At 42.7% G+C, this 57671-nt stretch carries 38 protein-coding genes and 1 tRNA gene (2 of these 39 cut by a window edge); 31 read left to right on the top strand and 8 right to left on the bottom strand.

The genetic code is table 11. The features are described 5' to 3' along the window. The 11 genes from DW103_RS03405 to DW103_RS03355 all read left to right on the top strand — a co-directional run. On the top strand, window positions 1-635 hold the final stretch of the coding sequence (locus DW103_RS03405; RefSeq protein ID WP_122274242.1) for a Gfo/Idh/MocA family protein. 709 nt of this gene lie to the left of the window's left edge; only the last 635 of its 1344 coding nucleotides appear in the window; its start codon lies off the left edge, out of view; the stop codon is at window positions 633-635. A gap of 82 nt (window positions 636-717) precedes the next feature. Next, a complete protein-coding gene (locus DW103_RS03400) occupies window positions 718-1263 on the top strand; it encodes a DUF1735 domain-containing protein (protein WP_122274241.1) in 546 nt (181 codons plus the stop codon). Window positions 1264-1366: 103 nt separating this feature from the next. After that, entirely contained in the window at window positions 1367-4456 is a 3090-nt protein-coding gene (locus DW103_RS03395) for a TonB-dependent receptor (RefSeq protein WP_158576662.1), read from the top strand. A 14-nt stretch (window positions 4457-4470) separates the two neighbouring features. Beyond that, entirely contained in the window at window positions 4471-6279 is a 1809-nt protein-coding gene (locus tag DW103_RS03390) for a RagB/SusD family nutrient uptake outer membrane protein (protein WP_158576661.1), read from the top strand. A gap of 28 nt (window positions 6280-6307) precedes the next feature. After that, window positions 6308-9406 (top strand): TonB-dependent receptor, encoded by a 3099-nt coding sequence (locus DW103_RS03385; RefSeq protein ID WP_122274238.1) that lies wholly within the window; start codon window positions 6308-6310, stop codon window positions 9404-9406. Window positions 9407-9426: 20 nt separating this feature from the next. After that, window positions 9427-11307: a RagB/SusD family nutrient uptake outer membrane protein gene (locus tag DW103_RS03380; RefSeq protein WP_158576660.1), complete on the top strand. Its 1881-nt coding sequence runs from the start codon at window positions 9427-9429 to the stop codon at window positions 11305-11307. 28 nt (window positions 11308-11335) lie between these two features. Next, on the top strand, window positions 11336-11773 hold the full coding sequence (locus DW103_RS03375) for a hypothetical protein (protein WP_122274236.1): 438 nt from the start codon (window positions 11336-11338) through the stop codon (window positions 11771-11773). Window positions 11774-12075: 302 nt separating this feature from the next. Continuing rightward, window positions 12076-13506, top strand: a complete 1431-nt coding sequence (gene nhaD, locus DW103_RS03370; protein ID WP_122274235.1) for a sodium:proton antiporter NhaD — start codon at window positions 12076-12078, stop codon at window positions 13504-13506. Window positions 13507-13588: 82 nt separating this feature from the next. Further along, window positions 13589-14254, top strand: a complete 666-nt coding sequence (locus DW103_RS03365) for an MgtC/SapB family protein (protein WP_370453449.1) — start codon at window positions 13589-13591, stop codon at window positions 14252-14254. Between the two features lie 64 nt (window positions 14255-14318). Then, window positions 14319-14954 carry a hypothetical protein gene (locus DW103_RS03360; RefSeq protein WP_122274233.1) on the top strand — a complete coding sequence of 212 codons (636 nt, stop codon included), beginning with the start codon at window positions 14319-14321 and terminating at the stop codon, window positions 14952-14954. 61 nt (window positions 14955-15015) lie between these two features. Beyond that, window positions 15016-15597 (top strand): uracil-DNA glycosylase family protein, encoded by a 582-nt coding sequence (locus tag DW103_RS03355; RefSeq protein ID WP_122274232.1) that lies wholly within the window; start codon window positions 15016-15018, stop codon window positions 15595-15597. 145 nt (window positions 15598-15742) lie between these two features. Here the strand turns inward: DW103_RS03355 and DW103_RS03350 are convergent, their stop codons facing one another. Beyond that, window positions 15743-17245, bottom strand: coding sequence for a glutamine synthetase family protein (locus DW103_RS03350; protein WP_122274231.1), 1503 nt, complete (start codon window positions 17243-17245; stop codon window positions 15743-15745). Window positions 17246-17408: 163 nt separating this feature from the next. On the opposite strand from DW103_RS03350, the gene DW103_RS03345 reads away from it, so the two are divergent. The 19 genes from DW103_RS03345 (at window position 17409) to DW103_RS03255 (ending at window position 46608) form a co-directional block, all read left to right on the top strand. Further along, window positions 17409-17481 (top strand) — tRNA-Trp (locus tag DW103_RS03345). A 278-nt stretch (window positions 17482-17759) separates the two neighbouring features. Next, complete coding sequence (locus DW103_RS03340; RefSeq protein WP_122274230.1) at window positions 17760-23450, top strand: alpha-2-macroglobulin family protein; 5691 nt, start codon at window positions 17760-17762, stop codon at window positions 23448-23450. A 233-nt stretch (window positions 23451-23683) separates the two neighbouring features. After that, window positions 23684-24850: a Gfo/Idh/MocA family protein gene (locus tag DW103_RS03335; RefSeq protein WP_122274229.1), complete on the top strand. Its 1167-nt coding sequence runs from the start codon at window positions 23684-23686 to the stop codon at window positions 24848-24850. Between the two features lie 32 nt (window positions 24851-24882). Next, entirely contained in the window at window positions 24883-27981 is a 3099-nt protein-coding gene (locus tag DW103_RS03330; protein ID WP_122274228.1) for a glycoside hydrolase family 2 TIM barrel-domain containing protein, read from the top strand. A gap of 207 nt (window positions 27982-28188) precedes the next feature. Beyond that, window positions 28189-29772 carry an SUMF1/EgtB/PvdO family nonheme iron enzyme gene (locus DW103_RS03325; protein WP_122274227.1) on the top strand — a complete coding sequence of 528 codons (1584 nt, stop codon included), beginning with the start codon at window positions 28189-28191 and terminating at the stop codon, window positions 29770-29772. Window positions 29773-29796: 24 nt separating this feature from the next. Next, a complete protein-coding gene (locus DW103_RS03320) occupies window positions 29797-31182 on the top strand; it encodes a Gfo/Idh/MocA family oxidoreductase (RefSeq protein WP_122274226.1) in 1386 nt (461 codons plus the stop codon). An 11-nt stretch (window positions 31183-31193) separates the two neighbouring features. Next, window positions 31194-32138, top strand: a complete 945-nt coding sequence (locus DW103_RS03315) for a sugar phosphate isomerase/epimerase (protein ID WP_122274225.1) — start codon at window positions 31194-31196, stop codon at window positions 32136-32138. A gap of 24 nt (window positions 32139-32162) precedes the next feature. Next, on the top strand, window positions 32163-32849 hold the full coding sequence (locus tag DW103_RS03310) for a helix-turn-helix transcriptional regulator (RefSeq protein ID WP_199652958.1): 687 nt from the start codon (window positions 32163-32165) through the stop codon (window positions 32847-32849). Window positions 32850-32861: 12 nt separating this feature from the next. Further along, window positions 32862-33443 (top strand): LuxR C-terminal-related transcriptional regulator, encoded by a 582-nt coding sequence (locus DW103_RS03305; protein WP_122274223.1) that lies wholly within the window; start codon window positions 32862-32864, stop codon window positions 33441-33443. 90 nt (window positions 33444-33533) lie between these two features. Then, window positions 33534-35843 carry a TonB-dependent receptor gene (locus DW103_RS03300; protein WP_122274222.1) on the top strand — a complete coding sequence of 770 codons (2310 nt, stop codon included), beginning with the start codon at window positions 33534-33536 and terminating at the stop codon, window positions 35841-35843. Window positions 35844-35874: 31 nt separating this feature from the next. Further along, window positions 35875-37974 (top strand): TonB-dependent receptor, encoded by a 2100-nt coding sequence (locus tag DW103_RS03295; RefSeq protein WP_122274221.1) that lies wholly within the window; start codon window positions 35875-35877, stop codon window positions 37972-37974. A gap of 225 nt (window positions 37975-38199) precedes the next feature. Further along, window positions 38200-39405, top strand: coding sequence for an MFS transporter (locus tag DW103_RS03290; RefSeq protein ID WP_122274220.1), 1206 nt, complete (start codon window positions 38200-38202; stop codon window positions 39403-39405). After that, entirely contained in the window at window positions 39402-40769 is a 1368-nt protein-coding gene (gene hemN / locus DW103_RS03285; RefSeq protein ID WP_122274219.1) for an oxygen-independent coproporphyrinogen III oxidase, read from the top strand. The genes DW103_RS03290 and hemN overlap by 4 nt, the downstream gene beginning before the upstream one ends. A 2-nt stretch (window positions 40770-40771) precedes the next feature. Further along, complete coding sequence (gene hemG, locus DW103_RS03280; protein WP_122274218.1) at window positions 40772-42127, top strand: protoporphyrinogen oxidase; 1356 nt, start codon at window positions 40772-40774, stop codon at window positions 42125-42127. An 18-nt stretch (window positions 42128-42145) separates the two neighbouring features. Continuing rightward, on the top strand, window positions 42146-42532 hold the full coding sequence (locus DW103_RS03275) for a putative signal transducing protein (RefSeq protein ID WP_122274217.1): 387 nt from the start codon (window positions 42146-42148) through the stop codon (window positions 42530-42532). 17 nt (window positions 42533-42549) lie between these two features. Continuing rightward, the gene (locus DW103_RS03270) at window positions 42550-42732 is read left to right on the top strand and encodes a hypothetical protein (RefSeq protein WP_122274216.1); all 183 of its coding nucleotides are present in this window, start codon (window positions 42550-42552) and stop codon (window positions 42730-42732) included. Window positions 42733-42906: 174 nt separating this feature from the next. Next, a complete protein-coding gene (locus DW103_RS03265; RefSeq protein WP_122274215.1) occupies window positions 42907-44241 on the top strand; it encodes an NADP-specific glutamate dehydrogenase in 1335 nt (444 codons plus the stop codon). A gap of 193 nt (window positions 44242-44434) precedes the next feature. Then, on the top strand, window positions 44435-45865 hold the full coding sequence (locus DW103_RS03260) for an RNase adapter RapZ (protein ID WP_122274214.1): 1431 nt from the start codon (window positions 44435-44437) through the stop codon (window positions 45863-45865). Beyond that, complete coding sequence (locus DW103_RS03255; protein ID WP_122274213.1) at window positions 45862-46608, top strand: nucleotidyltransferase family protein; 747 nt, start codon at window positions 45862-45864, stop codon at window positions 46606-46608. Before DW103_RS03260 ends, DW103_RS03255 begins: the two co-directional genes overlap by 4 nt. A 294-nt stretch (window positions 46609-46902) precedes the next feature. On the opposite strand, the gene DW103_RS03250 is transcribed toward DW103_RS03255, so the two are convergent. Beyond that, window positions 46903-49857, bottom strand: a complete 2955-nt coding sequence (locus DW103_RS03250) for a PEP/pyruvate-binding domain-containing protein (protein WP_122274212.1) — start codon at window positions 49855-49857, stop codon at window positions 46903-46905. Between the two features lie 341 nt (window positions 49858-50198). Between DW103_RS03250 and gdhA the strand changes: the two genes are divergently transcribed. Then, window positions 50199-51533, top strand: a complete 1335-nt coding sequence (gene gdhA / locus DW103_RS03245; RefSeq protein ID WP_122274211.1) for an NADP-specific glutamate dehydrogenase — start codon at window positions 50199-50201, stop codon at window positions 51531-51533. 106 nt (window positions 51534-51639) lie between these two features. On the opposite strand, the gene leuB is transcribed toward gdhA, so the two are convergent. The 6 genes from leuB to DW103_RS03215 all read right to left on the bottom strand — a co-directional run. Then, a complete protein-coding gene (gene leuB / locus DW103_RS03240; RefSeq protein ID WP_122274210.1) occupies window positions 51640-52710 on the bottom strand; it encodes a 3-isopropylmalate dehydrogenase in 1071 nt (356 codons plus the stop codon). Between the two features lie 94 nt (window positions 52711-52804). Then, window positions 52805-53248: a methylglyoxal synthase gene (locus DW103_RS03235; protein ID WP_122274209.1), complete on the bottom strand. Its 444-nt coding sequence runs from the start codon at window positions 53246-53248 to the stop codon at window positions 52805-52807. An 85-nt stretch (window positions 53249-53333) separates the two neighbouring features. Continuing rightward, entirely contained in the window at window positions 53334-54842 is a 1509-nt protein-coding gene (locus DW103_RS03230) for an alpha-isopropylmalate synthase regulatory domain-containing protein (RefSeq protein WP_199652956.1), read from the bottom strand. A gap of 23 nt (window positions 54843-54865) precedes the next feature. Then, the gene (leuD, locus tag DW103_RS03225; RefSeq protein WP_122274207.1) at window positions 54866-55456 is read right to left on the bottom strand and encodes a 3-isopropylmalate dehydratase small subunit; all 591 of its coding nucleotides are present in this window, start codon (window positions 55454-55456) and stop codon (window positions 54866-54868) included. A gap of 66 nt (window positions 55457-55522) precedes the next feature. Further along, the gene (gene leuC, locus DW103_RS03220; protein ID WP_122274206.1) at window positions 55523-56917 is read right to left on the bottom strand and encodes a 3-isopropylmalate dehydratase large subunit; all 1395 of its coding nucleotides are present in this window, start codon (window positions 56915-56917) and stop codon (window positions 55523-55525) included. A gap of 59 nt (window positions 56918-56976) precedes the next feature. Beyond that, window positions 56977-57671 carry the end of a 2-isopropylmalate synthase gene (locus tag DW103_RS03215; RefSeq protein WP_122274287.1) on the bottom strand. It continues 802 nt past the right edge of the window, so the window shows 695 of its 1497 coding nt (coding positions 803-1497); its start codon lies beyond the right edge, outside the window — the gene reads right to left on this strand; the stop codon is at window positions 56977-56979.

Raw genomic sequence — 57671 nt, 5'->3', positions numbered from 1 at the left:
ACTGGCATTGGTTCTGGCATTGGGGAACAGGAGAAGCACTTAACAATGGAACACATGAAATTGATGTCATAAGGTGGGGACTTGGTGTTGATTATCCTACTTATGTCAGTTCAGAAGGAGGACGTTATCGTTTTATGGATGATTGGGAAACCCCCGATACCCAATTAATCAACATTAAATTCGGTAATAATTGCTTGGTTACATGGGAAGGCCGCAGCTGTAATTCCGCTAATTCGGAAGGTCGCGACCGAGGCGTCATTTTTTATGGCGAAAATGGTATGATGGATACCGGAGGTAACAGCTATCGTATTTTTGACCAAAAAAACAAATTAGTTGAAGAAAAAACGTCTAAAGATATCATAGACGGACGAGACCCATCCAGCCCAAGCGCCAACTTGGATGCTGTTCATATTGCAGATTTTTTGGATGCTATTCGAAATGGCTCCAAACCTCATGGAGATATTGAAGAATTACATAAAAGTACTCTGTTAGTACAATTAGGAAATATTGCATGGAGAACGGGGCATCGTTTGAATATAGATCCTTCCAACGGACATATAATAAATGATCCAGAAGCTGAACACTTGTGGAGCAGAACATATGAGCCAGGATGGGAATTATCTAAATATTTATAATAAGATGAGAGGCTAACAAACTATTTTAGACTGTTAGCTTTTCATTTTATACCTTTTTCTAATTTAAAAAAATCGATAAAAAATGAAAAAAGTAATATTATTTATTTCTATAATTTGCTGTATATTCTCATGTAATGATTCTAAAGACATTGATCGTATTGAAGAGTACATGAATGTTTATATTCCACTTTGTGTTGAAAAGAATAGCATCTTACAAACAGTACCTTTAGTGAAAAACAGTGTGAATTTTGTTGAAATATCCAATTTCAATTTCAACAGTGATACACTATTTTTATTAGGGGCCTATTGTGGTGGCACACTTGCTCCCTCGGAAGATTTGAAAGTCGAATTCTCATTAGCAACAGATTCACTCGTTTCCTTACAGAAGAAGAATGTATCACAATCTGTTTACCAACAACTACCGGAAAAATACTATTCCATTGAAAACTGGAATGTTACTATTCCTAAAGGACATGAGAATGGTTATTTGAATGTTAATCTTAAACTTTCACAGATACCGGCAGGGAGTAAATTCATTTTACCTATACGAATAAATAGCGTTTCCAAATATGATTTGGATCCTGAGAAGAGTTTTATTTTACTGGCTATCAATAAACCGGATAAATAAACATTAAAAACTATTATTATAATTAATAATCAATAAGTACATGAAAAATTCTTTACATGGAAGATGCATACATACGTTCATCTTCTTACATAAGATTACTATCATGGCCTTCCTTATAGGAATGCTTTGTTATACCCCTAAAATATTTTCTGCTACCTACGAGAAAAACATAGCGACCCAAAATCGTAATGTCGAAGGTATTGTAACAAACGAAGAAGGACTACCCATTAAAGGAGTTCTCGTAACAGTTAAAAATAAATCCATTTCAACCACTACGGATGAAAACGGTTCATTTTTCATAGCTGCACCTGTAAAATCTACTATTGTTTTTTTCCATAAAGATTATATTCAAGCCGAAATGCTTTTAGAAAATCAGATTACACTCGATATTCAATTAAAGCACATCGATTCACGTGATAAAATAAGTGATGAAGTTTTTTTACTTTATGGTTCTCAGAATAAAGATTTAATGACTGGTTCATATGCACAAATTAATGGAAAAGACATTGAAACCAGAGCTGTGGTAAACAATAAAAACCGCATATCCGGTTTATTACCTGGACTATTAATAATGCAAACAAATGGAGAACCCGGAGACGAAGGTGCAAACATCTTTATGCGAGGAAAACGTACCATGCGTGGGAAAAATCCTATTATTTTGGTTGACGGATATGAACGCTCCATGGATTTACTTGATCCGAATGAAATCAAAGCAGTCACAGTTCTGAAAGATGCCGCTACATGTGCCAGATATGGACTACGAGGTAGTAATGGGATTATACAGGTAACAACCAATAGAGGTAGCGAAGGAAAGATTCGTGTGAACGGACACATACGAGGTGGATTAAAAATGCCTACCACAGAACCCAGATTATTGGATTCCTACGATTATGCTACTTTATATAATGAAGCACGCAGGAATGACGGTAACTCTCCATTATATCTGGAGAATCATTTGAATAAATACATGAATGCCAGAAATGGTATTTATGAGAATGAATATGACAAATACCTATTTCCCAACAACAACTACTACGAAATGTTTACTAAAAATGTAACCTGGCAACAACGTTATAGTGTGAGTGTTGACGGGGGAAACAAATTTGCCAAATTCTTCGTTTCTGCAGGTTATACAAACAATTCCGGTATGTATAACATCGATAAAAATGCAAATACATACAATACGAATGCAGAACAAAATGCTATTACAATCCGCTCCAACGTCGATATAAATGTAACCAAGCGTTTTGTAATGTCTCTGGACCTTTCCGGTCGACAGGAAGAACGTATATGGCCGGGAGCCAGAGGTAGTTCCGTCTCTGATTTATTCAGAAACATGTATTGTACCCCTCCTAATGCCTATCCGATATTCCAACCGGATATAGATAAAACAACAAATAAGCAAATGTTAGGAGGTTCAAAAGACTATACTAAAAATGTCTACGGATTATTAAATCGTTCCGGTTATTCCAAATCTTTGGTTCGTAATATGACCGCAACATTAAAATTGAATCATCAGCTTGATTTCATAACTAAAGGATTGAATGTCCGTGCTGAATTTGCATTTGACAGCTGGTATGAGATGAATACCAACCGTAGTAAAAATTTCAAAGTTTATAGCATAGATGCAGATAAAAACGGAGAAGCAAAATTGCAACAGGACGGTTCTCTAAAATACATTGAAACCGGAAGCGATACCCAAATGAGCAGTGGAGGAGATTACCCCGGTTCCGAACGTATTCTGAATTATCGTGTCGGTCTTGACTGGAATAGAACATTCGGAAATCATAATCTTTATGCAGAAGCATTATTCAATCAACGGGAAAAAAGCCAGGAAAACGACAGAAACTTACCACGTGTTTATCGTGGCTACGACACACGTGTTTCCTATCAATATAAAGCTAAATATTTAGCTGATTTCAATATGGGCATCATGGGGTCCGAGCAATTCTTGAAATCCAACCGCTATGGCTTTTTCCCCGCTTTGTCTTTAGGATGGGTTGCTTCAAATGAAGATTTCTTGAAAGAGAACCCAATTATCAGTTTTTTAAAATTACGGGCATCCGGAGGAGAAACCGGCTGGGATGACACGGGTGGATATTTCCTCTGGTATCAACAATTCGCATCCTCTTCCGGTCCGGCTTTCGGTCCGACTGCTACCGGACAAAGCGGTTGGAATGAAGGAGCATTCGCCCTAAATAATGTAACATGGGAAAAAGCCCGCAAATATGATGTAGGTCTGGATGTTCGTTTATTTAATGATCGCCTAAGTTTTACCGGTGATTATTTCTACGAAAAGAACCGGGATATCATGTGCGCTCCGGCATTACCATATATCATGGGGATTCGTTTCCCTGATTTTCCCATTGGAAAAGTTAAAAATAAAGGCTTCGACCTCTCTTTATCTTGGAATGACCATATCGGTGATTTTAATTATGGTCTTTCTTTTATCTATACGAGAGCTGATAATGAAATTCAGGAAATGGGAGAAGAAAAAAAGGCTTATTCTTATCAACAAAGGACTGGCAAACCACTTGATTCTCAATGGGGACTTATTGCTTTAGGTTTATTCCAAAGTCAGGAGGAAATAGACAATAGTCCTAAGCAAACATATTCAAAAATAGTATCTCCTGGTGATATTAAATACAAGGATGTTAATGGAGATGGTGTCATCGACAATTATGACGAAGTTTATTTGGGTCCAAACGCCGATTTGAATATGCAATGGGGTAGCAAACTGGATTTAAGTTGGAAAAATTTTGATTTTTCAGTCTTATTTACCGGTCAAAACGGAGGTTGGAATAATATCACGGGAGAATCTATCTGGGAATTCCAAAATAATGGTACTGTTCGTGAACATCATCTCGGGCGTTTCAATCCGGACGATCCTTCCAGTTGGGCAAATGCAACTTACCCACGTTTAAGCTTATCAAACGTAGAAGGAAATCATCACAGTTCATCTTATTGGAGAAAATCAATGGCTCAGGTGCGTTTGAAACATATCGAACTTGGATATTCTATCCCGGTTGCATGGTCGAAAGGAATAGTCAACAATTTACGTTTGTATGTAAATGCCTACAACATATTGACTTGGCAATCCACTGACCTGACGGATACAGAAGCTAAAAATGGTAGCTACATACAGTATCCGATTATGAAAATGGTAAATTTTGGTGTTAACGTTTCATTCTGATATCATAAATGAAAATGAAAAAGTATAGTTCACTTTATATTACAGCAATTATCGTATTGAGTATTTTAGGTTCTTGTGCCGAAGACCCATTCTATGCTGTACCTATCGAATTTAATTCGGCCCAAACTGTATTCAGCGATTCTGCCAGAGCTGAATATTTTATAAATAATGCTTATACAGAACAACCGTCCGATGTCTCCAGCAGTTTTAACTGGTTGGCGGGGAACGCAATGCTAGCCTCCGCTTGTGACGAAGCTATGCATGTCCAAAGTAACAAAACATCCCCATCTACAGCTTCCAAAATGAGTGCCGGAAACTGGGGACCTAGTAATATGCAATTTTACAGGTCTAGTGACGGTGCCGGAGAAATCGGCAGTTGGATGAAATGGGGCGGTTACCATGGAGTCAGAAAATCTAACACAGCTATAAAATATCTTGATTTATTACCGGCTACATGCTCGCAACGATTTAAAAATCGCCTCAAAGGTGAAGCTCATTTCCTACGAGGATTACAACATTTTCATCTGTTTCAGAAATGGGGAGGCATACCAATTGTCGATAAAGCTTTTGAAGCAAGCGATGATGTACAAATTTCAAGAAACACATTGGAAGAAACGGTTAACTTCATCTGCAATGAATTTGATCAAGCTATCGAATTATTGCCGGAAGATCCGTATCTCGATTCATGGGAAATAGGCCGTGCTGACCGAGGTGCTTGTTATGCTTACAAAGCCAGAGTTTTATTATATGCAGCCAGTAAATTATACAATGGTCCTGGAATGGATGGTTCCGGAAACCCTTTAATCTGTTATGGGACTTATGATGCCAACAGATGGAAACTGGCAGCCGAGGCTGCTCAAAAAGTAATCGACCTGAACTGGTATACTCTTTATACCAATGGGACCAATGGCCAGGAAAACTATAAAAGATTATTTAATGAATGGGGCTCCGGACATAATAATCATGAATTTATATTCGGACGTATCAGAGGAACCAACAGAGATACAGAGAACGATAATTTCCCGGCTGGTTTCACCAATTCGAAAGGAGGAACATGTCCTTCCCAAGACTTAGTTGATGCCTATGAAATGAGTGACGGAACATTGTTCGACTGGAATGATCCGGAAAAAGCGGCTACTCCATATGAAAACAGAGATCCTCGTTTTTATGCCAGCATCATCTATAATGGCGCTCATTACAACAAGTTTGCCAATGCCAGCAATTATACCTTCCAAACATACACAGGTGGTAAAAATGCAACCGGAAATACAGCAACTGAAACATCTTATTATCTGTATAAATTCATGGATTATGAAAAATGTAAACCTGATGCCAAATCAGGAGGAGCTTACCATGTATGGATGGATATGAGATACGCTGAAGTTTTGTTGAATTATGCTGAAGCAGCCAACGAATATGGAGGACCTAATTTTGTGGTTAATGGAGCTTCACGTCCCATTACCCCTATTGAGGCATTAAATCAAATCCGAGAACGTTCTGGTATGCCGGACGTCGCAACAACATTTAAAAACAGAGGTAAATCTATTTCAAAAGAATCTTTACGTGAATTTATCTATCATGAAAGACAAATTGAAATGGCTTTCGAAAATCAACGATATTATGATATCAGACGCTGGATGCTTATTGAAAGTTTGCCACAATATATTCGGGGATGTAAAATCACTATAGAAGATGGTAAACCTGTTTATGATCCGACTATAATTGTGGAAAACAAGATATTCGAACGTAAACATTATTTCTTCCCTATCCCGCAGGTTGAAATAAATCGAAATATCAATATGGTTCAAAATCCTGAGTGGTAGACTTTGTTAACAACTAAAAAATAAGAGTATGAAAAATAAAATATTATTCATTATCATTTTATTATCTACAATGGCTATTTCCGGCTGGGCACAAGAAAAAACAATTACCGGAGTAGTTGTTGATGAATTGAATGAGCCTGTATTCGGGGCAAATGTAGTAGAAGATAAAACGACAAATGGAGTTTCAACAGATGCAGAGGGCAGATTCCAATTGAATCTAACAGGAAAAAGTAATTATTTTACTGTTACCTTTATCGGATATAAGCCTTTACACATAAAAATAAGTTCAACTACTTCTTACAAATTACAATTAGAAGTTGATGCTACAGAATTGGATGATGTTGTAATTGTCGGATACGGCACACAGAAAAAAGCTAGTGTAGTCGGTGCTATCACCCAAGTTAAATCGGAAGATTTGCAGCAAGCCTCTGTTCCCAATCTGACAAATGCCATAGCAGGACGTGTTGCCGGTGTAATTACTGTTATGGGAAGTGGCAAACCCGGTTCCGATGATTCTAAAATTTATATTCGCGGTCAAGCAACAACGAATTCTACGGATCCTTTGGTATTGGTCGATGGTATCGAACGCGATTGGAAACAAATAGACCCGGAAGATATCGAAAGTTTTTCCGTTTTAAAAGACGCCTCAGCGACAGCCGTATATGGAGTACGTGGAGCAAACGGTGTAATTTTGATTACAACAAAGCGAGGAAAAGTGGGAACACCAACTTTCAATATTTCAGTACAAAGTGCAATCCGGCAACCAATCCGTACACCTAAATATCTAAATTCATACGGATATGCAACTTTAATGAACGAAGCATTGACTAATGACGGTAAACCCAAGGAATATACAGATGAAGATTTGCAACATTATCTGTTACATGATTCGCCTTATACTCACCCGGATAACGATTATTACAAAGATTTTATTCGTAATACCGCTTTACAACATAAAATCAACGCTAGTACTTCAGGAGGAAATGACTTCATGAAATATTTCATTTCAGCTAACATTTCTTTACAGGAAGGGCTATATAAACATTTTGAAAACCAGGATTATAATACAGACACCCAATATGATCGCTATGCTTTCAGGTCTAATTTGGATTTCAATGTCACAAAAAACTTATCCATTGGTGTGGACTTGACCGGACGTCTGGAATTAAGAAAACAACCGAACTTTGATTCAGATATTTTTGACAAAATTCGTCGCCTTCCACCCAACTGGCAACCCTATGTTAACCCGGATGGCTCCATTGGAGGTCGTTCCGATGAAACCCGATTAGCACCATTCGCTTTGGTGACTTTATACGGAAATCGAAGAAGGAACAAAAATGTCTTGGAAGGAGCTTTCAAACTAAACGAAAAGATGGATTATGTCACAAAAGGATTGTCATTTAGAGCTTTAGTCGGTTATAATAGTTCATTTGAATCTAGAAGGGATATATCCACCAAACCGGAATTGTATCAATATGACCGTTTTGGAGTCTATACAAAAAACCGGGATAGACAGGACATATCCATTTCAACCGGAAAAGGTCCGGCTAGCCGACGTGTATCTTTCGAAGCTGCACTTAATTATAACCGTACATTCAACGAGCATGCTGTAACAGCAATGGTTCTCTATCAACAAATCCAAAATTATGACCAATGGAATATTCCAACAGGTTATTTAGGATGGGTAGGACGTGCCACCTACAGTTTTAAACAACGTTACTTGTTTGAAGTAAATGCAGGTTATAACGGTTCCATGCAATTTTCGAAAGATCATCGTTACGGTTTCTTCCCTGCCCTGTCATTAGGATGGGTAGTTTCAGAAGAATCTTTCCTGAAAGGCAACAAAATCCTCTCTTATTTGAAGTTACGTGGTTCATACGGAGAAATCGGTAATGACAAAATCGGTAATTTTAAATACTTATACGAACAAGTTTACAAACAGGTAAAAGACAGCCAGAAATATCATTGGAATTGGGGGCAAACCTATACAGGCCTTAATGCCGCCGACAAACGCGGACTAATTGAAGGACAATTAGGTAACGATAAGGTAGGTTGGGAACGTGCCCGGAAAACAAATATCGGATTCGATGCCAAATTCTTTGATAACAAGTTATCGTTAACTGCTGATTATTTCCATGAGAATCGTACGGATATTTTAGCTATTCCATACTCTATTCCTTTAGTATTGGGTATGAATAAGCCACAATCCAGCGAACGAGATGATTATCAGGGATTACCTCCACAAAACATTGGCAGGGTAACAAATAAAGGTATTGATTTTGAAGTATCTTACAATGGAACCGCCGGAAAAGTAAAGTATTTCATCAAGGGAAATATGACATTTGCCCGTAATAAAATAATCCGTATTGATGAAGAAGGGAAAAAATATGATTGGCAAAAAAAAGAAGGAAAACGCTTAGGACAACATTTCGGATATACAGATATCGGATTATACCAAAAAGAAGATTTTGTTCTGGATGCCAATGGAGAATTATCGTTAGTAGGTGGTTTTCCTGTCTTGAAAGATGGAATTCCTGTTCCAACCATGGGAGTTGTATACCCTGGCGACTGTAAATATAAAGACTTGAATAACGACGGTGTTATCAATAGCTACGATATAGGTGCTATAGGCAAGGGATTAGTTCCGGAAATAAATTATGGTATCACCTTAGGAGCCGACTGGAACAATTTCGATGTTAACATCTTATTTCAAGGGGCAGGCAACGCTGATATCTATTTTAATGAAGATGCCATCTGGGAATTCAGAGCAAACGGCAAAGTCATGGAACATCATTTAGGCCGGTACAATCCGGAAGATCCGGCTAGTTGGGAAACAGCAACTTATCCCAGATTACATGCTTCTGATAATCCTAACAACCATGTAAAATCAACACGTTGGTTATACTCTCGAAATTATTTCCGTCTGAAAAATCTGGAAATCGGATATAGCCTTCCCAAATCCCTTTTAAGCAAAGTACATATCAAGAAGCTACGCATCTTTGCCAACGGGACAAATTTGATGACAGTCGACCATGTAATGAACTGGGACCCGGAATCTCCTTCAAGCGATGGAAACCAATATCCTCAGACAAGAAACTGGAATATCGGTATTAATGTTAATTTCTAATTTAATAAATGGATAAGATAATGAAAAAGATATTTATTCATATAAATCAACTTATAGCTTGCTGCATTCTCATTTTCAATCTAACATCTTGTGCAGATGATGGTTCCGGATTATTGGATAAAGCGGAATCGGGAGAATTGAATGAGGAGCGTGTTTTTAGTAATGCCGGTTATACCGGGCAGTTCCTCACTGATATTTATAGAAGAATGCCTAACGGATGGCTTGAAAACGTATATCTGGACGCAGCAACAGACATCGGAGAATCCCGCCCTTGGTGGGGATGGGTGAATACTGTCCACACAGGAGCTTATAATGCATCGGATATTCCGGACCGGCTTAATCGATGGGCTGATTATTATGCTGCTATTCGTGCATGCAATAAGTTTTTGGAACATATTGAGGATGTTCCGGCAGACCCGGAAGCAACTATCCTAGGTTCAATCTTAAATGATTCTATTCGGGAGCAACGAAAATATGAAGCAGTTTGTTTAAGAGCTTACTTTTATTCCGAATTAGTAAGGTGTTACGGGGGAGTTCCTTTAATAACTAAAACGTTAGATATTAATTCGCCGGAACTTTACACACCCAGAGCCACTCTGCAGGAAATGAAAGAGTTTATTGTTGAAGAATGTGATAAAGCCGCCGCTCATTTGGTATCCAGGCAAACAGGTATGGATTATCCGAGAGCTACCAGTACAATCGCAAAAGGGATAAAAGCCCGTTTTCTGCTCCATATAGCAAGTCCTTTGTTCAACAATAATGTAGATGCTTTAGGTAACGCTACGACTTCCGATATGCCTTACAGTTGGGGAAGTTACGATAAACAGCATTGGAAAGATGCTGCTGATGCAGCAATGGATGTTTTGACAAATGATTCTTATTATAAGTTAGTCGTAAAAACTGAAAACAGTAATTTCTTTCCCCAAGCGTCTTATCCGGGTTCTTGGAAAGCGATGGGATGGTTTAATGTCTTTGTGACAGATTATAATACTGAAGTTTTCATAGCCAACCCATACAAAGGTAATACCAATGAATTGGAAAAATGGCAACTTCCCGGTTCTTTCAATACCGGAGGAGATGCCTCATACACGCTTCCGACCTATAATTATGCAGCTATCTTTGAAACGAAAGAGGGTATTCCCGTCTACAAAACAGACGATTATGGAGTTCCTTTACTTGACTCTAACGGTGAATTTGAAATCAATCCGGCTTCCGGCTTTGATCCGCAGAAACCTTATGATAACCGCGATTCCCGTTTTTATCACTCTCTTTATTATCAAGGAGCCAAATTCTCCAACCTGACAATTAATGTTTGGAGAGCTGAAGACGGACGAAAAGGTTCCGAATATCAGGTAGGGTATGCCAACACCGGATTATTCCTTCGCAAGTTTTTAAACCCGAAGGCTATTACACGTAATAATTCCGGTATACAAGGTACTACCAGTCATCGCTATCCATTGATGCGTTATGTTGAATTCATATTAGCTTACGCAGAGGCTGAAAATGAATATCTGGAAGATGGAGCAGATCGTTCCAAGGTAATCGAACAATTGGATAAAATCAGGGAAAGGGCTGATATGCCTGACGTTAGAACAACTTTCCAAAGAAATGGCTGGAGTATAACCAGTAAAAAACAAATGCGTAAATTCATTCGAAACGAAAGAACAATAGAATTGGCATTCGAAGATAATCGCTTCTATGATATTCGTAGATGGAAAATTGGTGAAGAGACACAAAAAACAATTTATGCTCATGATGTTATATTGAATGATGACGGAACAATCACATACAAAATAATACCATGGGAAAGACGTCTTTTCCAAGCCAAAGATCATTTATTGCCAATTCCTCAAGGAGAAATAAATAACAATGAAAATCTGGAACAAAATCCAGGCTGGTAATAACTCTATTAATTTAATAATATAGATTATGAAAACAAACAAGATAATTAATTTTCTTTTTGTACTCTTTATCTTTACCATATTAACCGGATGTGATAAAGAAGAAAATATGTTTGCAAAATTTCCTCCAGAAATTCTTTATAAACGGTTGGAAATGGGAACAAGCGGCGAAAAATGGCAAGTGAGTCCGGATGCACAAGAAATAACACTTCAAGCCGGGATAACCGAATGGACTATACGAGCCCGCGTTAGTTCTCCAAACGGATTAAGTAGTATTCAACTACTAAAAGTCAACGCAAATAACGAAGATTTGTTAGAAACTTACTCCGAATTCACAAGCAACCCAAACGTTTATGAATTAAGTTTTGTTATTTCCGGCATTACTTCAGAAACAACAATCAGAATCAAAGCTTCTGATAAAGCCGGCAATCAAACGATTAAAGATTTCAAGATTAAAACACAATAACAAAACAACGTATCAGAATCAGATTCTTGAAGAACAGATTTTATAGAATGGAGATGCTATTAAAATAATTAAGGCGAACTATTCATATATACTGAAACTTCACACAATAATCCCCTTATTTCCCTTTTCTCTTCACAGAGTAAGGCTTAATAAGGGGATTTTTACCCTACACAAATAAAAAACAGATAAAACGATTGACAAACAACTTCATTCGAAAATGAAGCGGAAAAAGCTACTACACAAATGTGTTTGTTTCATATTATTTGATAATTTTGCAGACTCAATAGAAAAATACAAATATCATGTCAACTACAATGGTTCTCATTTTTCTGGTAGGATATTTACTTATCGCACTGGAACACCCTCTGAAAATCAATAAAGCTGGGACAGCTCTACTTACAGGGACCATCCTTTGGATATTGTACACATTTGGTTCTCCTCAATTCATACCAAATGCTTCAGCAGAGGAATTCAAGCTTTTTTTAGAAGCGTTTCCCAATATAAGGGATTTACCGTATGCCGAACAGTGCATACAATTCGTTACAAATTATCAAATACTCGACAGCATCGGAGAAATAGCCGAAACACTGATATTCCTGATTGGGGCTATGATTACTGTGGAGCTTATCGACTCGCACGGAGGATTCATGTTCATTACGAACAGGATTACTACTAATGACAAGCGTAAATTACTATTTGTCATTACGGCTATTACATTTTTCATGTCAGCGGTATTAGATAACCTGACAACATCTATTGTAATGATTATGCTGATACGTAAGCTTATCGGCAATTATAAAGAGCGCTGGATTTTCGGCAGTATCATCGTTATTGCAGCCAACAGCGGTGGAGCTTGGTCACCTATTGGCGATGTGACTACCATTATGCTCTGGGTACGGGGAAATATTTCCACTGCGGCAACTATTCCTCACTTGTTCCTGCCCAGTTTAGTTTCGGCATTCGTTCCGGTACTGATTATTTCACGTCATCTCCATGGAAGCGTTACACCGCCAAATGTATTTGAGGAAAACAAAGATAATCTTTTAATCAAAGTATTAAAATCCAAGGAAAAGCTGGCTATCCTAGGCATCGGGTTGTTCTGCCTGCTTTTTGTTCCGGTATTCAAAACAATAACCCATCTTCCTCCATTCATGGGGATTTTAACGGGAGTCGGTATTCTATGGATATTCACAGAACTGATGTACAGACGCACACATATCAATGAGGATGTGAAATTACGTTTAGCCAAAGTAGTTAGCCGCATAGATGGGGCAACTCTGATGTTTTTCCTCGGTATACTACTGGCTGTAGATGCTTTACGTTGTGGAGGCATTTTAAGTAATTTTTCCGTTTGGCTGGACGATACAATCGGAAACGTATATGCGGTCAATTTGATTATCGGAACCCTGTCGGCTGTAGTGGATAATGTTCCGCTGGTAGCCGGTGCCATCGGCATGTATCCGGTTGCTTCGGATGCAATGCTTGCTGCAGCTGCCGATCCCGCTTATTTATCACATTTCGTACAAGACGGTGTATTTTGGCAATTCCTTGCTTATTGTGCCGGAACAGGTGGTAGTATGTTGATTATCGGTTCTGCTGCCGGAGTGGTTGTCATGGGATTGGAACGTATCAATTTCCTGTGGTATCTGAAACATATTTCGTTATTGGCACTGGCGGGGTATTTATCGGGGGCAACTGTTTATATCTTGCAGAACGTAATTCTGGGTATCTGACATAAAGAAAACAGATAAAAAATCCCATATCCTCATAAATTGTTGCTATATTTCAGCTTCTAAACTAAATAAAGCAATTACTATGATGATATGGGATTTTATTTTACGGTTATTCGTGGCAGGAATTCTTGGAGCTATCATTGGGTTAGACCGGGAATACAGGGCTAAAGAGGCCGGCTACAGGACTCATTTCCTGGTATCGTTGGGCAGTGCCTTGATTATGATTGTTTCCCAATATGGTTTCCAGCAAATCATTCAGGAAAACAGTGTGACACTAGACCCTAGCCGTGTGGCGGCACAGGTAGTAAGCGGTATTGGTTTTATCGGAGCCGGTACTATCATTATACAAAAACAATTTGTACGCGGACTGACCACGGCTGCCGGTATTTGGGCAACTGCCGGTATCGGTCTGGCATGCGGAGCCGGGATGTATGGTATTAGTACTGCCGCAACCATACTCACACTTATCGGGCTGGAAGTTCTGAGTTTCATCTTTAAAAGTGTTGGGATGAAAAGTTCATTGATTGTTTTTTCCACTACAGACAAAGATATTATTAAAAAAATCATCTCTGTCTTCAATCATCACGGTTATCTGCTGACATCATACGAGTTGAAAAAACTAAGTCATACAGAGTCAAACACTTATTCTATATCCATCGTTGTCAAAGCTAAAAAATATTCCGATGCAAGTCCGGTAATTCTCTTTGCCGAAGCATTTCCGGAAATCACAATCGAACGAATTGAATAGCAAGAAGCCCTGTAAGCGGGACAGTTTTACTATATTTGTCCCGTAATTTACATAATGAATACAAATGAATATGTTTTCCAAACTTTTTAAAAAGAAAGACGAAGAGGCAGAAATACAAACAAAAGGTTCTGTTGAAGAGTTCGTTACGTTAATCCGTGTGTATTATCAGGCTGTTATGGCTGTACAATTAGGAATCACCAATCTCAACATCCTGTCTGATATGGCACTGTTTAAACGGATGTTGAAAATCCCGACTCAGAACAACAAGCTGGGAATTGCCGAAAAATCAAAAGCGCGCAAAGTCCTGATGCAGGATTACGGATTAAATGAGGACTTCTTCAAGGAAATAGATGCTTCCGTCAAGAAAAACTGCAAATCGCAAAACGATATAAAATCGTATTTCATCATGTTTCAGGGCTTCAACAACGACCTGTTTTCTTTACTAGACAGCTTGATGAAATGGAAATTCCGTTTTTCCATGCTGGTGAAAAAACTATTGTATGCCCAAACTCAGAAAACCATACATGAAATTTTGACCCGTTCCGAATGGAAAGAAGTCAGCGTCCAGAAAGTGGCTTGGAAAATCCGCAAATATCAGGAGACATTAGGTTATTCGGAACAATGGATGACAGACTTCGTCTACCATGTCGTGCTGATGGCTAAAGAGGACGCAAAAAAACAACGTAAGGCAGATAAATAGTCTTTTTTGTCGCTGAAACACATGAAAAAGGAAAGCAAACGACCAAACAGTCACAGATAAGATGGATAACCGAGAAACAGAATTACATCCGTTGGGGTTCTTCCTGCCGGAGAATACGAAGCTGCTGATGCTGGGTAGTTTTCCGCCTCCTCGCGCTCGATGGTCGATGAACTTCTATTACCCGAATATCCAGAATGATATGTGGCGAATACTGGGCCTCATCTTCTATAATAATAAGAATTACTTTCTGGAAACAAAAAAAGCTTTCAGCGAAGAAAAAGCAAAGGCTTTTTGCCGGGAAAAAGGAATTGGTATCGGAGATACGGCTGTAGAGGTTGTCCGATTGAAGAAAAATGCTTCCGACAATTTCCTACAAGTTGTAACTCCGCTTAATCCGGAAGAAGTATTGGCACAAATACCCCAATGTGAAGCAATTGTCGTAACGGGACAAAAAGCGATGGACACATTAATTGCCATGCTGCCACCTCTTGAAGAGCCCAAAGTAGGCGCCTATTCCCGCTTCACCCTTTTAGGACGTATCTTCCGTCTGTACCGCATGCCTTCCTCCTCCCGGGCCTACCCGAAACCGTTGGAAGAAAAGGCAGATATTTATAGGAAAATGTTTGAAGAATTAAATCTTTAAAGATTTGTATTATTCGTTTAAAATATCCGACACCGACTCTTTATCCTGTCGGTGTCGATTATCCTTAAAGAAAATGGAGCTTTCTTATAGCCGGCCTCTATAGCCTTAAACTTCCGGTTACTTTTCTTTCAAGAGAAAAGTAATATCAACCGCAATGAAAATACTGTTCCACCAATTTCAACATTCCTTCTGAATCATCTTTCAAATCCTCACGTAATGTAGTATCCTGATAACTTTCCAGTTTTTTAATAATGCCGTCAATCATACTCGGGCTAAACACTTTATATTGCTCGAATATCGCACGCTGGCTTTGCAGACATTTAGCCGAAGCGGCACAACTATCCGGAAGTTGGTCGAGCGATTTCAACCTGTCTTTATTTTCTTCCTGATGGATGTTGACATTTACATACGTCTTTTCCGCTATATCCAAAGCATCCGGCAATTCAAAACCATACCGGCAGGCAACAGCCAATCCGGCCAGCAACTGATATAAATCTGCCGAACCATCCGGCGAACGCATTTCTACCGTTTGTTTTTGTGCCGTATCATAATGGCTGTCAGCCTCCAACGGATTAGCTAACGCGCACATATCCTTTTTAGCAGCCCAACCAAGCGGTACACGTACTAATACCGAACGGTTCCGGTCGCCCCAGCAAACATTGGTAGGCGCTTCCTGATGAGGAACCAAACGGAAATAAGAAGTAGGATTCGTATTCCCGAAAGCCGTTATAGAAGGAGCCAGTTTCATCATACCGGCAATTGCCTTTCGAGCTATTTCCGACAATACGCCACCGGACAACATCTGGTTCTGTCCCTCTTTCATAATCCTCATATGGATATGAAGACCGGAACCGGCCTTTCCGACTGTGATTTTCGGGGCAAACGTAATATTCAAACCATACTCGTAAGCCAAATTACGAATGACCCATTTGGCAATCATTAATTGATCGGCGGCATCTTCTACCCGTGTCGGCAGAAACTCTATTTCATTTTGTTCATAGATTTTTCCGTTTAAAGTAAAATTGCCAACTTCCGAATGACCGTACTTAATCTGTCCGCCGGCTTGGGCAATATACTGCATACATTGCGTACGGAAAAGATTAAATTTGGCATAAGGACCGGATTCATGATACCCTTTTTGGTCGGTAGCCGGAAATAATTCTTCTTCATCCGAAATCACATAATATTCCAGTTCACCCATTGCCTGAAACTCCATTCCTGTAACCTCCGTAAAGGCCCGGCTTGCTTTCTTTAAGGTATATTCAGGAGAACTTTCCAACGGTTCGCCGTCTTTATTAAAGAAAGAACAAAGCATGCTCAATGTCGGTAATTCGGCAAACGGATCGACAAACGCCGTACGAAAGCGGGGTATTACATACAAATCGCTACTGCCCGCTTCGATAAAGGAAAAAAGACTGGAGCCATCCACCCGTTCACCGCAAGTCAGGATTGCATCGAGATAAGCAGCATTATTGATAACAAAATTCAATGTTTTCAAACGCCCGTCTCCGGCAGGATACATAAAATTAACCATCCGGATGCCTTTCTCTTTAATAAAGGAAACAATATCCGCTTTTGTAAATTCAGAAGAAGGTTTCTGAAGGAATGCCACTAACAGGTTCGCATTCAATTCTAATTCATCTTTCATGTCTTTGTTGATTGTTTTTATAGAGTTTGATTAACAATGTTTCAAAGGTAAAAAAGAAAATCGGCACATTGTCCTATTAACGACAAAATAAATGGTTTTTCGAACTCTTTTTATCTATTATAGTTGGAGATTTAAATTATTCCACTACTTTTGCACCCGCATTACGGAAGTAGCTCAGTTGGTAGAGCACTGGTCTCCAAAACCAGGTGTCGGGAGTTCGAGCCTCTCCTTCCGTGCTTTCTTTATATCCCTTCCTTCACTCTATCCCAATCTTATTTGTATTTCATCAGTATGTCTCTTTCGTTCTACGTTCGTGAAACGCAAAAGCATCGAACGTATTTTTTGCGTTCCACGTTCGTATTTTTTTCGTTCATCGAACGTGAAACGCATAAGAGGTAGTCAGCTTTCCTGATTTCCTGTTTTTTTATTCATAAAAGCGCAGCCCTTTGAATTTTAATTCCTATCTTTGCTTATACAAACAGCAGGCTTCTTTCAACCTTAAATTTAATATATTATGAAATTAAAACTAATTCATGTGGTAATGTTGCTATGGTTGGGAACAACTCCGGCTGTACAGGCACAAACTTTCGACAAATTGTGGGAACAAGTAGAGCAGGCAGAAAGGAAAAGCTTACCTGAAACAGTTATAAAAATAACGGACGAAATTTATCAGAAAGGAGAGAAGGAAAAGAATTCTCCCCAAATGCTAAAAGCATACCTTTGGCAAATGAGATACCGGAATAAGTTAACGCCGGACAGCCATTACACCACCCTGAAAGAAATGGAACAATGGGCGAAACAAAGTGGCAAACCGATAGACCGCGCCATATTGCATTCGTTGATAGCAGGGATTTATGCCGATTACGCCTCAAAGAATCAATGGCAAATCCGGCAACGGGCGGAGATTGCCGGTCAAGAACCAGCAGAAGATATACGCGAATGGACAGCAAATATGTTTCGGGAAAAAGTACGGACAAATGCAAAAGAAGCACTGGCAGATTCGGCATTATTGCTCAAGACCTCTTCCGAAACTTATATGCCTTTTATAGAATTGGGTGAGGCTAGTGAATATTATCATCACGACATGTATCACCTATTGGCTTCCCGCAGTATTGAGGCTTTACAACAAATCAGAAGACTACGCAGTAAAGATAACGACCTCCCTTCATCCCCGGTAGAACAAGATATTACGACAATCTATGAGAACATGATTTCTGCTTATAAAACATCCGGCCCGAAAGAAGGATATATATTGACTACACTAAACTTTCTAGACTGGAAATACAAACCAGAGAACTTGTATCAGCCTTTCCTGCCTAAAACCGGACTTCAGGAATCCGAATCAGACACAGACCCTTATATTATTGCATTGAATGAGCTGAAAAAACAATCTAATTCAATTCCCATATGCGCCGAAGTTTACTTGACACAGGCTCGTTATGCGGTTCAAAAAGAACAGCAAGTGAACGCTTTACAGCTTTGCGACGAGGCCATCCGTCTCTATCCGGATTATAAAAGAATCAATGCGTTAAAGAATCTTCGGGAAGACATTCTGGAACCTTTCCTGAATGTGGACGCGCAGGTTATGGCTTTTCCCGGTGAAAAGATAAAACTCAGGGTCTCACACAAAAACCTGGATGGTTTCACTTTGCACCTCTTTCAGGCTAAGAAAGTGGTTAAGAAACAGCATTATCCCCTCCTTCGTTCGAAAGATTACCAACTACAAGATACTGTATTTACAATCAATGTTCCGAAAGCCGGCACATACCTCATGCGCATCGTACCGGATAACCAGACAAAAAACAATAGCGAGAACCTGTTGAATGTCACACATTTTAAAGTACTGACTCGCCGTCTGCCCGAAGGAGAATATGAAGCTGTGACATTGGACGCACAGACAGGACATCCTATTCCGAATGCCAAAGTCGTTTTTTATAATGATATTCATAAGACGTTGCAGGAGTTTACCACAGATGAAGACGGGAAAGCCATATTCCCCTGGAATTCAGAATTCCGGTACTTGAAAGCCACGAAAGGTACGGATACTGTGATGCCGCTCATGACTATTTTCGGAGGGAATTATAGATACCACGAAAGTGGCGGTGAAGCGTCCGAGGAAATAAGATTGTTGACCGACCGTTCTTTGTACCGTCCCGGACAAACGGTTTATGTGAAAGGTATCGCTTATCAGCAAAATCCGGATACAGCCCATGTGATTGCAGATAAGGAATATACAGTAACTTTACTGGATGCAAACAACCAAGAAGTGGGACAAAAAGAAGTACGAACCAACGACTTCGGTTCGTTTACCACAGATTTCATCTTGCCTTCCGCCTGTATGAACGGAATGTTTGTGTTGAAGGCAGGAAAAGGAAGAAGGGATATCCGGGTGGAAGAGTATAAACGTCCGACATTCGATATCACTTTTAAGAAACAAGATGAAAGTTATAAGTTGGGAGATGAAATACAGGTAAAAGGCAAGATACAATCGTATAATGGCATCATACAGCAAGGCCTTCCCGTAAAATACAAAGTGACACGTACTGTTTATATCAAGTGGCAGTCGGCAGAAACCTTATTAGCTTCCGGAGAAGTGGTCGCCAACGAAAAAGGAGAATTTACCATACCGGTACGTTTGGAAGAAAACGAAATGTATAAGAACAACAAGATAGCATACTATGATTATTCGATTGAAACGACCGTTACCAATGCGGCAGGTGAGACCCAGTCGTCCACAAATGTCATTCCGGCCACAAGCAGTTCTATGGTTTTACAGGCAAAGTTAAACGAGAAAAACAGCAAGGATAAACCAATTCTTGTTGAAATCATGTTACAGAATCTGAACAAGCACCTCATAGAAGCAAAAGGGACCTACCGCCTGTTCCATGCCAAAAACAAAGAATTAAAAGAGGTGAAAGGCGAACCCGTCGAGACAGGGACATTCACAACCAACAGGGAGTTGACATTTGATTGGAAACATCTTCCTTCAGGACCTTATATTCTGAAACTGGAAGCAAAAGACAACCGGGGTAACGAAGTAACCGCCGAAACCGGCACGATTATATTTTCGACGACAGATATACGTCCACCGGTAGAAAGCCCGGTTTGGTTCTACGAGGAAAACACAGAGTTCGATGCCATTCATCCGGCGAAGTTCTATTTCGGGACTTCCGAGAAAGATGTCTATGTGATGATGAATATATTCTGTGGCGACCGGCTGTTGGATAGGAAAAAGATGTATATATCCGATACGATTGTACCTTTCGATTATCCGTATGAGAAAAGTTACGGTAATGGGTTATCTATCAATTTCTGTATGGTAAGAAATGGAGAGACTTATCAGGAACAGACCCGATTAAAAAAACGATTGCCGGAGAAAACGCTGACAATGAAGTGGGAAGTTTTTCGCGACAAGTTGCGTCCCGGACAGGAAGAAGAATGGAAGCTGACCATTAAAACGCCACAAGGACAGGCTGCCGATGCAGAAATGTTGGCAACCATGTACGATGCTTCATTAGATAAAATATGGAACCGTCCGCAAATATTCCGATACTTCTATATACAGCCTATTTCCTATTCTAACTGGATGAGTGGATACCCCAGAAACCACTCATTCAATTATTCGCAAAAAGATAAATATCCGAAAGTTCCGATAATGGAATACGACCATTTTGTAAAACCATCGATTTCTAAGCTGGGTGAACATTCAGCCTTAGACGAAGTGGTAGTCGTCGGATTCGGAGCACAGAAAAAGAATACGTTAGTAGGTGCCGTAACAACTATCGGTACAGACAATGTCGAATCTATGATGAGGAATAAGCTGAATGCACAAGAGGATGAATTGTTCAAAGAAGAAAAAGAAGAACATATCCTCGCCGAGGTACCTGCCGATTTACGCACAAATCTTAATGAAACCGCCTTCTTCTATCCGCAACTTCGTACAAACGAGCAAGGAGAAATTGTATTCTCTTTTACAATGCCCGAAAGTCTTACGCGTTGGAACTTCTGTGGATATTCCCATACGAAAGGAATGTCCATGGGGACATTAGACAGCACAGCGACCACCAGTAAAGAATTTATGTTGACTCCTAATCTACCCCGCTTTGTACGTGTTGGTGACCAGACATCTATTGCGGCTTCTATCTCAAATATGACAGGTAAGTCACAGTCTGGAACAGTAAGCATGATACTCTTTGACCCGATAACAGAAAAAGTAATCAGCACACAGATACAGAAATTCACGGTGACGTCCGGAGAAACGATTGGAGTAAACTTTATGTTTACAGCAAGTGATAAGTACGAAGCACTGGGATGCCGGCTGATAGCCGACAATGAAACTTTCAGCGACGGAGAACAGCAGTTACTTCCTGTGCTGAGCAATAAAGAGCATTTGGTAGAAACCCTGCCAATGCCTGTCCGCGGAGAAGAAACCCGTACATTCTCACTTGATAAATTGTTCAATCGCCATAGTTCGACGGCTACCGACCGTAAATTGACAATTGAATATACCGGAAATCCGGCTTGGTATGCCATTCAGGCACTGCCTTCACTAAGTATTCCGGTGAATAATAATGCAATCTCCTGGGCTACCGCATATTACGCAAATACCCTGGCAGCATTTATTATGAACAGCCAACCACGTATCAAGGCTGTATTCGACAGTTGGAAACTTCAGGGCGGAACAAAAGAAACATTCCTCAGCAACCTGCAAAAGAATCAGGAAGTGAAGAATATTCTGTTATCCGAATCTCCGTGGGTGCTCGAAGCACAGACGGAAGAACAACAGAAAGAACGTATCGCTACGCTATTCGACTTGAATACGATTAGTAGCAATAGTATTGCAGCCCTGACAAGATTGCAGGAATTACAAAAAGCCGACGGAGCTTGGTCGTGGTGTAAGGGAATGAGTAGTAGCCACTACGTTACACTCTATATTGCCGGGTTGAATGCACGTCTTGCCATGTTGACAGGCAAGGAATTAAATGGTGTAGCATCAATCTTACAGCAAAATGCTTTCGCTTATCTCCATCAATCAGCTTTGAAAGAATACAAAGAAACTCTTAAAGCACAGAAAGAAGGGAAAAAATTCACAGGCGTTTCGGAAAGTATTCTCCAATATTTGTATCTCATTGCGATTTCAGGTGAGGAAATTCCGGCTGACAACCAAGACGCTTACACCTATTATCTTTCCAAAATAAGCGAAATGCTCCAGTCTCCTTCTATGGATACTAAAGCGATTGTAGCCATCGTACTCGATAAAGCCGGTCGTAAGAAAGAAGCGCAGGAATTTACAGCTTCCCTGAAAGAGCATCTGACAAAGACTGACGAACAGGGTATGTTCTTTGCTTTCAATGAAAACCCATATACATGGGGCGGCATGAGAATGCAAGCGCATGTAGCTGTGATGGAAGCAGTGGAACTGATAGATGGAAACAGTGAAACAATAGAAGAAATGAAACTCTGGTTGTTGAAACAGAAGCAGACACAACAATGGAATTCTCCGGTAGCTACCGCTGATGCAATCTACGCATTATTGATGAAGGGAACGAACTTACTCGATAACCAAGAGAGTGTACGTATCCGGATAGCGAAGGAAATACTCGAAACGACGGCTCCGGATAAAACCGGCGTACCGGGACTAAGCTATATCAAACGTTCGTTTACACAGAAAGAAGTAGTAAACGCCCGCAAGATAAAAGTAGAAAAGAAAGGTCCGGGTATCGCTTGGGGAGCTGTGTATGCAGAATACGAATCGCCCGTTAGCGACATGAAACAACAAGGTGGTGAGTTGAATGTGCAGAAACAGTTGTATGTGGAACGGATGGTAGACCATGTATTCCAATTGCAACCAATCACTGGGGAAACCGTTCTTCAGGTAGGGGACAAAGTCGTATCTCGCTTGAGTATCCGCACGGACCGTTCGATGGACTTTGTACAGTTGAAAGACCAACGGGGTGCTTGCTTCGAACCCATCGGAAGTATTTCCGGTTATCGCTGGAACAACGGTTTCGGTTATTATGTAGACATCAAAGAAGCTTCCACCAACTTTTTCTTCGACCATCTGGGAAAAGGAGTCTATATACTGGAATATAGCTACCGCGTCAGTCGTGCAGGTACTTACGAAACAGGCTTGGCGACTATACAGTGCGCTTATGCTCCGGAATATGCTTCACATACCGATTCAAAGACGGTCGTAGTCAAGTAAAATCATTAAGCCAGCAAGTCAACCGTTTCCTGTACAGGGAACGGTTGTTTCTTAGGCGGGGAACGCGAATCCGCCAGATAGGAATAAGAAAAAAGCACGCTTCCATATTGACATGTATTGCAAAACGTTGTATCTTTGGAACCGAAGAGGGGATTATGCCGGCCGTTTTAAAATAAAGAAAAACAGTAACTGCTAGACACTCTATTCACAAAATTGCTAAATATAATATCATCATGAAGAACAGAAAATTAAGAATGGGTATGGTAGGCGGAGGCAGCGATGCTTTCATTGGTGCTATTCACCGTCGCGCCGCCTTTATGGACAATCAAATCGAATTAGTATGTGGATGTTTCAGTGTTGACCCTGAAATATCAAAAAGCTCCGGCCTGTCTTATTTCCTTCCGGAAGACAGGATTTACAGTACCTATCAAGAAATGTTCGAACACGAAATGACATTGCCGGAAGGCGAAAGAATGGATTTTGTCACCATTGTAACCCCTAACCGCTGGCATTTCGAACCGGCTATGATGGCTCTCGAAAGAGGTTTTCACGTGGTTGTGGATAAACCGATGACCTTCTCACTGGAAGAAGCCAAACTTCTTCAGAAAAAAGTAGAAGAAACCGGACTTATACTCGCATTGACACATGTGTATTCTGCTTATCCGGCAGTCAAAGAAGCTAAAACACGTATCGCAAATGGCGAACTGGGTAAGATACGCCGTGTCTATGTGGAATATACACAAGGATGGCTAGCCGACCGTATCGAATTGCAAGGAGGTAATAACGCAGGATGGCGTACAGACCCGAAACGTTCCGGAAAAGCAGGCTGCATCGGCGACATCGGTACACATGCCTGGCATTTAAGCGAATATATCACAGGATTGAAAGTGCAGGAAGTTTGTGCCGATTTGAAAGCATTTGTTCCCGGTCGTCCTATCGATGACGATGGCGCCGCTTTCCTCCGGTATGAAAACGACGTAACCGGTGTATTGACTGCCACCCAAATCGGAGCAGGCGAAGCCAATAATATCCGTATCCGCGTATATGGCGAAAAAGGCGGTATTGAATGGCGTCAGATGGAACCGAACACGCTTACGATAAAATGGGGAAATCGTCCGGCAGAAATTCTGCAAGTCGGCAACAACACCCAATTGGGAGAACTAGCTACTTGGAATACCCGGACACCGGCCGGACATCCAGAAGGATTTATCGAAGCATTTGCCAATATATACAGAAACTTCTCTCTCACGGTAAGAGCTGTCAAGAATGGAGAAAAGCCCAGCGGGAACTGCTTGGACTTCCCGACAGTTTACGATGGAGTAAGAGGCATGCAATTCATTGAAACCATGGTGGAAGCCGGCTACAACGAAAATGTCAAATGGCAGAAATGGATTGACTAAAATCACAAACTCCCTACATTAATTATTATTTTATGAAATTAAACGTACTTGCTTGCTGCCTGTCCCTTCTGGGGACAGCAGCATTCGCTCAAAAAAACGAGTGGAGAGACCCGAATGTGAACGAAATCAACCGGGCCCCCATGCACACAAACTATTTCGCATACAAAAACGAAAGTAGTGCCTTAAAAGGATGTAAAGAAGCATCCGAGAATTTTATGACACTCAACGGTAATTGGAAGTTCTATTGGGTAAAAGATGCAGAATCGCGTCCTACCGATTTTTACCAGGTAAACTACAACGACAAGGGATGGGCAGACATGAAAGTTCCCGGTTTGTGGGAGCTCAACGGATATGGCAATCCGATTTACGTGAACGTAGGTTATCCTTGGAGAAACCAGTTTAAAAATAATCCTCCCGAAATTCCGACAGAAAACAATCATGTCGGTTCTTATCGGAAAGAAATCACACTCCCTGCCGATTGGAAAGGTAAAGAGATTTTTGCACATTTCGGTTCCGTTACCTCCAATATGTATCTTTGGGTGAACGGACAGTTTGTCGGTTATAGCGAAGACAGCAAACTGGAAGCTGAATTTAATCTGACTAAATACCTGAAACCGGGAAAAAACCTGATTGCTTTCCAAGTCTTCCGCTGGTGCGACGGAACTTATCTGGAAGATCAGGACTTTTTACGTTTCTCCGGTGTCGGACGTGATTGCTTCCTGTATGCCCGCAATCCGAAATATATCCAGGACATCCGTGTGACTCCCGACTTGGACTCGCAATATAAAGATGCAACATTGAATATTGCCCTGAACCTGAAAGGCAGCGGAACGGTCGACCTGAAATTAATCGACAAAAAAGGCGAAACAGTTGCCAGCTCCTCCGTGAAAGGTTCCGGCAAAGTTTCAACAGATATGGCAATTTCCAATCCTGAAAAATGGTCTGCCGAAACTCCGGTTCTCTACACATTGATTGCCAGCCTGAAAGAGGGCAATCAAGAAATAGAAGCCATTCCGGTTAAAGTAGGTTTCCGCAAAATCGAACTAAAAAACGCACAAATACTGGTGAACGGGCAGCCTGTCCTGTTTAAAGGAGTCGACCGCCACGAAATGGACCCGGACAAAGGGTATGTTGTTTCGCCGGAACGCATGATACAGGATATTCAAATAATGAAAGAATATAACATCAATGCCGTACGTACCTGCCATTATCCGGACAACAATTTATGGTATGACTTATGCGACAAATACGGTATTTATGTTGTTGCCGAAGCCAATATCGAATCACACGGGATGGGATATGGCGATCAAACTCTGGCAAAAAACCCGTTGTATGCCAAAGCACACATGGAGCGTAACCAACGGAATGTACAGCGCGGATACAATCATCCGTCCATCATCTTCTGGTCACTGGGTAACGAAGCCGGTTTCGGACCGAATTTCGAAGCTTGCTATACTTGGATTAAAAACGAAGACAAAACACGTGCCGTACAATATGAACAGGCCGGCACAAACGACTTTACCGATATTTATTGCCCGATGTATCGCGATTACAGAGGTAGTGAAGAGTATTGCAAAGGCAACATCGACAAACCTTTGATTCAATGTGAATATGCACATGCAATGGGTAATTCGCAAGGCGGTTTCAAAGAATACTGGGATTTGGTTCGCAAATATCCGAAATATCAGGGTGGCTTTATTTGGGATTTCGTTGACCAGTCTTTACGCTGGAAAACAAAAGATGGCGTACCGTTCTATGCGTATGGCGGAGACTGGAATGTATACGATGCTTCCGACAATAACTTTATGGACAACGGACTTATCAGCCCGGACCGCAAGCCTAATCCGCACATGTATGAAGTCGGACATATCTACCAATCCATCTGGACAACTCCTGCTGATTTGGCAAACGGGACAGTCAATGTTTACAACGAAAATTTCTTCCGTGATTTGAGTGCTTATTATGCAGAATGGGAATTACTGGCAAACGGCGAACCGATACAGAAAGGTATCGTGACCGACCTACAGGTTGCCCCTCAACAAACCCGTTCTATTAAGTTGAACTACAATACGGAAGGTATTTGTAAATGTAAAGAGCTACTGCTTAATGTCGCTTTCAAACTAAAAAAAGCGGAACAACTGCTCCCGGCCGGATATACCGTAGCCAAGAACCAGTTAACAGTTCGCCCATATCAGGCAGAAGAGTTGAATATTCAAAACAAACAGGAAGTAAATATCGCGACAGTCGTACCGACCATAAAAGACAACGACTATAATTATCTGATTGTTGAAGGCGAAAATTTCCGTCTCGATTTCAATAAGCACGACGGTTTCCTGTGCAGATATGATGTAAACGGCATGCCAATGCTGAAAGAAGGTGGCAAACTGACTCCGAATTTCTGGCGTGCTCCTACCGATAATGACATGGGGGCCAACCTGCAAAACAACTATGCAGCTTGGAAAAGACCGGGCTTGAAACTGACGTCGCTGACAAACAAGACTGAAAACGATATGATAACTGTAAATGCAGCTTATACGATGGATGCCGTTAAAGCGAAACTGTATCTGACCTACATTATTAATAATGAAGGAGCCATACAAGTAACGCAGAAGATGGAAGCCGACAAGTCTGCCAAGATTTCCGATATGTTCCGTTTCGGTATGCAAATACAAATGCCGGAAGAACTGGAACAAATCAGCTATTACGGAAGAGGCCCGATTGAAAATTATTCAGATCGCAACAACGTAACAGACCTCGGTAAATATACACAGACCGTAGATGAACAGTTCTATTCGTATATCCGTCCGCAGGAAACCGGAACAAAAACCGACATCCGTTGGTGGAAACAAACGAATAAGGGAGGAAACGGACTGATGTTCGTGGCTGATGCTCCTTTCTCAGCTTCCGCCTTACATTATTCAATCGAATCGCTGGATGATGGAAGACAAAAAGAACAAAGACATTCCGAACTCGTTCCGCGAATAGATTATACGAATGTATGTATCGACAAGGTGCAAATGGGACTCGGATGTGTAAACAGCTGGGGGGCTCTTCCTTTAGAGAAATACCGTTTACATTATGGAGACTATGAATTTTCATTCATTATGACACCTATTCAATCTAACTTATAGTCCTTTATACAACCGGAGAAGATAGTAAATGTATTAATTACAATAATCCTCTCCGGTTGTGAAAATTGGTAAAAAAGTACAAACAAATAGCATATAACGTTAAATTAAGGCTCCAAGCTTTCATTTTATATAAAAAACTGCTACTTTTATTGCCGATTTTTAAAATTAATTCAGGACTAATTGTAAAATCGTTTACCATAAAAACAAATGGCTAATAACAACAATTCTAATCGCTATTCTTCCGAGAAAAAAAGAAAATTTTTCAAGGGGAAAACCTTTATTCTCTTGGTCGGACTGGTTTTAGGGGCGGGCATCATGATTGCCGTATATAAAACCTCCGTTTATTTTTCTTCCGACGAATCCTGTATGATGTGTCATGTTCACCCGCATGCAGAGGACAGTTGGAAACTATCAAAACACGTCAACAACAGTAGCGGAGTGAAGACACATTGTGTCGCTTGCCACCTCCCACCTCAGAATAAAACTTGGGATCATTATACAGCAAAAGCAAAATTAGGCATCAAAGATGTTTGGTCCTATATGACCAAGGACAGTGCCGATTTCAACTGGAACACCAAGTCGGAACTGGAACATGCTGTAAAATACATACCAAACGAATCTTGTAAAGAATGTCATCAGAACTTATTTCCGGAAGGAATTACGCAAGATGGTATTACCGCTCATCTCTATTATGATGAAAACGAAAAGAAGCTAGACTTGCAATGTATCAGTTGCCACTTAGATGTTGGTCATTACAATCCTAACTACACACACGGTAAAATGACCGGTCTCCCCGGAGTAGAAGCCGGGACGGTCGACACAAGCATGTTTTTCAAAGAACCTGCGCAGATTACTTCTTTCTCGAATTTCCAAGAACAAATACCCGGCACTCCGGTTTCTATCAAAATGGTAGCAATTCCGGGGGGTACGTTTAAAATGGGTAGTACGGAAAAAGAACCATTCCATAAAGCAGATGAAGCACCTGTACGAAACGTGACGGTAAGTCCGTTCTTTATCAGCGAATATGAGGTAACCTGGGATCAGTATTGGGCATTCTACAGAAATACGATGAGTGAAGGTCGTACTCCCCCCGAAACGGTATATGCAAACAACAGTAATCCGGATGTAGATGCAATCTCCGGTCCTACTCCTCCGTTCGGCTTCCCCGACCAGGGTTGGGGATATGGTGACCGTCCGGCTATTACCATGACCCATTATGCAGCAGAAACATTCTGCCAATGGTTATCGAAAAAGACTGGTAAAAAATACCGTCTGCCGACAGAAGCCGAATGGGAATACGCAGCCCGAGGAGGTACGGAAACACCTTACTTCTTCACTGGAAATCCGAAAAATTTCTCAGACCAGGGTTTCTGGCGTAAATTCTTTGATGCAAAAACAGACAGTATCAGTTCATACGTTATTTACGGCAAAAACAGCAAGAATAAAACTCAGACGCCGGATTTAGTAAAAGCAAATCCGTTCGGGCTGAAAAACATGTTGGGTAACGTAATGGAATATTGCGCGGACAAATACGACCCCGAAGCCTATAGCAAGGGAGGTGAGAACGTAACAAATCCGTTGGTAACAGAAGGGACAGAATGGGTAATACGCGGCGGTGATTACACATCCGATGCAGCTGACGTTCGTTCTGCAGCCCGTAACTATACAAAACATGATGCATGGCTGAAAACAGACCCGCAGCAACCGAAGAGTATCTGGTGGTATTCGGATATTCGTGGTATCGGTTTCCGTATTGTTTGTGAACCGGATGCGTCTTTAGGAGCGAAATAATTTTTAATACCTAAAAGTTACTATATCATGAAAGAGAACAGTATTAGTAGAAGATCTTTTTTAAAGAGTACGGCTATGGCCGGAGCACTGGGTGCAATAGGTACCGGAAGTGCTAGTGTTTTAACTTCTTGCGCCGGTGCCGGTGGTGAAGGAAAAGAGGCAGCCCTCAAACCGCTGAAAGAACCCGGAACTTATTACATCCCCGAATTGCCTGATTTGGCAACAGACGGCAAAGAGCTGAAGGCTGGTGTTATCGGTTGCGGCGGACGTGCTTCCGGTGCTGCTTTTAACTTCCTGAATGCTGCAAATGGTGTAACAATCGTAGCCCTTGCCGATGTATTCCAGGAGAAAGTGGACGGACTGGCTAACAGCCTGAAAAAAGACAAAGGTATCGACATTCCGGCCGACAAACGTTTTGTTGGATTGGATGCCTACAAAAAGGTCATTGACAGTGATGTAGATGTTGTTATCGTTGCAACTCCTCCTGTATTCCGTCCGGTTCATTTCCAGTATGCTGTAGAAAAAGGAAAACATTGCTTCTTGGAAAAACCAATTTGTGTAGACCCGGTTGGTTATCGTACAATCATGGCTACGGCAAAACAAGCTCAAGCTAAGAATTTGTGTGTTGTTACAGGAACTCAGCGTCACCACCAACGCAGTTACGTTGAATCTTACAAGAAGATTATGGAAGGCGCTATCGGTGAAATCACAGGTGGTACCGTATATTGGAATCAAAGTATGCTCTGGTTCCGCGAACGTCAGAAAGACTGGAACGATTGCGAATATATGATTAAAGACTGGGTTAACTGGAAATGGTTATCCGGTGACCATATCGTAGAACAGCATGTTCACAATATCGATGTATTTACATGGTTCAGTGGTTTGAAACCGGTAAAAGCTGTAGGCTTCGGTTCTCGTCATCGTCGTGTAACAGGTGACCAATACGACAACTTCAGTATCGATTTCACAATGGAAAACGGTATTCATATGCATAGTATGTCACGTCAGATAGACGGTTGCGTTAGTAATATTAGCGAATTTATCCAGGGAACAAAAGGTTCATGGAATAGCGCATCAATGGAAATCAAAGATAATGCAGGCAATGTTGTATGGAAATACGATTATGAAGCAGAAAAAGCAAACTTCAAACAAACAGACCCATACACTTTGGAACACGTAAACTGGATTAACTGTATCCGTAGCGGTAAACCTATCGAACAAGCTTCCGAAACAGCTGTTGCAAATATGGCTGCTATCATGGGACGTGAATCGGCTTATACAGGTGGAGAAACGACTTGGGATGCTATGACTGCTTCTCCTCTGGATTACACTCCGAAGGATTTGAACATGGGTAAGATGGACATGAGTGGATTTACTGTTCCTGTTCCCGGAAAACCTCTTAATAAATAAGAAATAAGAATATGACACTAAACAGAAGAAACTTTTTAAGAACAACTCTGGCTAGTGCAGCTGTTGCAGCTGGAAGTTCCGCTTTTGCCGCCTGCAGTGGTAAGGCGGGAGTTTCTGCTGATAGTTGTCCGGCTGACAAAAAAGCTTGTTACAACGGAAAAGCTGAGCTTAAGTTGTCCTTTCAGGAAGGTATCGCTCCGGGTGAAAACCTCAATGAAAAGCTGGACTATATGGAAAAGCTGGGAGTTGTCGGTTTTGAGCCGGGTGGTGGCGGATTGGCTGGTCGCGTAGACGAAATCAAAAAGGCGCTGAACGGACGTAACATAAAGGTGAGTGCCATCTGTGCAGGCTTCAAAGGTTTCATCCTTTCAACAGATCCTGCTATCCGCAAGGAATGTATGGATACGATGAAGGAAATCATTGCTGCTGCCGGTGAATTAGGTTCAACCGGGGTGATTATCGTGCCGGCTTTTAATGGTCAGGTTCCGGCTCTGCCCCATACAATGGAAACACGCAATTTCCTTTGCGAACAGTTTAACGAAATGGGAACTTTCGCCGCCGAACACGGAACGACTGTTATTTTCGAACCGCTTAATCGTGGAGAATGTTTCTATATGCGTCAAGTAGCCGATGCTGCTTCCGTATGCCGGGATATTAATAATCCGGGTGTCCGTTGCATGGGCGACTTCTGGCACATGACCTGGGAAGAACCTTCCGATATGGGAGCCTTCATTTCCGGTGGTGAATATCTGCAACACGTCCATGTGGCTAGCCGTAAACGCCGCAGTATGCCGGGCGAAGACGGAGAAGCCGATAACTATGTTGACGGTTTCAGAGGTCTGAAAATGATTGGTTACAACAATTATGTTAGTTTCGAATGCGGATGCCAGGGCGACCGTAATGTAGTAGTACCTGCAGCCGTCGAGCTATTACGTAAACAATGGGAAGAAGCATAAAAGATGCCATTAGTATATCCTAATATGCAAATGAGTGAGGTGGTGGAAGAGCACCCCTCACTCATTCCTGTTATAAACCGGTTCGGTATCCGGCTCGGGCTGGGTGACAAATCGGTCAAGACAATATGTGAAGAAAACAAGCTGGACACAGATTTTCTGCTTATCGTGATTAATACTTTTCTCAATGAAGAGTATTTCCCGGAGAAGAAATTGCAGACTTTTCATACCTCCCAAATCATCGATTACCTGACAAAAACAAATCAATACTACCAACGTTACCAGATACCCAACATCGAACGTCATCTCGGTTCCTTCATCGCCATGAGTACACCGGCAAACAATACCGTCAATCTCATTGGCAAATTCTTCTCCTCCTTCAGGGAAGAACTGACATCCCGCATAGAGAAAGACAAAACAATCTGGTTTCCATACTGTCTGTCATTGAGTGAAAAGCTGAATGAATACCCCTGCGAACGGAAAGAAGCTTTGCATCTGGGTTCGGAACAACGGCTGGAAGACCCGATAGAAGCGCTGCTTGCCGATTTAAAAAGCATCATGATTAAACATTTATCCGGCAATTATGATGAAAACTTATGTTATGCCGTGATTTTCGCCATCAGCAGTCTGGAAAAAGATATGAAACAACACAACCGCATTCGCTACCGGATACTGACACCTATGGTATCGGCAATGGAAAAGTTGTGTATCTAACAAATTTTCCGAATGCATCGAAACAAACAAATAGCGATTATACTACCCGACACTCTGCAGAGCATTGGTTTGCAAAGCATATTGACTGATTATTTTCCACCTGCGGAGATATCCTGTTTTCCCACATTCGAAGCATTTATGCCTGCCAGTAATGAGACTTTCGACTACTATTTCACCCATGCGGACATCTTAGTGCTAAATATGGACTTTTTCCTTCCGCGCCGGAATAAGACAATGATATTAATGAATAGTCAGGAAGGAATGGGGGGACTATCCGCAACTAACCATCTTATGTTATCAGCTCCCCAAGAAACCATTATCGAACAACTCCAACTATTGCTAGCCAATGACAGCAACACTTATCAACCGGGCGAAAGCAACAAGGGACTTTCTTTGCGCGAAACAGACGTACTGCAACAGATAGTGAAAGGCATTACCAACAAAGAGATTGCCGACAAGCTGAACATCAGCCTGAACACTGTCCTCACCCACCGCAAAAACATCACCACTAAACTTGGCATAAAAACAGTATCCGGACTTACCTTCTACGCCATCATGAACGGCATTATTTCCGGCGATGACATCGAACTCTAAAATCACTAGATATAGTGATTGACAACAACCAATCTTTCCCGTTCCTTTGCAAGCGTAAAATACTAATTGTTACATAATTCTATATTGTAAATGAAACGCTACCTGTATCTCCTCATCGTTAGTGTATTTGTTAATCTGCAACTGATAAAAGCAGATGAACGAGATGTACAAATAAACGACACCATCAAAACTTATAACATAGATGAAATTATAGTTACCTCATCTACTAAGGAGACAAATGATTTGAGGACCTTACCGGGTTCCGTATCCATCCTGTCACCACAAGCCATCGCGGTACGACAAATAGATGCATTAAAAGATATCAGTGCATTTGTCCCTAACTTATATATGCCGGATTACGGTTCCAAAATGACATCCGCAATTTATATCCGGGGAATTGGAGCACGAAGTAGCGGGCAATCTATCGGATTATATGTGGACAATGTCCCCTATCTGGATAAAAGCACGTTCGACTTTGAACTGAACGATATTCAACGTATCGAAATTTTACGCGGTCCTCAAGGCACACTCTACGGGCGTAATGCAATGGGAGGAATTGTGAATATCTATACGCTATCACCATTCAATTATCAGGGAACTAAATTGAGTGTGTCAGGAGGAAACTACGGAACTTTCAATGTAAAAGCATCGCACTACAACAAGATAAACAACCATATCGGCATCGCTATCGGAGGTTATTACAACCGGAGTGACGGTTTCTTCATCAACGAATGCGACAACTCGAGAGCGGATAAGGAACAATCAGCCGGAGGTCGTTTCAAACTGGACTGGCTCATTGCAGATAACCTGGAAGCTCAATATTCTTTCAACTATGATTATGTAGACCAAAAAGCTTTTCCTTACGGCATGTACAATATAGAAACAGGGACAGTAGCTCCCATCCGAATCAATGACCCCAGTTCCTATTGGAGAAAAATGTTGAATAACAGTCTTCATCTGGAATGGAATGCAGAGAAATTCACCCTTTCCTCCACTACTGCTTACCAGCGTTTACACGACAATATGAAAATGGATCAGGATTACACGGAGAAATCTATCTTCGTCCTCAACCAGATACAGAAACAATATGCCTGGAGCGAAGAAATCGCCATCAAATCCAACCATAAAAAGAACTACCAGTGGAGCTTTGGAGCCTATGGCTTTTATAACAGCCTAAATACTGACGGACCGGTGATATTCAAGGAAGACGGTATCCGGGAAATCATGCAGATACCTTTTGACGAAATGGCAAAAGACAACCCGGATATGCCACAACTAACCGTCACAGGCGATGCTTTAAAGCAAATTTATTTCCCTGGGACATTCGACACGCCCACCTACGGTTTTGCCGCTTTCCACCAATCCACCTACAACAATCTGTTTGTCGAAGGCCTTTCACTTACTGCCGGAATTCGGCTGGATTACGAGAAAGCAAAAATGAAATACGACTCGGCAGTAGACAGTATGAATATGAGTGTACAAATGGGACATATGAATATGAATCTCCCGGTTGCCGCCCACCTGCAAGGAGATATTTCACAAGACTTTCTTCAGGTGTTGCCAAAAGCCTCCTTGCGTTATCAATGTACACCGGAAACATTCACCTACTTCTCCGTAGCAAAAGGATACAAGACCGGAGGCTATAACGTACAAATGTTCGGCGACCTCGTCCAGGCTCAGGCCACTTACGATTTGATGAAGAAGTTTATGCCGGACAAAGCCATAGAACCGGGAGCCGTAAAAGAGGTTGCCTCCTATAAACCCGAACACAGCTGGAATTACGAAATCGGTATCCGCAGCGAATTAATCAAAAACAGGCTGAATACAGAGTTGACCCTTTTTTATATGAATATCCGGGACATACAACTCACCACTTTCGCCCAAAACGGAAGCGGGCGAATGATAACCAACGGAGGAAAAGCCAACAGCTACGGTGTGGAAATGAGCCTGCGTGCCCGTATCATCGACGGTCTGACCGCTGATGTTAATTACGGCTTCACACGGGCAACATTCCGCGACTACATCTTCAAAGAAAAAGATTTGACAGAGACCGACTGTAAAGGCAATTTTATTCCTTATACCCCGCGACATACGGTTAGCATAGGAGTGCAATATACCCGACTGTTCAGAAATAGCTTCATCGACCAGTTTATGGTGTCTGCACAATACTCCGGAGCGGGGAAAATATACTGGACGGAAAAGAATTCTATCAGCCAGGACTTTTACGGAACCCTGAATGGGAAAATTGGTATCCGCAAAGGTATCGTAAAACTGAATGTATGGAGCCGGAATATCACCGACACCAACTATCAGGCCTTCTATTTCGAATCGTTCGGTAATTCTTTTATTCAGAAAGGGAAGCCGTTTCAAATAGGTGCCGAAGTAGCTGTAGCCTTTTGACAAATGATAAATTAAAAGACACTCCATCTATATGAAATTATTCTATTACATAATACCTTTTTTTCTTTGCTTTGTACATACGGCCCAAGGAGAAGAAAACGACACCACCAACCTTCGTCAAGTGGAACTGGACGAAGTTATCATCCAATCTTTCAAACAGCGGAGAGACTTACGGCTCGAACCCCTTTCCGCTTCTTCCGTAACAGGGACAGCCATAGAAAACCGGAACATCACGGGAATTAAAGAATTCAGCTCGTTCATCCCGAACCTTTTCATGCCGGATTACGGTTCGAAGTTGACATCGCCCGTCTATATCCGGGGCATCGGTTCGAAAATCAATGCCCCGTCGGTCGGACTTTATGTGGACGGGATTCCTTATTTCGAGAAATCGGCTTTCGATTTCGATTTCAGCGACATCGAGCGAATAGAAGTGTTACGCGGTCCGCAAGGCACTCTTTACGGACGTAATACGATGGGAGGAATCATCAACGTATATACCAAATCTCCCCTGCGCTATCAGGGACTTAACGGATGGATTTCGAACGGCAACTACGGGTATCGCGACTACGCGCTCTCTTACTATAAAAGTATCGGCGAGAAGTTCGGATACGCGCTTTCCGGCAATTACAACCGCAACGACGGATATTTCACCAATCTTCATACCGGCCAGAAGGCAGACCCGCAAAAAAGCGGTTCCGGCCGTATCCGCTTGGAATGGAAACCCCGGGAGACATTATCCTTCGGCCTGGTAAGTACATTCGATTACTCCAATCAGGGCGGTTACCCATACGCCGTATGCGACTCGGCGACACACAAGCCAGGTGAAGTAGATTACGATGCTTACAGCTCCTATAAGCGAACACTTTCCACCACCGGCTTCACGATGGAATACCGTGGAAAAGGCTACAGCCTCAACAGCCAGACAGCTTTCCAATACTTGTCGGACCATCAGGGCATCGACCAGGACTTCTCCCCGAAAAGCATTTATTTTGCCAAACAGGAGCAAAAACAGAAAATGGTATCCGAAGAATTCAATATCAAATCAACCACCGACAGCCGCTACAAATGGTTGTTCGGAGCTTTCGGCTTCTGGCAGGGCATAGACAATACGGTTATCGTAGACTATCTTTCAGCCGGATACAGTTCACGGAAATTGTACGATACGCCCACCTATGGTATCGCCTTTTACCACCAATCTACCATCGACGACCTACTGACGAAAGGACTGTCTCTCAGCTTAGGCATCCGTTACGACTATGAGCGGGCTTCAACCGACTACTGTTCTTTTCAAGACAAAGATGAAGAGAGCAAAGAAGTCGACAGTTTCTACAGTAAGCTTAAATTCAGCCAAGTCACCCCCAAAGCCTCCCTGCGCTACCTCTTCCCTTCGAGCGGCATGTTATACGCTACAGTTTCGAAAGGATACAAGACTGGAGGCTTTAACACCTCTTTCGAGCGGGAGGAAGACCGGACCTTCCGTCCGGAAAGTAGTTGGAATTACGAGATAGGAGCTAAACATCCTTTCTTGGATAATCGCCTGAGTGCCGAAATCGCCCTCTTCTGGATAGACTGGAAAAACCAGCAGGTTTCGAAGTCGCTCCCCATTTCCCAGAAAGGAAGCATGCTGAACAATGCCGGGCGAAGCGAAAGCAAAGGAGTGGAGGTCAGTTTGCAAGGCAATCCGGTCAACGGCCTGATGCTGCAAGTGAATTACGGCTTCACGCATGCCACCTTCAAAGAATATACGGACACGAAAAAGACAGGCGACGAAACAATTGAAATCGACTATTCGGGACATTACCTGCCATTGGTCCCTTCACACACCTTTGCCGTCGGTGCCGATTACAGCATTCCGAAACCCTGTTCGCATATCGACCGCGTCACAATCAGTACAAACTATGCGGGGACGGGACGAATTCATTGGAAAGAGGACAACCGCGTGTCGCAATCTTATTACGGACAACTAAACGGGAAACTTTCCGTAACCAAAGGATTTGTTACCTTTGCAATTTGGGCGAAGAATATCACCAACACAAATTATACAGCCTTCTATTTCGAGACAGGTGGCAAGGGTCTGGCTCAAAAAGGACGGCCTTTTACCATCGGAGGGAATATTCAGCTTAGCTTTTAAGTTCTAAAAACAATTGGCGCAGCTTGCGCTGACTGTTTTTAAGTTTTAAAATGAGCGGCGCAGCTTGCGACAACAACATTTAAGCCTTGAAGTGCTTGGCGCAACTTGCGACGGCAACATTTAAGCCTTGGAACGCTTGGCGCAACTTGCGACGACAACTTTTAAGCCTTAAAGTACTCGGCGCAGCTTGCGACAGAATTTTTATAGAAAATATAAAGAAACAAAATGATACAGAAAGACAAAACATTCAATCTTGCCACCTTCTTCTGCCTCTACATCGCGCAGACGATACCAATGAGCTTCTTCTCCACCGTCATCCCCGTGATGATGCGACAGGAAAACTTCTCGCTCTCCGCCATCGGCTTGTTGCAACTGATTAAGCTTCCCTGGATACTCAAATTCCTCTGGTCGCCGATGATAGACCGGCATGCCACGACCACAGGCGATTATAAACGATGGATATTCTCATCCGAACTGATATACGCGGTACTGATTTTCGCAGTCGCTTTTCTCGATTTCCATGCCGACTTCTACACCATCGTGGCACTCATCATCCTTTCATTCATTGCATCCGCCACACAAGACATCGCAACGGACGCGCTGGCCGTACTCTCGTTCAGCAAACAGGATAAAAGCATGGTGAACAGCATGCAATCGATGGGAAGTTTCGGCGGAAGTATGATTGGCGGAGGCGTTCTTCTGCTGCTATTCAAACAAATTGGCTGGAACAGCCTGTTGCCATGCGTAGCATTGTTTGTAATCGCAGCCCTCCTCCCGCTTTTCTTCAACAAAGGCATCCGGATTGCCCCCAAAGATACACACGAACGAGCCAAAAAAGCCGACGTGCTCTACTTCTTTACCCGGAAAAGCATCTGGCGGCAAATCGGCTTCCTCTTCCTCTACTATTCCGGACTAATAGGAACGTTAGCCATGCTTAAACCCTATCTCGTCGACTTGGGATACAGCATGAAGGAGATTGGAGTGATGAGCGGGATGGCAGGAACCTTTGTCGGTTTCCTCGCATCTTTTGCCGGCGGATATATCATTCGACGCATCGGACGGTTCCGCGCACGCATTCTTTTTGCTATCTTTGTACTGGCCGCCACGCTCTATTTCCTCGGACTCTCCTACATGCAGCCGACCACGGCCCTGCTGTACGGGGGCATATTCCTGCTCTGGGGAAGTTATGGCATGGCAACAATCGTTGTATACACCACCGCAATGGATTGCGTACGCCCCGGAAGGGAAGGAACGGATTTTACCATCCAGACCGTCATCACACATCTCTCGGGCATGTTGATGGCCATTTTAAGTGGAAAGATAGCGGACCATACGGGTTATCACGGGCTGTTCTTCTTTGAAACAAGCATCGCCACCCTGTCCCTCATCTATATATTAATGGTATTTAGAAAAGAGAAAGAAAACAAATGAGAGAAGATTTATTGAAAAAATATAATGTGCCGGTCCCGCGCTACACAAGCTATCCGCCGGCCAACTATTTCGGTAATACCTTTAGCGAAGAGGATTACAGGGAAGCAATCGACCTTTCGAACCAATCGAAGCCGGAGCATCTTTCCTTCTATTTCCATATCCCGTTCTGCCGCCACCTCTGTCATTACTGTGGCTGCAACTCCTATCCGATGGCCAAACAGGAAATCATCGAACAATATACGGCCGCGCTACATCAGGAAATAGAGATGGTCATTCCGCGACTGGCTCCCGGACGCAAAATCGCCCAAATACATTTCGGAGGAGGAACGCCAACCATCCTGCCCCCTGCCGAACTGCAACGTTTGGTAGAACATCTGCTCACACGGTTTGAAATGATACCGGAAGCAGAAATAGCCATCGAATGCCATCCGGGCTATCTGACCGAAGAGACATGGATGGCGCTCCACAAAGCCGGTTTCAACCGACTCAGCCTGGGGATACAGGATTTCAACCGGGAAGTACTCAAAACGGTCAACCGCCGCCCTTCCCTGATGCCGGAAGAAGAAATCGTGTCGCTCCTCCATACGCTCGGTATACGGGTGAATATGGATTTCCTGTACGGCCTGCCCCGGCAGACGGAACAGAGCTTCGCAGCCAGCATCGAACGGGCCATACGGATGTCGCCCGACCGCCTCGTGACCTTCTCCTACGCGCATGTACCTTGGGTAAACAAACGTCAGCTTATCCTCGAAAAGGCAGGCCTGCCGGCCGGAGAAGAAAAAAGCCGGATGTACGAAACGGCACGCCGGTTGCTTTGCGAAGCCGGTTACCAGCCGGTAGGACTCGACCATTTCGTCCGAAAAGAGGATGAACTATACACCGCCCTGCAAAACGGACAGCTACACCGTAACTTCCAAGGATACTGCACACGCCGCACTACGGGACAAGTATATGCTTTCGGGGTGACGGGCATCAGCCAGCTCAGTACGGCTTATGCACAGAACACAAAAGACATCGATATCTATATCGAACAAATGAAGAACGGGCGATTTGCCACGATTAAAGGATATAGCCTGAACCGACAGGAACAGATTACCCGGGAAGTAATCGAAACATTGATGTGCAACTATACCATCTATTGGAACGACTTGGCCGAACGCCTCGACATTCCCGTTGCCGACCTGAAAAAAGAGACGGCTTATGAGAAAGGCCGCCTCCAGGAATTTGCCGACGACGGCCTCATCGAATATGACGACGCACACATCCGGATGACGCCGGAAGGGACGTTGTTTGTCCGCAACGTTGCCGCCTCACTGGACCGGTTGATGCTACATTCCGACAAATCATTTTCTAAACCGGTATAAGTATGGAAAAGATTGTTATCATAGGAGCCGGGCTAACCGGCCTGACTGCCGCCTTCCACCTGACTCGCAGGGGGAAAGAGGTACACGTGCTGGAAAAACAAAATCGGGTAGGCGGACAAATCCACACGTTCCGCGAAAACGGTTTCACATTTGAAAGTGGCCCAAACACCGGTGTCGTTTCTTACCCCGAAGTGGCAGAGCTGTTTCAAGCCCTCTCCCCCGCCTGCAAGCTCGAAACGGCGCACGAGGAGGCCAAACGCCGCCTCATCTGGAAAGGGGACAAATTCCGACCGCTCCCTTCCGGATTGTTTAGTGCAGTCACGACTCCGCTCTTTACGCTCGGCGACAAGTTACGCATCATGGGAGAACCTTTCCGCCCGAAAGGGAACGACCCGGACGAGTCAGTAGGTTGTCTGGCCACCCGCAGGTTGGGCAAATCGTTCCTGCATTATGCCGTGGACCCGTTCCTGTCCGGTGTTTATGCCGGCGACCCGATGAAATTAGTCACCCGCTATGCCCTCCCAAAACTCTACAATCTGGAGCAGCAATATGGTAGCTTTGTTCGTGGCACCATCGCCAAGGCCAAACTTCCGAAAACGGAACGAGACCGCTTGGCTACCAAGCAGGTATTCTCTGCCGCGGGAGGTCTCGAAAACCTGACAAATGCAATGGCTTCGGCCATCGGTCCGGAAAACATCACCCTCTCGGCAGCCAATATCACCATTCTGCCGGATGGCGAACAATGGTCCATACATTATATGACATCGGATGGTGAAAAAACTATTCACGCAAACAAAGTGATTACGACTACCGGTGCTTATTCGCTACCAGAATTGCTTCCTTTTGTACCTGAAAAAGAAATGGAGCTTATCAGTAACCTCCAGTATGCACCGGTCATACAAGCAACGGTAGGTTTCCATAATACCGGCAAGCTTCGTTTCAATGCTTTCGGCGGATTGGTTCCCTCTTGTGAAAAGAAGGATGTGCTCGGTATCCTTTTCCCTGCCGCCTGCTTCGATGGACGGGCACCGGAGGGAGGGGCAGTGTTCTCTTTCTTCATCGGAGGCGTAAAACATGCCGAAATGGTCACCTGGCCGGAAGAGGAACTGAAAGAGCTTATCTTGCACGAATTGCATGCCATGCTAAAATTCCCGGCAGAGGTACAACCGGACTTAATCCGGATATTCCGCCATACGCATGCCATTCCTCAATATGAACAAAGCAGTGGTCTGCGCTTCTCGACAATCGAAAAGCTGGAAAAACGTTATCCCGGCCTAATCATCGCCGGCAATCTCAAAGGTGGTATCGGCATGGCCGACCGCATACGGCAAGCAACAGAAGTTGCGAATAATCTGTAAACGAAATAAAGATTTATCATGGAAGACAAAATTGTTGAAATCGCCCGTTTCTATGTATTGGAAAAAGCAGAACTGCTACTATCGCTTTTACAATCGGAAGGAATTGAATGCTATTTGAGAAATGAATACACTACGCAGGTGATGGGAAGTATCAATGTAGGCGGCATCCGCGTCGAACTGCTTGAGAGTGATGTGCCTCGTGCTATGGAAATCATGGAAGCAAACGGTTATCAGTTGCCTGCGGAAGATGAAGAACCTGAACAAATCCAAGCAGTTTCCAGTTGGGCACGGCATATTCCGTTCCTTCGGAACTCTTCGCTGGAAAAGCAAATTATCATCATGTTCCTGATAATCGCCGTACTCCTGGCTCTCTTCATTTACCTCGGTTCGCTCCTCTCCTCTTAATAAACAAAATGTAAACGATGGCACGCAGAAAGATTACAAATAGTCAGGCAGTATGTATCACCCTTCTTTGGGGAGTTTTATGTTACATACTGCTTGCAAACAGTGAGAAGATAACATTCGATGTCATCTTCGCCTTGGTAGCCTCCGCTATCATTGTGTTCGTCCCTATCTATAAGAACCGGAGGCACCAGGATGAATAACATTTGGTTACTTTTCTCGGATTTAAAAAGCTAAATGATATTTTTATTGCATTTTCTCTTTCAAATATTTGTCAGTATAAAAAAATAGCTTACCTTTGCAATGCCGTTTAAAAACGGCATGCGGTTAACAAATTGATATAATATTCGTATAACATTCTAAATGAAATCAGTCTTATGAAGGCAAGTGAAGTTTTAGACAACTTAAAGAGAAGATTCCCGAATGAACCTGAATACCATCAGGCAGTTTCAGAAGTATTAGGAACAATCGAAGAAGCTTACAACGAGCATCCTGAATTCGAAAAGAGCAATCTAATCGAACGTCTTTGCATCCCCGATCGTATCTTCTCATTCCGCGTTACCTGGATGGACGACAAAGGTCAAATTCAGACTAACATGGGTTACCGTATCCAGCATAACAATGCAATCGGCCCGTACAAAGGCGGTATTCGTTTCCATGCTTCGGTAAACCAGTCAATCCTTAAGTTCCTCGCTTTCGAACAGACTTTCAAGAACTCATTGACTACCCTGCCGATGGGTGGCGGTAAAGGTGGTTCCGATTTCAGCCCGAGAGGTAAATCGAATGCTGAAATCATGCGCTTCTGCCAGGCTTTCGTACTCGAATTATGGCGCCATATCGGTCCGGACACAGACGTTCCTGCCGGTGATATAGGTGTTGGTGGCCGCGAAGTTGCTTACATGTACGGTATGTACAAAAAACTGGCTCACGAAAATACAGGTACATTCACAGGAAAAGGCCGTGAATTCGGTGGCTCCCTTATACGTCCGGAAGCTACAGGCTACGGCAATGTCTACTTCCTGTTGGAAATGCTGAAAACCCGCAATATCGACATCAAAGGAAAAGTTGTAACAGTTTCCGGTTCCGGTAACGTAGCACAATATACTGTTGAGAAATTAATCGAACTGGGCGCTAAACCGGTTACCATGTCCGACTCAGACGGCTACATCTACGACCCGGACGGTATCGACCGCGAAAAGCTGGATTATATCATGGAACTGAAGAACCTGTATCGTGGACGTATCCGCGAATATGCAGAAAAATACGGTTGCAAATATGTTCCGGGAGCACGCCCTTGGGGAGAAAAGTGCGATATAGCAATGCCGAGCGCAACCCAGAACGAACTGAATGGAGATGATGCAAAAACTCTTCTGGCAAACGGTTGTTTTGCCGTTTCCGAAGGAGCAAACATGCCTTCTACACCGGAAGCTATCGATGTATTCCTCGAAGCTAAAATCTTATACGCTCCGGGTAAGGCAGCCAATGCCGGCGGTGTATCCGTTTCCGGCCTGGAAATGACACAAAACGCGATGAAGTTAAGCTGGAGCAGCGAAGAAGTTGACGAAAAGCTGAAACAAATCATGAAAGATATTCACGAACAATGTGTAAAATACGGCAAGTGTGAAGATGGCGTAATCAATTACGTAAAAGGTGCAAACGTTGCAGGCTTCATGAAAGTAGCCAAAGCAATGATGGCACAAGGCATCCTCTAATAAAAACAGCCGATATTTATGATTTGAGATTTAATAAACTTGACAGTTTATATTTAGGGATTAATGATTACATTTTAAAGGAGCGCAGCCGGTGACGGTAGCGCTCCTTTTCTATTCCCGTTTATCGTAATTTTGAGTTTTCAATACTCAATTTTCAATTATTTCCCTACCTTAGTGCCGTAATTCAAAAGATATGATAACAGAAGAATTAAAGCAACTTTATCTGGAATATACCGGTTCACCGGCGGAGGAAATAACAGAACTCCCTTCTTCCGGCTCCAACCGCAGGTATTTCAGGATATCCGGTCCGCAAGCATTAATAGGTGTCAGCGGTACTTCCTTGGAAGAGAACAATGCATTTCTCTATATGGCGGAACATTTCCGAAAAAAAGGTCTGCCCGTTCCCGAAGTATATTGCCATTCGGAAAACAAATCGCTTTATCTGCAAGAAGATTTGGGAGACCTATTACTCTTCAACGCAATCGAGAAAGGACGTAAAAGCTGTGTCTTCGACGAATGCGAACGGACACTTTTGCATAAAACAATCTCCCTGTTGCCTTCCATTCAATTTGCCGGAGCTGAAAACTTTGATTTCTCAAACTGCTATCCGCTGCCTGAGTTTAACGAACGTTCCATTCTCTGGGATTTGAATTATTTCAAATACTGTTTCCTGAAAGCAACGGGAATGGAATTCCAAGAAGACAGGTTGGAAGATGATTTCCGGGAAATGAGCCATGTTCTATTGCAGGACACCTCTTCAACATTCATGTATCGCGATTTCCAATCGCGCAATGTCATGATAAAGGAGGGGGAACCCTGGTTTATAGACTTCCAGGGAGGACGCAAAGGCCCTGTTTATTATGATGTAGCCTCTTTTCTATGGCAGGCAAAAGCAAAGTATCCGGAAGAGTTGCGAAAAGAATTGTTGACCGACTATCTGCAAACTCTCAAACAATATACAGACGTAGACGAAGCTCATTTCTACCGTCAATTACGTCATTTCGTACTATTCCGCACCTTACAAGTTCTCGGTGCATACGGTTTCCGCGGATATTTCGAGAAGAAACCTCACTTTATCCAAAGCGTACCATTCGCAATAGAGAATCTGCGTCAGTTGCTCCGGGAAGACTATCCGGAATATCCTTATTTATGCTCCGTATTGCGTGAACTGACCAATTTATCACAGTTTCACGACGACCTTCAGAAACGAATGCTGGAAGTAAAGATTGTCAGTTTCGCCTATAAAAAGGGCATTCCGAACGACCCCAGCGGGAATGGAGGAGGGTTTGTATTCGATTGTCGCGCAATCAATAACCCGGGAAAATATGAACGTTATAACCATTTCACAGGTTTAGACGAACCGGTAATCCGCTTTTTGGAAGAAGACGGAGAAATCACTCGCTTCCTGGAACATGTTTACGAGCTTGTGGATGCTTCCGTAAAACGTTACCTAGACCGTGGCTTCACCAACCTGATGATCTGCTTCGGCTGTACCGGCGGGCAGCATCGCTCAGTCTATTCCGCACAACATCTAGCAGAACATTTGCACAGCAAATACGGAGTCAAAGTAGACCTCGTACACAGAGAACAAAACAGTAAACAAATCTTTAACGCAACAATATGAAAGCTATGATTTTCGCCGCCGGCCTGGGGACTCGCCTCAAACCGCTGACAGACGATACCCCAAAAGCATTAATTCCAATCAACGGAAAGCCCATGCTGGAACATATCATCTTAAAATTAAAGAATGCCGGTTTCAATCAAGTCGTAATCAATATCCACCATTTAGGACAACAGATTGTCGACTTTCTCGCCGCCAACAATAACTTCGGTATCCAAATCAATATATCCGACGAACGGGACTATCTGCTCGACACCGGTGGCGGTATCAAGAAAGCCTCCTGTTTCCTGCAAGGTAACGAACCTTTTCTTGTGCACAATGTCGACATCATGTCAGACATAGACCTGAAAGCTCTCTATCTGCACCATCAGGAAACAAATCCGCTTGCCACCCTGCTGGTTAGCAAAAGAAAAACTTCCCGATACTTGCTTTTCAACAATGAAAATAAATTATGCGGATGGAGAAACCACGAAACAGGGGAAGTAAAATCGTACTATCCGGATTTTGACCCGGCACAATATACCGAATATGCCTTCAGCGGTATCCATGTTTTATCCCCTCAAATATTCGACTGGATGGAAGAATGGACCGGCAAATTCCCGATTATCAATTTCTACCTCTCTATCTGCGCAAAGAGCAATATACAGGCTTATCCGGCAGAAGGCTTACATTTGATTGATGTCGGCAAACCGGAAGCGTTGGCCCAAGCCGAAGGATGGGTGAAAAAGACAGACCTTATAGAATAATAGGTAAAAGGCTATAGAAATCAATAATAACAACCTGTTAATCCGCTCGTTATATTTTTATCATAAATATAACAAGGTATTATTGTCTTTCATCGTACAAATTATCCCTTAAGATAGGACTTATTCTCCTTTGTTACCCGGCTCAGCAAGCTTTTTTACCCAGGTAGTTAAGCTTACTGACCTGGCTCATTAAGCTTACTGACCCGGGTAAAAAAGAGAATAAGTAATATGAATCGACCTAAATTGTAATATATTTACCCTCAATATCTTTCCTTTGAGGCTTTACTTTCAAGTTTATTCCGGCTTCATCACGACTCCCAAACTTCTTTTCCCGTCCATCTTAATAGTAACCGGTTTCTCGAAACGGACATGGCGAAGATACTCTGTCTCCTCTACAGCCGGCAGGGAGTTTAAATATTCTTCATCAAACCATCCGTCTCCTTTAAAAGGATTAATCGTAAAGTAACCTACTCCGAAAGAGGTTAAGTTCTGAAAGAAATGTGTTCCCTGACTCGGGTCTACCCGGTAATTCTCCAAGCCGCACTCCACAATGACACGGGCATTACTGATATGCGGCCATTTGACGGGAATACCCAGCCAGTAGTCGCTACTGCCCCAACGTCCCGGACCTATCAATACATAATTTTTTTCATCCGCCGTAAACTGCCTGTTCATTTTCTCAATATCGTAAGCAATCAACTGGTTATTGGAAGAGCTAAAGGCTCCGGTTTTTACATAAATAACGTCCTGGACATCGTTGACGATACCATGTCCCAATACACTTGTGGACGAAAGTATCGTATCTTTCTGTTCAATCTGCGTCAAGTCCTCTTCCATCACCTCTTTATTATCCACAATCGGACGTACTTGCAATAAATAAAAGACAGCCTGTTCCGGGTTTTCCGGATTTATATTAACCGCAAATTCAATCTCAATAGGACGTCCCATCTCTTCCTGTCCGATATGCAAAATCTCATCCAACGTATTCGCCAAGGGAAATACATCATGCTGAAGAATGTTGACAAAAGACAAAATCTTGCGTCCCCCCGGATAATATCCATCCCGGATAATCTGGTCATACGGGTCGTAGGTAGATACTATATATTTGAGAGAGCCGTCCGCATCCGCATCCTTCAGGTTCAGACGCAGCAGGTTGAACGAATCATCCACCGAAAATTGTTCCGCCAAGTTCTTCAAGTCAAGTGCATAAAAACGAGTCTGCGTTTCACGGAGAGCGAAGTCCATTGTACTCATCTGCAAAATATTGCGGGGATGACGCGGGGAAAAACGAAGCGTCTGTCCTCCATCGACAATATATTTTCCCAAACCAAGTGCTATATTGGCAATACCGTCTTCCGCCTTTTCGTTACCTATCGGATAAAAATTCAAAGAACGCGCTACCCCCGAAATGGTCGGATAGAAATGGTCATTATAACGGTTTCCCACCACTTCCTGCAAAACAATCGCCATCTTCTCCTGGTCTATTAGATTGGAAGTAGCTGTCATATAAGCCTTGCTGTCCCGATAAAAGACAGAGGCATAGACTGCCTTTATAGCGTCGCTCAAAGTCCGGAGCATATCATATTTATCCTCCAGCTTCGGAACCATATAGGTTGAATAAATCCCGGCAAAAGGCTGATAATGGGAATCTTCCAGCAAACTGGACGAACGAACGGCTATCGGGCTTTTCACAATATCGAAAAAAGCCATCAAATCCTCAATCAGCCGGGCCGGCAGACTGGCACGGAGGAAATATTTCAGTATCGTTTCGTCGTCTGTTTCCCCCAAAGCAATCGGATATAACCCATTCGTTTCCATAAACTCATCGAAAATATCCGTACAAATCACGACTGTCTTGGGAATAGTCACACCAAAATTATCGTACTCCAGCTTCGGATAACGCTTCACCATTGCCCCGATAAAGGCCAGTCCTCTCCCTTTTCCTCCCAACGAACCATCGCCGATACGGGCAAAATTACTATATTCATCGAAACGGTCTTTCTGGTAAACGGCAACTACTCCGGAGTTTTTCATCCGGCGATATTGCACTATCAAATCGAATATCAGCTTCCGGGCCTCATCCATATCTTTATAGTCACTCACATCCACACGCTTCAACACTTCTGCGGGAGGAAACATGGCACGTGAATAAAAGAAACGGGAAAAATGATTGCGGGATAGATGATAGACCAGCGAATCGTCCGGTATCTGGAACACTTTCTTTTGCAGGTCTTTCAAGTCTTTGATACGCATTATCTCTTCTTTGGTTTGCGGATTGAGGATAACAAAATCACCGAAGCCGAAACGCTGCATAATCTTCTTTCGAAGGTCCTGCGGATAACTCTTCGAGTTTTTATCGATAAAAGATGCGCCCAATTCCTTGGCATATACTTTGTTGCTTGCTTCAGAAGACTCTAGAACAAAAGGAATAATCAGCCCGGTTTTTCGTACATACTGCCCGAACTTATACCCGGCATACGGGTCTTTCACCCCATCGTGCATAAAGCTCATATCCGAAATAATCCCCAACATATTATCCCGATACTGGTTGAAAATACGAATCGCCTCTTCATACGTACGTGCCAGCTTAATCTTCGGACGCCCACGCATACGAAGCGTACGCTGATGGTCGTTCAAGGCTTCCTTGGCAAACATCTGGCTCTGTTCCAACACAAACTTATACAAATGAGGCAAAGCCGACGAATAAAAACGAATCGAATCTTCCACCAACAGGATAATTTGCACCCCAACGGCCGTATCATCCGGCGCGTTCATCTTATCCTCTACCAGCTTGATAATAGCAAGCAATAATTCCGAATTTCCCAACCAACTGAAAACATAATCAATCGCACTCAAGTCCTCGTTAGCTATTCGTTTGGAAACTTCTTTGGAGAAAGGAGTAAGTACAACAATCGGGATATTGGGATAATGAATCTTTATCTCTGTAGCCGCCGCGAAAATGTCCCGGTTATCCATATTCGGCATGCAGATTATCAATTCGAAATTACGGTCTTTCAGTTCGGCCAGTGCCTCCTCTTCGGTAGTCACCTGCATAAAACGAGGCGGATAACGAAGACTTAGTGAAGTATATTCGTTAAATATCTGTTCATCCACACGCCCATCGTCTTCCAACATAAAGGCATCATATTTAGTAGCAATAAGCAATACATTATAGATACGCTTATTCATCAGATTGGCGAATGATGTGTCTTTAAACACAAGGTTCTTAAAGTCAGGTATTCCGCTCATAATGATTTTATAGAATTAACAGCCCCAAAAGTAAGGAAAAAAACGATTGGAATTATCAAAATGTCACTACTATAGCGACTAAACCGGATTAATATGGCGGGTAAAATAAATTACCCGCACATGTAACCCTTTTTAACGTATCGTTTCGATTGTAAAATACTCAAAGGATGAACATTCTGTCAATTGCCGGAGATGTAGAGAAAAGCTCCTTATATTTATTATTACAAACTGTGTTCAAAAACATAAACTCAGCTATCAAAAAGTAAGCAAAATACTTGTTCAATCCAGGTTATTACCTACATTTGTAATCAGAATGTTATCTCTAAAAGAAATGATATACTATGAAGACTGAATTAATTTTATCTGCACTGGAAGCAAAACATCCGGGAGAAAAGGAATATTTGCAAGCAGTGAAAGAAGTTCTTCTATCGATTGAAGAAGTGTACAACCAGCATCCCGAATTCGAGAAGGCTAAAATTATCGAACGCTTGGTTGAGCCGGAACGCATTTTCACTTTCCGTATACCTTGGGTAGACGACAAGGGGGAAATACAAGTGAACTTAGGATATCGCGTACAGTTCAACAACGCGATTGGTCCGTATAAGGGAGGTATTCGTTTCCACCCGTCCGTAAACTTATCTATTCTGAAATTCTTGGGTTTTGAACAGACATTCAAAAATGCCTTGACGACCCTTCCCATGGGGGGAGGCAAAGGAGGTTCCGATTTTGCTCCGCGTGGAAAGAGTGATGCTGAGATTATGCGTTTTTGCCAGGCATTCATCCTCGAACTATGGCGCAATTTAGGACCGGATCGCGATGTTCCCGCAGGAGACATTGGTGTAGGCGGCCGAGAAGTGGGCTATATGTATGGAATGTATAAAAAACTAGCGCGGGAAAATACAGGTACTTTTACAGGTAAAGGTATGGAGTTCGGAGGCTCAATCCTTCGACCGGAAGCAACAGGTTTCGGAGCTTTGTATTTTGTCCATCAGATGCTGGAAACTCACGGCATAGATATTAAAGGAAAGACAATAGCCGTTTCTGGTTTCGGAAACGTAGCTTGGGGAGCGACAATAAAAGCAACAGAGCTGGGAGCCAAAGTGGTAACCCTTTCCGGTCCGGACGGTTACATTTACGACCCGGATGGTATTTCGGGAGAAAAGATTGATTATATGCTGGAACTCCGCAATTCAGGCAACGATATCGTAGCTCCTTATGCCGACGAATTTCCTAATGCGACTTTCTATCCCGGCAAAAAGCCCTGGGAACAGAAAGTGGATATCGCCCTCCCGTGTGCAACACAGAACGAACTGGATGCTGATGATGCCCGCAAGCTGATTGCCAACAAGACTTTATGCGTAGCCGAAGTATCCAATATGGGATGTACGGCAGAAGCTGTCGACCTGTTCATCGAACACAAACAACTATTTGCTCCGGGTAAAGCCGTCAATGCCGGTGGTGTTGCTACTTCCGGTCTGGAAATGACACAGAATGCGATGCATATTTCTTGGACTGCCGCAGAGGTGGACGCCAGACTTCATCAGATTATGAGTGCAATTCACGAACAATGTGTCGAACATGGTAAGGACGGGGAATACATCAATTATGTAAAAGGCGCAAATATCGCCGGCTTTATGAAAGTAGCCAAGGCTATGATGGCACAAGGTATCGTATAAATAACAACCGCTATATAAAAGAATTCATCTTTTATTCTTGCAAATATCAAAAAGAAGAGGATACATCACAATAGACGCATCCTCTTCTCTTTTTGTTCAAGTAAACTTATTTCTTCGTGATATAATCAGCAATCCAGTCTCCAACTTCGCTTGTTGAATAAGATTTAGCTCCGTCTGCGATATCTTCCGTAACAAAACCGGCAGCCATAGAAGCAGCAACAGCTTCACGTATCAATGCACCTTCCTCCATCAGGTTAAAAGCATATTCAAACATTAAAGCGCCGCTCAAAATGGTAGCCAACGGATTAGCTATATTCTTACCGGCAGCCTGTGGCCACGAACCATGAATCGGTTCGAAAACGGAAGTATGGACACCTATCGAAGCAGAAGGAAGCATGCCCAATGAACCGGTAATAACAGATGCTTCATCCGTCAGGATATCACCAAACATATTTTCCGTTACCATTACATCAAAGCTTTTCGGCCATTGAACCAAGCGCATGGCAGCATTGTCCACAAACATAAACTCGGTTTCCACATCCGGAAATTCTTTCGCAATCTCCTGTGCAACCTGGCGCCACAAGCGGGAAGTAGCAAGCACATTTGCTTTATCCACAACCGTCACTTTCTTACGACGTTTCTGTGCATACTGATAGGCCAAGCGAACGATACGATCAATTTCTTCCCGGCTGTAAATGCAAGTATCATAGGCGGTATTACCATCTTCACTTCTTCCTTGAGGACGACCGAAATACATTCCGCCCGTCAACTCACGGATACACATAAAATCAGCACCTTCCACCAATTCGGCACGTAAGGGAGATTTATGCAGTAATGAAGGAAAAGTCGTCACAGGACGGATATTGGCAAATAATCCCAATTTCTTGCGCATACCCAACAAGCCCTGCTCAGGACGCACTTTTGCCGATGGGTCATTATCATACTTCGGAGAACCTATAGCACCAAAATACACAGCATCGCTCTGCATACAAAGTTCATGGGTTTCGTCAGGATAGGGATTTCCCACAGCATCAATAGCGCAGGCACCAACCAAAGCTTGTTTGTAACTCAAGTCATGGCCATATTTCCGGCAGATAGCCTTCACCGCTTTCATTCCTTGCTCAATGATTTCGGGACCAATTCCGTCACCAGGGAGCAATGCAATATTCAATTTCATATAAATAATTAGTTAATTTGAAAATAAACCCATATACCAATGCTGCCACATTATTTTAATCAGGAAGGCACACCGACATATAGGAACATTATTCTTATTCTCTCTTAAAATATACATACTTAGGTTCCGTAGGGACATAATTGTCGTCTTCCCACAGAGTACTTGTTATCATCAAATCCGCACTGTAACGATTACAAGCGATAGGAACATTATGAACACGGCACTGGCGAAGTAACATTTGAATGTCGGCCTCGTGAGGTTGTGGGTTCAAATCGTCAATCAGAAAAACAGCCAAGTCTATTTCCTTACGGACCACCATCGCTGCTATTTCGGCATCTCCTCCTAACGGACCGGAATGCATGCAGGTAATATCTGCCTGAATACCCTTTTCTTCCATTGCCCCTCTAACCAGATTTCCTGTCGTCCCGGTACAAACAATGTAGTGATGAGAGAGAAATTCAGCATTGTGAACCGCCCATTCTACCATGTCAGCCTTACGGTTGTCGTGCGCTACAAGCGCAATTGTTAACTTCTTCATACCATTAAATTATTAATTTACCAATATATGAGACTATAAAAAGAACCCGAACATATCTTCATTAGTTCAATCTATTAGTTTATTATCATTGTTCAATCTTATTCAGCATCTTTAGCGTAGCCTTAATAGCCGCTTCCGTCTGGTCGGCATCAAGACCGCGGGTCTTAAAGTCTACTCCGGCATAATTCCAACTGATTATGGTCTGCACAAAAGCATCCGTTCGTCCTCCGGGAGGAATAGATACGGAGTAATTGGTCAGCATCGGGAAAGGACGCCCCAAATCGGAATAAATTTTCCGGAGAGCACGCACAAAAGCATCATATTGTCCATCACCGGAAGCTGACTCTTCATAGGCTTCACCGTTAATCTCTATCTTCAGAGTTGCAACGGGTTTCAAGCCCTGCGCCAAAGATAAAGAATAATTCAATATCCGGATACGCTGATCCGTTACAGTATCATGATGAAGGACGTCACTGATGATATAAGGGAGATCTTCTGTCGTAACCATTTCTTTTTTGTCTCCCAATTCAATGATGCGTTCGGTAACTTTACGCATCGAATTCTCATCTATATCGATGCCTAAAGCATCCAAGTTCTTACGAATATTCGCCTTTCCTGATGTTTTACCGAGAGCATATTCGCGGACACGACCAAAACGTTCGGGCAACAAATCATTGCAATACAGATTATTTTTACTATCACCATCCGCATGAACACCGGCACATTGTGTAAAAACATGCTCCCCGATAATCGGCTTATTAGGAGGAATATGGACACCGGAAAAAGTTTCAACCAAACGGCTGGCATAATTTATTCTCTCTTCCCGAAGTGTCATCTCCACTCCCAACTGATCTTTCAAAACAGCAAGCACACTGCTAAGAGGTGCATTACCGGCACGTTCACCCAGCCCGTTCAAAGTTGTATGTACACCGGTGATACCGGCCCGGACAGCAGAATAGACATTGGCTACAGCCAAATCATAGTCATTGTGGGCATGAAAATCGAATATCAAATCCGGATAACGAGTCACCATTTCCTTGCAATACTCGTATGTATTATTTGGATTCAAGATACCCAACGTATCAGGCAGCATAAAATGACGTACCGGCAAATCTCTGAGAGCTTCGATAAATTGAAAAACATATTCCGGAGTATCCTTTATACCGTTAGACCAGTCTTCCAGGTAAACATTCACCCCTATCCCTTTTTCCGTAGCAAGATTAATGACAGAACGAATATCAGCAAAATGCTGCTCAGGCGTTTTACGAAGCTGCTCCGTCACATGTTTGTAAGAGCCTTTGCAAAGCAAGTTCACCATACGACATCCGGCAGCCTCAATCCAATTGAGCGACACGTCACCATCTACAAAACCGAGAACCTCCAGTTTATGGATATTTCCGGTACGCTCTGCCCAGGAAGCCACACGCTTCACGGCCTCAAACTCTCCGTCCGAGACACGCGCAGAAGCAATCTCGATACGGTTCACACCAAGGTCCAGCAATGCCTGTGCAATGCTAAGTTTCTCATGCGCAGCAAAAGAAACTCCCGATGTCTGTTCCCCGTCGCGCAGGGTGGTATCCATTATTTCTATCATAATTTGTTTTATTTATCACGCCATTATTTTCTATTCGCTTCAAATGCTTCTATTTTCGATTTGTTCGCAAGAAGATAATCTATATCATCCAAACCATTTACCAGACAATCTTTCTTATAGGCATTAATTTCAAAATGTTCACTTTTACCGGTTGCTTTATTCGTAATAGTCTGCGCCGGCAAGTTGACTTCTACCTCCATCTTCGGATTGGCATAGATAGATTCGAAAAGCTCCGCCAAAAACGGTTCACTCACGACAACCGGAAGAACAAAATTATTTAATTCATTGTTTTTATGGATGTCAGCAAAAAAGCTGCTGACTACAACCCGAAAGCCATAATCGGCAATTGCCCAAGCAGCATGTTCACGACTGGAACCGGAACCAAAGTTCTTTCCGGCAACCAATATTTGTCCCCCGTAAGTCGGGTCATTCAGCACAAACGACTCTATCTTGTTTCCCTGTTTATCATATCGCCAGTCGCGGAAAAGGTTTTCTCCGAAACCTTTCTTATCGGTAGCTTTCAGGAAGCGGGCGGGAATAATCTGATCTGTATCTACATTCTCTAGCGGAAGAGGAACACAGGTGGAAGTTATAATATTGAATTTCTGTTTCATTGCTTCTTATCTGATTTTATTGTTTTTACTTTATTTCTTAATAACAATCACTAATGCACAAACAAATTACATGAATGTGCGTGGGTCTGTGATTTCACCGGTGATAGCAGCCGCAGCAGCAACCAGCGGTCCCGCAAGAATTGTACGCGCACCTGGTCCTTGACGTCCTTCAAAGTTTCGATTACTTGTAGATACTGCATATTTGCCAGCTGGTATTTTATCATCATTCATCGCCAGACAAGCCGAACATCCGGGCTGACGTAACTTAAATCCGGCATCTTCGAATATTTTATCCAAACCTTCTTGGCGAATCTGAGTATCCACCATCCAAGACCCGGGAACAAGCCACGCTGTAACATGTTCTGCCTTTTTACGTCCTTTCACAATAGATGCAAATGCACGAAAATCCTCAATGCGCCCATTTGTACAAGAGCCTAAAAACACATAATCTATTTTTTTACCCAACAAAGACTCACCCGGTTCAAAGCCCATATAAGCCATTGATTTTAAGAAAGAACTTTTCTCTACTTCATTCATGCCTTCTGTTACCGGAATGGTATCCGTAATACCCATTCCCATACCCGGGTTGGTTCCATAAGTAATCATCGGTTCAATATCGGCAGCATCAAAAACAACCTCTTTATCGAATACGGCATCCTCATCACTTTTCAAAGTTTTCCAAAAAGCAACAGCCTTATCCCATTCATCCCCTTTCGGTGAATTTTCCCGTCCTTTCAAATAGGCAAAAGTCGTTTCGTCCGGAGCTATCATACCGCCACGAGCACCCATTTCAATAGAAAGATTACACAGCGTAAAACGTCCTTCCATTGTCAGACCTTGAACTGCAGAACCGGCGTATTCCACGAAATAACCGGTAGCGCCACTGGTCGTAACTTTCGACATAATATAAAGTGCCATATCTTTTGCTGTAACACCTTTACCCAAAGCACCTTCCACCCGGATACGCATAGTTTTCGGCTTTGCCTGCAAAATACATTGGGAAGCCAAAACCATTTCTACCTCGCTGGTACCAATACCGAAAGCTACAGCTCCGACAGCTCCGTGAGTAGATGTATGGGAATCGCCACAGACAATAGTCATTCCCGGTAAAGTAAGTCCACGTTCCGGACCTACCACATGGATGATACCATTCTTTTCATGCATCATGCCGTAATGGGTCAAACCAAATTCTATGGCATTTTTAGCTAATGTATCAACTTGAGTACGGGATACCGGGTCGTCAATCGGTTTATCCTGATCGTGCGTGGGCGTATTATGGTCCGGCATACAATAGATACGTTCCGGACGAAGCGGTTTTAAACCACGGGCACGCAAGCCGGCAAAAGCCTGAGGGCTGGTTACTTCATGACAATACAGCCTGTCTATATACAGCTGTGTAGGCCCGTCTTTCACTATCGTGATTACGTGGGCATCCCAAATTTTATCGAATAATGTATTCATATTATATGCTTTTTCAGAACAACAATAACAATCATGTTATCGATGTTCCAAGTCGTTTATTATTTTACAAATTTATTGATTGCATCGATAAATGCTTCAACTGAAGCAGCAATAATGTCGGTATTGGCAGCAAAACCATAATAATTATTACCATCATATTCGACCTGCATGTGTACTTTTCCCATATCATCACTACCTTTGTTAATAGCCTGTATCAAAAACTCCTGAATAGTCATGGTACGGTGAATGATAGATTTGACAGCTTTAATCGCAGCATCCACAGGACCATTACCGGAAGCGGCAGCTTCGAATTTCTCACCGGCAATATCCAGACAAACACTGGCTACAGATTGCAGACCGACACCGGAAGTTACTTGCAGATATTCCAGTTTGATACGGTGCGTTGCTGTACGGTCTTTACCGGCAAGCATCAATACATCATCATCGTTGATATCTTTCTTACGGTCAGCCAATTTCAAAAATTCTTCGTAAACCTTATCCAGTTTTTCCTGTGATAATTCAACTCCCAGAACATGTAAACGATGTTTCAAGGCGGCACGCCCGCTACGAGCAGTCAAAACAATCGCATTATCATCGATACCCACATCTTTCGGGTCGATGATTTCATAACTTTCCCGATTTTTCAAAACGCCATCCTGATGGATACCGGAGGAGTGTGCAAAAGCATTTCGTCCCACAATTGCTTTGTTCGGCTGAATGGGCATATTCATCAGGCTGGAAACCATACCACTGA

Origin of the sequence: Parabacteroides sp. AM08-6 (genome assembly GCF_003473295.1) — a bacterium.
GTDB lineage: Bacteria > Bacteroidota > Bacteroidia > Bacteroidales > Tannerellaceae > Parabacteroides.
Note: the sequence above shows the minus strand (reverse complement) of the source record. Positions and strands in the feature narration are given on the sequence as shown.

Excerpts from the sequence above, each read along its gene's own strand:
- DW103_RS03400 (WP_122274241.1), top strand. The coding sequence starts at position 718 with ATGAAAAAAGTAATATTATTTATTTCTATAATTTGCTGTATATTCTCA.
- DW103_RS03395 (WP_158576662.1), top strand. The coding sequence starts at position 1,367 with ATGGCCTTCCTTATAGGAATGCTTTGTTATACCCCTAAAATATTTTCT.
- DW103_RS03390 (WP_158576661.1), top strand. The coding sequence starts at position 4,471 with ATGAAAAAGTATAGTTCACTTTATATTACAGCAATTATCGTATTGAGT.
- DW103_RS03385 (WP_122274238.1), top strand. The coding sequence starts at position 6,308 with ATGAAAAATAAAATATTATTCATTATCATTTTATTATCTACAATGGCT.
- DW103_RS03380 (WP_158576660.1), top strand. The coding sequence starts at position 9,427 with ATGAAAAAGATATTTATTCATATAAATCAACTTATAGCTTGCTGCATT.
- DW103_RS03375 (WP_122274236.1), top strand. The coding sequence starts at position 11,336 with ATGAAAACAAACAAGATAATTAATTTTCTTTTTGTACTCTTTATCTTT.
- nhaD (WP_122274235.1), top strand. The coding sequence starts at position 12,076 with ATGTCAACTACAATGGTTCTCATTTTTCTGGTAGGATATTTACTTATC.
- DW103_RS03365 (WP_370453449.1), top strand. The coding sequence starts at position 13,589 with ATGATGATATGGGATTTTATTTTACGGTTATTCGTGGCAGGAATTCTT.
- DW103_RS03360 (WP_122274233.1), top strand. The coding sequence starts at position 14,319 with ATGAATATGTTTTCCAAACTTTTTAAAAAGAAAGACGAAGAGGCAGAA.
- DW103_RS03355 (WP_122274232.1), top strand. The coding sequence starts at position 15,016 with ATGGATAACCGAGAAACAGAATTACATCCGTTGGGGTTCTTCCTGCCG.
- DW103_RS03350 (WP_122274231.1), bottom strand. The coding sequence starts at position 17,245 with ATGAAAGATGAATTAGAATTGAATGCGAACCTGTTAGTGGCATTCCTT.
- DW103_RS03340 (WP_122274230.1), top strand. The coding sequence starts at position 17,760 with ATGAAATTAAAACTAATTCATGTGGTAATGTTGCTATGGTTGGGAACA.
- DW103_RS03335 (WP_122274229.1), top strand. The coding sequence starts at position 23,684 with ATGAAGAACAGAAAATTAAGAATGGGTATGGTAGGCGGAGGCAGCGAT.
- DW103_RS03330 (WP_122274228.1), top strand. The coding sequence starts at position 24,883 with ATGAAATTAAACGTACTTGCTTGCTGCCTGTCCCTTCTGGGGACAGCA.
- DW103_RS03325 (WP_122274227.1), top strand. The coding sequence starts at position 28,189 with ATGGCTAATAACAACAATTCTAATCGCTATTCTTCCGAGAAAAAAAGA.
- DW103_RS03315 (WP_122274225.1), top strand. The coding sequence starts at position 31,194 with ATGACACTAAACAGAAGAAACTTTTTAAGAACAACTCTGGCTAGTGCA.
- DW103_RS03310 (WP_199652958.1), top strand. The coding sequence starts at position 32,163 with ATGCAAATGAGTGAGGTGGTGGAAGAGCACCCCTCACTCATTCCTGTT.
- DW103_RS03305 (WP_122274223.1), top strand. The coding sequence starts at position 32,862 with ATGCATCGAAACAAACAAATAGCGATTATACTACCCGACACTCTGCAG.
- DW103_RS03300 (WP_122274222.1), top strand. The coding sequence starts at position 33,534 with ATGAAACGCTACCTGTATCTCCTCATCGTTAGTGTATTTGTTAATCTG.
- DW103_RS03295 (WP_122274221.1), top strand. The coding sequence starts at position 35,875 with ATGAAATTATTCTATTACATAATACCTTTTTTTCTTTGCTTTGTACAT.
- DW103_RS03290 (WP_122274220.1), top strand. The coding sequence starts at position 38,200 with ATGATACAGAAAGACAAAACATTCAATCTTGCCACCTTCTTCTGCCTC.
- hemN (WP_122274219.1), top strand. The coding sequence starts at position 39,402 with ATGAGAGAAGATTTATTGAAAAAATATAATGTGCCGGTCCCGCGCTAC.
- hemG (WP_122274218.1), top strand. The coding sequence starts at position 40,772 with ATGGAAAAGATTGTTATCATAGGAGCCGGGCTAACCGGCCTGACTGCC.
- DW103_RS03275 (WP_122274217.1), top strand. The coding sequence starts at position 42,146 with ATGGAAGACAAAATTGTTGAAATCGCCCGTTTCTATGTATTGGAAAAA.
- DW103_RS03270 (WP_122274216.1), top strand. The coding sequence starts at position 42,550 with ATGGCACGCAGAAAGATTACAAATAGTCAGGCAGTATGTATCACCCTT.
- DW103_RS03265 (WP_122274215.1), top strand. The coding sequence starts at position 42,907 with ATGAAGGCAAGTGAAGTTTTAGACAACTTAAAGAGAAGATTCCCGAAT.
- DW103_RS03260 (WP_122274214.1), top strand. The coding sequence starts at position 44,435 with ATGATAACAGAAGAATTAAAGCAACTTTATCTGGAATATACCGGTTCA.
- DW103_RS03255 (WP_122274213.1), top strand. The coding sequence starts at position 45,862 with ATGAAAGCTATGATTTTCGCCGCCGGCCTGGGGACTCGCCTCAAACCG.
- DW103_RS03250 (WP_122274212.1), bottom strand. The coding sequence starts at position 49,857 with ATGAGCGGAATACCTGACTTTAAGAACCTTGTGTTTAAAGACACATCA.
- gdhA (WP_122274211.1), top strand. The coding sequence starts at position 50,199 with ATGAAGACTGAATTAATTTTATCTGCACTGGAAGCAAAACATCCGGGA.
- leuB (WP_122274210.1), bottom strand. The coding sequence starts at position 52,710 with ATGAAATTGAATATTGCATTGCTCCCTGGTGACGGAATTGGTCCCGAA.
- DW103_RS03235 (WP_122274209.1), bottom strand. The coding sequence starts at position 53,248 with ATGAAGAAGTTAACAATTGCGCTTGTAGCGCACGACAACCGTAAGGCT.
- DW103_RS03230 (WP_199652956.1), bottom strand. The coding sequence starts at position 54,842 with ATGATAGAAATAATGGATACCACCCTGCGCGACGGGGAACAGACATCG.
- leuD (WP_122274207.1), bottom strand. The coding sequence starts at position 55,456 with ATGAAACAGAAATTCAATATTATAACTTCCACCTGTGTTCCTCTTCCG.
- leuC (WP_122274206.1), bottom strand. The coding sequence starts at position 56,917 with ATGAATACATTATTCGATAAAATTTGGGATGCCCACGTAATCACGATA.